Raw genomic sequence first — 57,671 nt, 5'->3', positions numbered from 1 at the left:
GTCGGTTCGCCGGCTCTCTGCCCGGGCGCCACCCCGCCGAGGTCGCCGGGCAGTGGCTCAGCGACATGGTCATCCGGCGGCGAGTCGTCGACCTGGTCGACCTGAGGAACCCGGGCGCGGCCACGTGGGTCTACGACTTCGCCTGGCGCTCGGCGGTCAGCGGCCTGGCCGAGCACTGCCTGGACGTCCCCTTCGTCTTCGGCCTGCTCGACGATCCGGAGGTCGTCCGGGTGGCCGGGCCCGCGGTCCCGCAGCAGTTGGCCGATCTCGTGCATCGCGCCTTCGTGCGGTTCATCCACGGTGATGATCCGGGGTGGCCGCCGTACGCCTCGTCACGGTCGGTCATGGTGTTCGACACCGCGTCCGCCGTCGTCGACGGGGGTTACGCGTCCGCTCGCACGCTGCCGGCGCGCTGAGCGGGTGGGGCGAAGACGGCACACCACGGCCCTTCCGGCGGAGCGCTCAGCCGCTATGGCACCGCTGCTCGCTCAGCCGTCGACGAGGACGGTACGAAACCCGCAGTTGCCGGTCGAGGAGTCGGGAGTGTTCCTGGAGCGGGCGGCCACCCGGTAGCGGAAGCAGTAGGAGACGTGGCAGAGGTAGGAGCCGCCTCGGGTGACCTTCTCACTTCCGTGCGGGGGACCGGCCGGATTCCGGCGCGGGGAGCGCGGGTAGGCCCGTGGGTCGAACCAGTCGAGGCACCACTCCCAGACGTTGCCGGTCATGTTGAACAGCCCGAAGCCGTTCGGTTCGAACGCGTCGACCGGTGCGGTGGTGGAGTAGCCGTCCGTCGCGGTGTTCTCCACCGGGAACCGGCCGCGGAAGATGTTCAGGCGCGGGGTTCCGTCCGGCTCCAGCTCGTCGCCCCACGGATACCGCTTGGCGTGCAGACCGCCGCGGGCCGCGTACTCCCACTCCGCCTCGGTCGGCAGCCGGCTGCCCTCCCAGTGGCAGAACGCCATGGCGTCGTCCCAGGAGACGTGCACCACCGGGTGGTCCGGCACGTCCTGCCAGGTCGAGCCCGGACCGGTCGGATGCGCCCAGTCCGCGCCCCGCACATCGAGCCACCACGGCGCCGACCGGACCCGTCCGGCGACGGCGTCGGCGGCGTCCGGACACAGCGCGGTGTGGAACACCGCGGAGGAGCCTTCGACCTCGGCCGTCGTGCGGTAGCCGGTGTCGACGACGAACCGGGCGAACCGCTCATTGGTCACCGTCGTCGGTGAGATCGCGAAGGCGTCGAGGTCGACCTCGTGCAGATGCAGCTCGCCATCGCCCGGGTAGCCCTCACCGAACGGATCCCCCATCTGAAAGCTCCCCGCGGGTACTCCCACGTGGCTATAGTCCAGGCCGACGGCGCGGACCTCAGGCATTTCCGGAGCTGCCCGGTCCGAGCTGGGAGGCATGCAGCAGCTGGGCGTTCCATCACCTTGACTTTGCACTGCCTCACTATATCCTCATGCACATAGATACCACGATCCCTCTCACCAGCACCGAGGCGATCGTCCTCGGTGTCCTGGCACGCCGACCCGCCTCCGGCTACGACCTGCGAGCCTGGCTCGACAAGCACGGCGTCTTCCTGGGCTACCGAGCGTCGTTGTCGCCCATCTACCGCACGCTGGCCAAACTGCAGCGGCAAGGCTGTCTGCAACACCACGTCGAGGACCGCCCCGCCGGTCCGGACGCGAAGGTGTACCGGCTCACCGAGACCGGACGGCAGGCCGTCCTCGCCTGGGCGCGTTCACCGTTCACACCGTCGCCCCGGCCGATGGACCCGGACTTCACGATCCGGTTCGTCCTCGGTGGCCAGTTCGGCAAGGACATCGCCATCGGTGTCCTGCGCACCGAGCTGGAGTACCGGCTCAAACAGAAGACCGACCCCGACATGAGACCCGACCCCGCCACCGACCCGATCCCGGAGCTCGACCCGGACTGGTGTGCGGACGTGCAGACCCTGGCCCACGAGCGCGGCTACGCCTCGACGGCCGCCTACATCGCCTGGCTCGAACTCGCCCTCGCCCGCCTGGAGAAATGATGCGGATCATCTACGTCGACGTCGACACGCTCCGTGCCGACCACACCGGCCCCTACGGCTACGCCAGGCCGACGACCCCCAACCTGGACCGACTGGCCGAGCGCAGCGTCGTCTTCGAGCACTACTACGCCTCCGACTCGCCCTGCCTCCCGTCGCGCACCGCGCTGACCAGCGGTCAGTTCGGCATCACCAACGGCGTGATCGGTCACTACGGCGAAGCCGCCCGGTTCCGGCTGGACACCGGGCACGGCGCCCCGGGCGAACGGCCCCTGCTGGGTCAGCATCTGCAGCAACACGGGCACTACATGGCCGCGGTGTCGATGTTCGCCGAGCGCCATCGTGCCTACTTCTTCCTCGGCAACTTCCGTGAGTCGGTGCGCGCGACCGACCGTCTCGGTGACGAGACCGCGGAAGAGATCAACGAGGTGGCCTTCGACTGGCTGCGCCGGCACGGCCAGGACGAGGACTGGTACCTCCACCTGACCTACTGGGATCCGCACACCAACTACACGCAGCCGGTCGAGTGGACCGAGAAGGCCGCCGAGTCCGGTCCGGCGCCCGCCTGGCCCGACCAGGAGGCGATCGATGCGCACGGCGAGATCTACGGACCGCGCACGGCGCTCGACCTGCACTACGCGTTCGGCCCCCGGTCGTCCCCGGTACCGCACAACATGCCGGAGGCCATCCATGACCGCGCCGACTTCGAGCACATGATCAACGGATTCGACGGCGCGATCATGTACTGGGACCACCACTTCGGCAAGCTGCTGAAGCTGCTTGAGGAACTGGGCATCGCCGAGGAGACCGCGATCATCGTCAGTGCCGACCACGGTGAGTCCTTCGGCGAGCACGGATCCTACGGTGAGCACGGCCTGGCCAGCGAGGAAGTCCACCGGCTGCCGCTGGTGTTCTACTGGCCCGGCGTGACCGAGGACCTCGACGACGACCAGCGCCGCAGCGACGCGCTGCTCTACAACATCGACCTGGCGCCGACGCTCTGCGACCTGCTCGACATACCCACCCCGGCCGGCTGGCAGGGCGAGTCGTTCGCCGACGCCGTCCGCGGCGGCGAGCACGCCTCCCGTGAGTACCTGGTGCTGGGGCACGGCGCGCACACCTACCAGCGCTCGGTCCGCACCCGCGACCACCTGTACACCCGCACGTACCACCCCGGCGCGTTCAAGGCGGAGTGGGAGCAGGTGTTCAACGTCACCGAGGACCCGCACCAGACCACCGACCTCCTGCCGAGCAACCCGGAACTCGTCGACCGCCTGCGCAGCATGCTGGCGGAATGGTGGAACTTCTACGCCGGCCGCCCCGGCGCCCAGCCCGATCCGATGCTCACCACGCTCCAGGACGGGCCGGCGATGTACAACAACCCGGTCAAATACGCGGAGCACCTGCGCGCGACCGGGCGGGAACATCTCGCCAAGGACCTCGAAGACCGCCTCGCCACCGCCGCGGGCACGGTTCCCGTGTCGTGGCACACGCCCATGCCTGGTGAGTACGGCGTCGGATTCATCACCCCGCCGGGACAGCGACGGCCGGTCCGTCCGGGAGCGGGTCACGGGCAGACGGGTCCTGGCCAAGCGCGCTGAGCGCTCCGCGGGCCGTGTGTCAGGCCCGGTTCACGGCAGCTCGTGGCGCATGGCGTGTGCCACGAGCTCGCCGATGAGGACGGCGGTCGCCGCCGGACCGCGCAGGGGCGCCGTGGGCAGGATCGAGGTGTCGGCCACCCGCAGTCCGGTCAGGCCGTGCAGCCTTCCGTAGCGGTCCACCGCGCTGCGGGGATCGCCGGCGGGTCCCATGGGCACCGTGCCGCAGGAGTGCTGGGAGGTACCGAGACGAGCGGCTGTCCAGGCGTCGAGCGCGTGGTCGTCGCCCAGCACTTCCGGGCCCGGCTCCAGCAGTCCGAGGGAGACCTCGCCGAAGGCGCGGGTGCCGATCAGAGCCACGGTGTGCCGTACGGCCTCCCGCAGCCGGCGCCTGTCGTCGGGCGTCCGGAGATAGCCGTAGTGGATGTCGGGTGGAACGGCCGGATCGGCGGACCGGGTGCGCAACCCGCCGCCGCTCCGCGGTGACTGGACGGACACGAGGAAGGCGAGGGGCGCCCCGGGAACGACCGGGGCCCCGCCGGCCAGGCCTGTCACCGGAACGAGCGACTGAAGGACCTCCAGGTCGCCGGGATGGGTGCCGTCCGACGACGGCAGGTGCAGGGCGGCGCCGAGCCACGAGCCCGCGGGCACGTCCAGAGGCAGGCGCGGCGTCCACTCGACCACCACCTGCGGGTGGTCGCTCAGGCGGGCGCCGACGGCCGGAAGGTCCGCGACGACGGGAATGCCGAGCCGTTCGAGATCGGCGCGCGGTCCGATGCCCGACAGGTGCAGCAGGTGGGGCGAGGCGAAGGCTCCGGCGCACAGGACGACCTCCCCGGCTTCGACGGTGATGTGCCGCCCGTCGCGCTCGACCACCACGCCGGTCGCACGACCGCGCTCGACGACGACCCCGCGGACCTGGCAGTTGCCCTCCACGGTGAGGTTGGGGCGTGCGAGAGCGCCCAGCAGATAGCCGATACCGGTGTTGACACGCACCCCGTCCACGGCGTTGGCCGGCACGGGGCCGAACCCGGGCGCGCGCTGGGCGTTCTTGTCGGGTTCCTCCGGAAAGCCCAGTTCGAGTGCGGCGGCCCGGAACGCCGCGGCGGCGGGGTGCCGCAGGTCCGTGCGCCGGACCGGCACCGGGCCTTGGTCTCCGTGCAGGTCGTCGGCGCCGTAGTCGAGATCGTTCTCCAGACGGCGCAAGAACGGGAGCACGCGGGGGTACGACCACGCGGCGCCGCCCGAGACCGCCCACCGGTCGAAGTCGTCGAGCCGGGCCCGGATGAAGTAGCCGCCGTTGACGGTCGTCGAACCTCCGAGGAAGCGTCCCCGGGGCACCGTGTACGGACGGCCCGGGGTGAGGCGTACCGCATAGGGCTGGACGGCGGCGTGGCCGGGCTGCGCGCCGGGCACCAGGCGGGCGTCCAGCAGATCGGGGCCGAACGCGGATCTGCGGCGGGGCACCCTCCCTGCCTCCAGCAGCAGCACGCGACGCCCGTCGTCCTCGCTGAGGCGTGCCGCGAGCGCGGCACCGCTCGCTCCGGCCCCTACGACGATGACGTCCGGTCGCTTCACCGGCCCCGGCCCGGGTCGGCTGCGTGCCGGGTCAGCCCGCCCTGCGGAAAAGCCACCGCGACCGACCCCTTCACTTTTGACACTTGGTGCCATTACTCTCCGGGAAATCCCGCCGTACGGCAACCGGTCCAAGACCGCCCTTGGCCGGACGATTCGAGGAGGACCCATGGACGAGATCCGCCCCACCCAAACCGTCGCGGCGCCCCCCGAGGAGCCGCAGACTCCCGAGGCCCTGATCGAAGCCGACGACCTCATAGAAGAGGTGTCGATCGACGGCATGTGCGGCGTCTACTGAGCAGCCCGCGATGACCACGATGGACCTCGACCGCGCCTGGGACCTGCACCCGCAGGTCTCGGTGCGACCGGAACCGTTCGGCGCGCTGCTCTACCACTTCGGCACGCGCAAGCTGTCGTTCCTGAAGGACCGCAGACTGCTGACGGCCGTCCAGTCGCTCGCGGACACGCCCACGGCCCGGGCCGCGTGTCTGGCCTCGGGCATCACGGAGGCCGAACTTCCGCGCTACGGACGGGCCCTGGCCGCTCTCGTCCAGTCGTCGATGCTGGTGGGAAGGACCTCATGACAACGGCGCCCGAAGCCCCCGTGGCCCGGCACGGCACCTCACGGCTGGTCGACCTGTTCGAGTACGGCCTCGCCGCCCCGATCTGCCTGACCTGGGAACTGACCTACGCCTGCAACCTCTCCTGCGACCACTGCCTGTCCAGCTCCGGCCGGCGCGATCCGCGCGAGCTGAGCACCGCCGAAGCGAAGGCCGTCATCGACGAACTGGAGGCCATGCAGGTCTTCTACGTCAACATCGGCGGCGGCGAGCCCACGGTCCGCCCCGACTTCTTCGAGCTGATCGACTACGCCACCGGCCATCACGTCGGGGTGAAGTTCTCCACCAACGGCATCCGGATCACCCCCGCCGTCGCCCGGCGGCTGGCCCGCAACGACTACGTGGACGTCCAGATCTCACTCGACGGCGCGACCGCCGAGGTCAACGACGCGGTGCGCGGCGCCGGTTCGTACGCCACGGCGATCAGGGCCATGGAGAACCTCGCCGACGCGGGAATGAGGAACTTCAAGCTGTCCGTGGTGTGCACCCGGCACAACATCCCGCAGATGGACGAGTTCAAGGCACTCGCCGACCGCTACGGCGCCCAGCTGCGCCTGACGCGGCTGCGCCCCGCCGGGCGCGGCGCCGACGTGTGGGACGAGCTGCACCCGCTGCCCGCGCAGCAACGTCAGCTGTACGACTGGCTGGTGGCGCACGGCGACACCGTGCTGACCGGCGACTCCTTCTTCCACCTCTCCGCGTACGGGCAGGCCCTGCCGGGCCTCAATCTGTGCGGCGCCGGACGCGTGGTGTGCCTCATCGACCCGGTCGGAGACGTGTACGCCTGCCCGTTCGCCATCCACGAGGACTTCCTGGCGGGGAACGTACGCACGCCCGGCGGTTTCGCCGAGGTGTGGCGCGACTCGGAGCTCTTCCAGCGTCTTCGCGCCCCGCAGAACGGCGGAGCCTGCGCTTCCTGTGCCTTCTACGACACCTGCAAAGGGGGGTGCATGGCCGCGAAGTTCTTCACCGGGCTGCCGCTGGACGGCCCCGACCCCGAGTGCGTGCGGGGCCACGGCGAGGAACTGCTGGCCCGGCGTCCCCAGGACGGGACACGCCTGCCCAAGCCCTCGGTGGACCACTCCCACCGCACCTCCCCGGCCCGGCGTTCCAGGCCCGTGGACCTGACGCTCGTACGCCGCCGGGAGGACCTCGACCGGCCGCCGGTGAGCGCGTGCGCGGAGGGTCCGCTGACCGGGTTCCGCCTCACAGGGACCGGCGACCAGAAATGACATGGCATATGCGGAGAAACCCCTGGTTCGAGACGGTCGCCGAAGCGCAGCGCCGAGCCCGCAAGCACCTTCCGAGCACGGTCTACGACGCGCTCGTCGCCGGCTCGGAGCGCGGCAGCACCATCGACGACAACCTCGCCGCGTTCGCCGAACTGGGCTTCGCTCCCCGCCTGGTCGGGCACCACGCCGAGCGTGACCTGTCGACGACCGTGATGGGCCTGCCGACGGCACTGCCCGTCCTCGTCTCCCCGACCGGCGTCCAGGCGGTACACCCGGACGGAGAACTGGCGGTGGCCCGTGCGGCGGCCAGTCGGGGCGTCATCATGGGCCTGAGCTCCTTCGCCAGCAAGCCGGTGGAAGAGGTCGCGGCAGCCAATCCCGACACGCTCTTCCAGCTGTACTGGAGCGGCACCCGAGAGACCATGGTCCAGCGCATGGACCGGGCCAGGGCCGCCGGCGTGAAGGGGCTGATCGTCACGCTCGACTGGTCCTTCTCCCACGGCCGTGACTGGGGCAGTCCCCCCATCCCGGACAAGATCGACCTGAAGACCATGGTGCGGTTCGCTCCCGACGTCGTGACCCGTCCCCGGTGGCTGTGGAAGTTCGCCAGGTCGGGCCGCGTCCCGGACCTCACGACCCCCAACATGGGGCCGGCCGCCGGCGGCCCGGCCCCCACGTTCTTCGGTGCCTACGGCGAATGGATGCAGACCCGGCCGCCGACCTGGGAGGACGTCAAGTGGCTGCGCGAGGAGTGGGGCGGTCCGTTCCTGCTCAAGGGCGTGAGCCGGGTGGACGACGCCAAGCGGGCCGTCGACGCGGGAGTGACCGCCCTGTCGGTGTCCAACCACGGCGGCAACAACCTGGACACCACACCCGCCAGCATCCGGATGCTCCCCTCGGTCGTCGCGGCGGTCGGTGACGAAGTCGACGTAGTGCTCGACGGCGGCATCCGCCGCGGCGGCGACGTGGCGAAGGCACTCGCCCTCGGCGCGCGAGCCGTCATGATCGGACGGGCCTACCTCTGGGGGCTGGCGGCGAACGGGCAGGCCGGAGTGGAGAACGTCCTGGACATCATGCGCGGCGGCCTCGACTCCGCCGTGCTGGGCCTGGGCCGGGCCTCCGTCCACGACCTCTCGCCCGACGACCTGGTCGTCCCGCCGGGCTTCGCCAGAACACTGGGCGCCGGCGCGGCCTGACGATGTCTCACGACCACGTGATGCGGCCGGCCACCCGTGACCTCGCCCGCACCGTCTGGACGGCCGTTCCGCCCGGCCCCCTGGTCCTGGTGCCGATCGGGTCGACGGAGCAGCACGGCCCGCATCTGCCCCTGGACACCGACAGCGTGATCGCGCGGGCGGTCGCGGAGCGGGCGGCGGACGCCCTGTCCGCGGTGCCGGAAGGCCCGCCGCTGGTGGCACCGACGATGGTGTACGGAGCCAGCGGTGAACACGCCGGTTTCCCGGGCACCGTCTCGATCGGGCACGAGGCGCTGTGCTCGGTGATCGTGGAGTCGGTGCGGTCGCTGTCGCTGTGGGCGGGGCGGGTCGTCTTCGTCAACGGTCACGGCGGCAACACGGTGACCCTCGACACCGCCGTCGCACGGTTGCGTGCCGAGGGCCACGACGTCGCCTGGACCGGCTGCGGCGTTCCGGGAGGCGACGCGCACGCCGGCCGTACGGAAACCTCCGTGATGCTGCACCTGGCCCCGCGGGACGTGCGCATGGACGCGGCCGTCGCCGGGGACACCCGGCCGGTATCCGCTCTCATGCCGGACCTCGTCGCCCACGGAGTCCGGGCGGTCTCCCCCACCGGAGTGCTCGGCGACCCGACGGGGGCCTCGGCGGAGGAAGGACGCAGAGCGATGGAGCTGATGGTGTCGCTCGCCGTCGGGCGCATCGCCGCGGGCGTCGCCGACAGCCGCGGCCGCCTCGTCGACCCCGTCGACGAGGGCGGGGATCAACCAGAGGGCAAGGGTGTGCGCTGATGCCACTCCCCCACGGCTTCGTCGTCACCCTGGACCGGCACACCCGGGTCCTCGACGACGGGCGGGCCCTCCTCGGCGGGTTCCCGACCCGCCTGCTCCGGCTGGCGCCCCGCGCCCGGCCGTTGCTGACCGGCAGGACCGTACGCGTCAAGGACACCGCGAGCGCGATCCTGGCGGAACGGCTGCTCGATTCCGGTATGGCGAACCCGGATGTCACGGCGCTCCCGCCCTGCCCGGACCGCCGGTACACGGTCGTCGTGCCGGTGCGCGACCGGCCGCGTCAGCTGGACCGGCTGCTCGCGGCCCTCGGGACGGACGCCCCGGTGATCGTCGTCGACGACGCGTCACGCCGCCCCGAGGCGGTGGCCGGCGTCGCGGCCGGGCACGGCGCCCGGCTGGTCTCCCTGCCCGCCAACCTGGGCCCCGCCGGGGCGCGCAACGCGGGACTCCGGCTCGTCACCACGCCCTACGTCGTGTTCGCCGACTCCGACGTCGTCCTGAGCCCGGACACGGCGCCCATGCTGCTCAGGCACTTCGCCGACCCGCGGGTCGCCATGGCCGTACCCCGCATCGCGGGCCTGTCGACCGCCGCGTCCCCGAACTGGATCGGGCGCTACGAAGAGGCCCGCTCGTCGCTCGACCTGGGCCGGGCACCGGCCGAGGTGCGGCCCGGCACACCCGTCTCCTGGGCGAGCACGGCCTGCGTCGTGGCGCGCGTGGACGCGCTGGGGGACGGCTTCGACGACAGGCTCCGCGTCGGTGAGGACGTCGACCTGTGCTGGCGGCTGTTCGAGAACGGCTGGCGGTTGCGCTACGAGCCGCGGGTCGAGGTCGCCCACGAACACCGCGTGCGGCTCGGCGACTGGTTCCTGCGCAAGGCGGAGTACGGAACCGGGGCCGAACCGCTCGCCCGGCGCCACCCTCAGTTCATCGCCCCCGCGGTGTTCGCGCCGTGGAGCACGGCACTGATCGTGGCGCTTCTCGCCCAGCGGCGTTGGTCGCTGCCTGCCGCCGGGGCGGTGTACGGGATCGCCACGGTACGGATCGCCCGTAAGCTCGAAGGAACCAGGCACCCGTACCGGCTGGCGCTGTCCCTCACGGCCAGTGGAGCCGTCGGCGCCCTGAGCCAGACCTCCGCCCTGGTGACCAGGCACTGGTGGCCCCTCACGGCGCTCGGCTGCACGGTGTCGGGCAGGGTCCGCAGGGCCGCGGCGGTCGCCGCGCTGACGGACATCGCTCTTGAATACCGCAAGGACAGTGCGGGCCTGGACCCGGTCCGCTACGGCGTCGCCCGCCGCCTCGACGACCTGGCGTACGGCGCCGGCGTCTGGTTCTCCGCGCTCAAGGGCCGCTCCAGCAAGGCCCTTCACCCCCGCGTCGTCCGCGGCGGCCGGGCGGCCGTCAGAACCGGCCGAAGCCGGCCGTGAGTTGCCTCATCGCCTTGTCCAGGAGGCGGCTCAGGTCCGCCCCCTCCTCGGTCAGCCAGTGCTCGTAGGCGACGACACAGGTCGCGAGGACGGCATGGCCGACATGGCGAGGCAGCATGTCGGTGGGCGGCAACCCCGTGCGCGCCGCCGCGAACTTCGTGACGACCGCCCGCCACGACGCATAGCGCAGCGTCGAATCCGCCTGCAGGGTGGGCACGCGCAGAATCAGCTCCATGCGCTGCCGGTGCCAGGGCACCTCGTCGGGGTCGAACCGGTTGAACTCGACGACGGCGCTGCGGAGGGCGTCCATCATCGAGGTCTTGGGATCAGCCGAGGCCAACAACTCCTCGAACCCGATCAGGTGTTCGCCGAAGTCGCCCCAGACAAGGTCGTTCTTGGACGCGAAGTAGCGGAAGAAGGTGCGGCGGCCGATGCCCGCGGCGGCGGCGATGTCGTCGACGGTGGTGCGGTCGAAACCCTGCCGGGCGAAGAGCTCGAAACCAAGCCGCTCCAGGGCGCTGCGTGAGCTGACGGGCGGACGGCCCGTCCTGGCCGGGGCAGCAGCGGTCGCCTTGTTCGGAAGCTGGCTCACGCGCTCTGTGTCCTTACGACTACCCGTCCTGCTCAGGGACGCCGGATTCCGGGCGATGCACGGTGCTCGTGCCGGACACCGAATTCTACAGCCGCACCATCAGGGGCGGCCGTCGAAAACGGCCGTCGAAAGCGATCGTGGAAGGCAGCCGTCGAAGGCGCCTGAACCGCACGTTTTCGGGCTTATTCACGGCCGCCTGCCAGTCTCCCGTCGACTCGCGATGATGGGAGCTCACCATGTCGACCGAACCCAACTGGATGTCGTCGGCCGTCGGCGCGACCGAACCGATTCGATCACAGCTGCCTGGCGCGGCGGACATCGCCGAGTCCTGGCGCCGGTCCGCCCTCTGCGGAATCCGCCGGTCCGACCTGGTTCCCCGGGTGACCAACGCGGGCCATGCGAACCCGAACCGTCTCGTCGAGTGTGCGCGGCCGGTGGTCGAGCAGTTGGCGACGCTGCACGACGGCGCCGCCGTCGCCGTCGTGCTGGCGAGCGCCGCCGGACAGGTGCTCCAGGTGACGACCTCGGACGTGTTGCTGCGCCACCGCCTCGGCCGGCTCGGGCTCCTCCCGGGTGCCTCGTGGGCGGAGGAACACATCGGCACGACCCCTCTCGGTCTGTCCCTGATGAGCGGTGCTCCCGCCGCGGTCGCGAAAGGGGAGTGCTTCCTCCAAGCCCACCAGGACCTGGTGGGCGGTGCCGCGCCGATCACCCATCCGCTCACCCGGCGTACTCAAGGCGTCTTCGGCATGGTGGCCCTGGCAGACCTCGATCCCCGGATGCTGGCCGGTACGGCGGGACTGGCCGCGTCGGCGGTGGAGCGGGCGCTGGAGCTGCGCGACTCCGGAGACGAGCACCGTCTGCTGGCCGGCTACCTCCGCGAGGCCCGATCCGACGGGGTCCCGGTGCTGGCCTTCGGCAGCCACGTCGAACTGGCCAATCCGTCGGCCCAGCTCATCGACACCGACGATCGCGCCGTCCTCCATCAGCAGGCCGAGAAGGTGGTGCGTGACGACGGATGGGGCACGGTGACCCTCTCGCTGGCCGACGGCCGTCGCCTGCAGGCCGTCGCGCGGCGGGCCGAGGGCGTCGGATCGGGCGATGGTGTCGTCGTCCGGGTCACCGCGGTCGGCGCCGAGCGTCGCCGTACCGACCGACGAGCGGAGCCGACCGGCGAGTCGCCGCTGGCGGAGGCCTTCGTCGGCCGGAGCCGAGCGTGTGCACACGTCCGTTCCCGTGCCGAGCGGATCACCGTCGACACCCCGATGGTCGTGGTGACCGGCGAGCCCGGGACCGGCAAGTTCCTCCTCGCCCGGCTCATCGCGGAGCGGGCGCGGCCGGGTGCCGCCGTGGTGTCGCTCGACGCGGCTGCCGCCGAGCAGGCCTCGAACGCCGGGGTGGTCGCGCAGGTGAGGGCCGAGTTGAGCGGCGGGGGCAGTGTCGTCATCGTCCGGCACGCGGAGATGTTGCAGGGCTGGGAGCACGAGGCGTTGGCTGCTCGGGCGGCCGACGCCGGCCGGTTGTGCCTGCTGCTGACGCGCACCGAGCGGCAGATGGCGGACGAAGATCTGCGGCCGGCCGAGAGCGGCGTCGAGTTGCGCGTCCCTCCGATCCGGGAGCGTCCGGAAGACGTCCTGGATCTGGTGCCGCACCTCGTCCGCGAGATCGCGCCGGACGTCACCGTCGCCCCTGCACTGCTGCGGGCGCTCGTGCGTCACGACTGGCCGGGCAACGCGTCCGAACTCGCGGGACTCGTCCGCGGCGTCGTGCACCAGTTCCACGGTGCGGAGCTGTCCCTCCTCGACCTGCCCAGCGCCTATCTGAATCCGGGGCGCGGCCTGGGGCGGATGGAGCAGGTCGAGCGGCTCACGATCATCCGCGCGCTGCAGGAGAGCGCGGGCAACAAGCTGCGGGCCGCCCAGTCGTTGGGCATCGGCCGCGCCACCCTGTATCGCAAACTGCGCGCCTACCGGATCAACCTCGACGACGAGATCCTGCTCGGCTCGCCCACCCACTGACACGACGCCGCCCGGTCAGGCCACGTGGCAGCGTCCGGGGCACGCCCTGCCTGTTCCGTGCGAGCCGGTTCCGTGCGAGCCGGCACCGGGCCTCGCACGGGACGGAGGGCGGTAGCTGAGCGCACCGCGGGAAGTGCCACATCGACCGTCGGTCATGTGCGGGCCGCTCGTGGCTGGTCGCGCCCGCGCGGCGGCAGCCGTACATCGACACAGCCCCGTGCCCCTTTGGGGCGCGCGCCGATACGCACCGGACGTCGGCGGACCCTCCGAGCCGGGGTCAGCGGCGGAGCTGATGCAAGAGCTTGCGGGTCGCCGGTGCCGGGGTGAGGCCGATGCGGGCCAGGGCCTGCTCGCATCGCCGGAAGCGCCCGAGGACGGCGTCGTCGTCGCCTCGTGCATTCGCGACGGACATGGCGAGCCGCCAGCCACCTTCGCGGTAGGGGTCGGACTCCAGGGCCAGGTCGACGTACACCTGCGCGTCCTGGAACCGGCCGAGATCGAGTGCCAGGGCAGCCGCATCCAGCCGCGCGGTCGTGGCGATCTCGCCGAGCCGGTCTCGCTGTGCGTCGATCCAGAGGGAGGTGAGGCCCTCCAGGTACGGCCCGCGGTCATAAACCCCGAGCGCGGTCACGAGGGCGTCCAGGCGATCCTCGTCCCGTAGCCGCGCGGCCTCGGCGATCCTGGCCTCGAACCGGCTGGAGTCGCTGGTGATCCTCGCGCTCTTGCGCAGGCGCACGGTGCCGTCCTCGAAGAGGATCGCGTCGGGTTCGGGCAGCACGTCACGCAGTTTGCGGATCGCCTGTCGGAGATACGCCTGGGCGGAGTCGTCACGACGACCTGCGAACAGGTCCTCCAGTGCCTGCGTCCGCCCGGCGACACCGCCTCGCGCGATGAGATAGGCGACGAGTTCGACGCTCTTGCTGATGCCGGGACGGAGTTCACGGCCGAAGGCGGTGAGAACGGGTCTGCCCCCGAACTCCACGAGGTGCACGGCCTGCGGGCCGGTGCGCAGTGTCACCGTGCCGTCCTGCGCGATCAGTGCCCGGCCGAGGGCGTGCCAGATCGAGTCCGCCTCCGGTTCGCCGTCGATACGGCGTGACAGCACTGCCGGGAAGTCGGCCAGCGCCCGGAGCATGCTGTGATTGGACCCTTGGCGTGCGGACGCCTCCAGCGCGATCTGTACCGCTCGGTCGGCGCCGTCCTCGTCGCCTGCCCGCCACTCGGCCTCGGCGAGACAGACCGCCGCGGCCGGCAGGATCAGGAACCGACCGCCCTTTCGCATGCTGTCCACCGACTTCCTCAGAAGGTGCAGGGCCGACGTGTCGGCGGTCGCGACACCGGCCTCGGTCCCGCCGTGCAGGCGCAGGAAGGCGTCGACGGCGTCGAGGATCTCCCGGTAGTAGACGGTGGACATGGCGAGTGGATTGTCACGCTGCTGTTCGAGGAGCACGCGCGCCCCGGTCAGGTCACCGCGCCGGATGGCGAGGCGGATCTCGACCAGTCGCAGGCCGACCTCATAGGCGGGAGCACCCGCGCTCCGCGCACGGGCGAGCCCGCCTCGCAACAGCTCCGCGGCCTCCTCCAGCCGGCCCGCGTCCAGCAGTATCTCCGAGCCGAGGAGGGCCTGGGTGAGGCCGTGGCGCTCGGGCATTCTCGTCCGGTTCGCCTCGTACATCCGGACCGCGTCCTCGATCCGCCCCGTGGCGCGCAGCGCGGCGGCCTCGTGCCACCCGGCGACCTCACGGATCCAGGGCGAGGTCCCCGACGGGGTGACCTCGCGGAGAAGGCCCGAGAAGTACATCGCGATCAGGACGATCGCGTCCATCGGGCCCCCGCTGAGCGGTGGTACGTCGGCCGCGTCCGCCCCCGCGTCGTCGGCCCACAGCCGCAGCGCGTACCGGACGGCCAGCACATCGGGGCCGGTGCCGGCGGAGAGGACCTCGTGCGCGTCGTCCATCCGTCCGGCCAGCAGGTAGGCCCATCCCATCAGGGCGGCGGCCCGTCCGGACCGGGCGGCCAGGAGTGCGCGTACCCCCGCCTCGGCGAGGTCGTCCGCGATCGCGACGCAGGTGTGGAAGTCGTCCCTGGCGACGGCCGCCATGAGACGCGCGGTGGTCATGTTCGACGCGGTCGGTTCCTCGCCCAGCGCCGCCGACCATCGGTCCACGATGTCGAGGTCCAGCCGTTCGATCACCGTCAGAACGGCCTTCTCGGCGTGCTGCCCGGCCTCCCGGAGCAGACCGCAGCGCAGGAGCACCTCCGTCGCCTCCTCATGGCGGCCCTCCATGGCGAGCACCCGGGCCTTGCCCCGGAACAGGCCGTGCACGACGTCGCCGTCCCGTTCCTGGAGCAGGGCGGTGAGGAACTCGCGGAAGCGGGAGTGGCACCGCAGCGACCCCTGTCCGCTCCACGTGGCGGGGATATGGGCACGGCGAAGGGCGGCGAGGCGGGCGCCGGCGTCGTCCAGCCCGAGCGCGCGCGCCCGTTGCACGCTGACCTCGTCGAGCACCGACGTGCGGACGAGGAACTCCCGGTCGCGGGGCTCCAGACGGTTGAGGATGTGGGTCGACAGGTAGCCGTGCAGGGGGTCGGCCTCCCCACCCGCGCCGGCCACATGGGCGTCGGCACGCCACGCTTCGAACAGCACACCCGTGACCCACCCGCCGGTGGCCTGTACGGCCGGGCCGGCCGCGATGTCGCCCTTGCCCAGCACGGCGAGCGCCTCGGCGGCCTCCGCCTCGGTGAAGGCGAGTTCGGTCTCCCCCAGCGCCTCCACCGCGGCACCCGGCGGCAGGGTGACGAGCGAGTCGGGCAGCGCGCACCGGCTGAGCAGGATCAGCTTCATGTGCTCGGGCCCGAAGCGGATGACCGCGTCGAGCACGGCCCAGGTTTCCGGCGAGGTACCCAGCTGCTCGACCTCGTCGACGACCAGGACCAGCGGCGCGGCACCGATCGCCTCGACCGCGACGGCGACGGCCTCGCGATGGCCGGCCCCGGCGGCGAGGGCCCGCCGGGCGACCTTCCTGACGCCGGGACGACGGGTCGCGAGTGCCCCGGTGAGGTAGACGAACAGTCTGCCCGGAGCCGAGTCGGTCCGGTCGAGGGTCAGCCAGCAGACCTCCGTGTCGAGCGTCCGGGCGGCCTCTGCGACGGCGGTCGTCTTGCCCGCACCCGCCGTAGCCGACACGGCGACCACGCGGTGGCCGCGCAGGACGTCGCGCAGGCGGTCGACGAGTCGCGCGCGCGGGACAAAGGCCGACGGGAGCGGGGGAATGGCGAGCTTGGCCCGGACGAGGACGGATCCGTCCTCCGTCCCGCTGTCGCCGTCGTCCAGCATGAGGTGAACCGTAGCCGCCCCGGGCGACCTTGAGGAGCCGTCGTAGCTCCACTGTCCCAGATCGAGACGCAGGCCATGAGGCCGGCGGTCCTATGTTGACCGGACAGCCACGCAATGGAGCGAGGAGCAGCCTTGACGCCAGACAACCCACCTGCGACGGCACCGCTCGACGACCGCGCCTCGGACCTGCTCGGCCGGGCACGGAAGCTGGGGCTGCTCGCGGAGGAACACACGCAGGAGAGCATGCGCGAGCGACGGCTCGTCGACGTCGTGGAGAAGGAGCTGCTCGACGGCGGGCTCATCGATCTGTGGGTCCCGCGCAGCCTCGGCGGCGCCGAATGCCCGCCGCTCGACATGTACGACGTCATCGAGGAGACCTCCTACCACGACGGGGCCGCGGGCTGGGTGCTGCTCGCGATCGTGCTGGCCACCGCGACCTCCGGCGCGTACCTCGGGGACAGCGCCGTGGCCGAGCTGTTCGGTGGCGGTGGCTCGCCGGTCATGGCCGGACAGGGCTCACCGGTGGGGCGTGCCGAGGTGGTCGAGGGCGGCTATCTGCTGAGCGGCCGGTGGAGCTACGGATCCGGGATCAAGCACACCACCCACGCGTATTCGGGTGCCACCGTCTTCGAGAACGGCAGCCCGAAGCTCGACGCGACCGGACGGCCGGCTCTGCTGCTGACGGTCGTCCCGCGAGAGTTCGTGACGTTCGGCGACAACTGGGACGTCCTCGGCCTGTCGGCCACCGGGAGCATCGACTACTCCATCAGCGAGCGGTTCGTGCCCGCGGAATGGACACATCCGGCCCGGATCCGGCACTCGGACCGGGGCGGTTCGCTCTACAGCCTCGGCGTCATGGGGATGGGGTGCCTGCTCCATGCCGCGTGGGCGGCCGGCCTCGGACGCCGCGTCCTCGACGAGCTGGCCGTCTATGCGCGGCACCGCGGTGACCGCTCCGCCGGTGACGACTTCGTCCAGCGGGCGGCCAGGGCCGAGGGCTCGTTCCGCGCCGCGTCCGCCTACCTCAGGAACACGTGGGTCGACGTGCAGCGCACCTTCGAGCGCGGCGAGGAACTGTCGAACCGTCAGCAGACCACCATGCGGCTGGCCGTCAACCACATCACCCACACCGTCGCGGACGTCTGCGAGCAGGTCTACCGCATCTCCGGAGGAGTCGGCCTTCGCGCCGGGGCGATCCAGCGGTGCTTCCGCGACGCCAACGCCTCCGTCCAGCACATCATCGTCTCCGACGTGATCCTGCGGGGTATCGGGCGTGAGCTGCTGGGGCTCGCCCCCGACCACGGCTGGGTCCACCACGAACTGGTGCCGAACCATGTCTGAGCCACGGTCGTCAGCGGACGACACGATCAGAGGGGCCCGCTCCCACGCCATCGGCGACCTCCTGCGGCGGACCGCCTTGCGGGTTCCCGACAGGACGGCCCTGGTGTCGGGCGATCGGCGATTCACGTTCGCCGAGTTCGACCGGGCCGCCAATCGCACCGCGAACGCCCTCGCCGAGCGGGGGATCGGGACGGGCGACCGTGTCGCGGTGCTCTCGCACAACGGCTGGGAGTACTGCGTCCTGACCTACGCGCTGGCACGCCTCGGCGCGATCATGGTGCCGGTCAACTTCATGCTCAACGCCGACGAGGTCGCGTTCATCCTCGGCCACTGTGGGGCCCGGGGCCTCGTCGTCGAGGACGTGCTGCATCCCGTCGCCGAGGCGGCGATCGTCTCCAGCGGGGTGGATCTCGCGGTCCGCGGCCTGATCCCGCTCGGCGGGGGCCGCGCGCCCGAGGGCTGGGAAACGGTTGCCTCCTGGGCCGATTCGGGCGATCCGGCCCCGCCCGCCGTCGTCGTGGACGACGACGCCCCGGTGCGTCTGATGTACACCAGCGGCACGGAGTCCCGGCCCAAGGGAGCCCTCCTCAGCAGCCGGAGCCTGATATCGCAGTACGTGAGCTGCATCGTGGACGGCGAGATGTCGCCCGACGACGTCGAGATCCATGCGATGCCGCTCTACCACTGTGCCCAGCTCGACTGCTTCCTCGGCCCGGACGTCTATGTCGGAGCGACCAGCATCGTGCTGTCCCGGCCCGATCCGGAGGCGGTGCTGGCGACGATCGAGCGCGAGCGGGTGACCAAGCTGTTCTGCCCGCCCACGGTGTGGATCTCGCTGCTGCGCAGCCCGGCCTTCGACACCACCGATCTGTCCAGTCTGCGCAAGGGCTACTACGGCGCCTCCCCCATGCCCGTGGAGGTCCTCCGCGAGATGCAGCGCCGGCTTCCCGACGTGCGGTTGTGGAACTTCTACGGCCAGACGGAGATGGCGCCACTGGCGACGATCCTGAAGCCGGAGGACCAGATCAGCCGGGCCGGCTCGGCCGGGCGGCCCGCGCTGAACGTGGAGACCCGGCTGGTCGACGACGACGGGAACGACGTAGCGACCGGCGAGGTCGGCGAGATCGTCCACCGCAGTCCGCAGGCCACCCTCGGGTACTTCCGCGACGAGGCGAAGACCGGCGAGGCGTTCCGCGGCGGCTGGTTCCACTCGGGCGACCTGGGCGTCTTCGACGAGGACGGCTATCTGACGGTGGTGGACCGCAAGAAGGACATGATCAAGACCGGTGGTGAGAACGTGGCCAGCCGGGAGGTCGAGGAAGCCGTCTACCAGCTCGACGGCGTGGCCGAGGTCGCGGTCTTCGGGACGCCCGACCCCAAGTGGATCGAGGCCGTCACCGCGGTCGTCGTCCCGCGGGCCGGCGCCGAGCTGAGCGAGGCCGGCGTCATCGCACACTGCCGCGGCCTGCTGGCCGGCTACAAGGTGCCGAAGCGGGTGTTCTTCCAGGACACCCTCCCCAAGAACCCGAGCGGGAAGATCCTCAAGCGCGAGCTGCGGGTGTCCTTCTCGGAGGCGGTCGTCCCGCAGTAGACCGTCCCGACGACAGATCGTCGCGACGCCGTCCCGACGACAGACCGTTCCGACGACCTCGTGTCCCCACCCGCGGCGCAGGCTGCGTGGTCCCGTCATCACTCGACGAGGAGTAGTCATGACCTTGATCCCTGACCACGGTCCGATGCAGTTCGGGTTGTTCGTCGCCCCTCAGCACTACCCGAAGCAGAACCCGACGCGTGCCCTGCGCCGCGACCTGGAGACGCTGGCCTACGCGGAGTCCCTCGGCTTCGTCGAGGGCTGGGTGGGCGAGCACCACTCGACCGGCCACGAGATCATCGCCTCGCCGGAGGTCTTCCTCGCCGCGGCGATCGAGCGCACCCAGCGCATGCGGCTGGGAACGGGCGTGGCGTCTCTGCCCTATCACCACCCCTTCCACGTCGCTCAGCGCGCCGTGCTGCTCGACCACCTGTCGATGGGCCGGTCGATCCTCGGCGTGGGCCCGGGGTCGCTGCCGAGCGACGCGGCCATGATCGGTGTGCCGTGGTCGGAGACCCGGGACCGCATGGCGGAGTCGATCGATGTCATCCTCAAGCTGCTGACCAGCGAGGAGGGCGTCACGCACCACTCGCCGTGGTTCACCCTCGATGACGCCTACCTCCAGGTCAAGCCGTTCCAGCAGCCGACCCCGGAGCTCGTCTTCACCTCGATGGAGTCGCCCTTCGGCCCGACGCTCGCGGGGAAGTACGGCGCGGGGCTGCTGTCCCTCGGAGCCAGCAGCCGTCGCGGTTACGCCGCACTGAGCAACATGTGGAGGATCGCCGAGGAGCAGGCGGCGGTCCACGGGAACACGGTGAGCCGCTCGCAGTACCGGGTCGTCGCCTTCATGCACGTCGCCGAGACACGGGAACGTGCCTACGCGGAGGTGGAGAAGGGCTTCCCCCGCCACATGGACTACGTGGCCAACGTCAGCGAGCGGACGTTCGCGTGGATGGAGGAGCAGGCGGAGTCCAACGGGGCCCCGGAGGGGCCGCCCGTGCAGCCGACGGTCCAGCAGATGATCGAAGGCGTCCGCGACACGCACCTGATCTGCGTCGGTGACCCCGACGACGCGATCGCCTTCATCGAGCACATGTACCACGCCGCCGACGGCTTCGGCACGCTGCTGGTGATCAGTGGCACCGACTGGGCCGCCCAGGACGCCGAGTTCCGGTCGCTCGAACTGATCTCGCGTGAGGTCATGCCGCACTTCCAGGGCTCCTCGCGCCCCATGGAGATCGCCGTCCAGCGCGCGCTCGCCACGCGGGGGCTCCGGCTCGGCGAACAGCGCGAGAGCATCAAGGTCGCGAGCCAGAAGTACGTCGACGCCGGCGGCAAGGTCAGCTGAGGGACGGGGCCGGCCGTGGCGGGGAAGGAACGCGAGGAAGCCGAGCGTGGCCAAGGCGCCCGTGCCGAGCTGGCACTGGCGCTCGACTGGGTCGCCGCGTTGCGTGGCTGGAGCGCGCAGTGCTCCGCACTCCCCCAGGTGCGTGAGGTGCTGGCTCGGATGGCGCCCCTGCGGGGTGCCGCCGAGCCGGGCGTGGACATCCGCCAGATCGACCTGGACGGTGTTCCCGTCGAGGTCAGCCGGGCCATGGCGGCCGGTCCGGACGGTGTTCCCGTCGAGGTCAGCCGGGCCACGGCGGCCGACCCGGACGGCCCGGTGCTGCTGCACTTCCACGGTGGCGGATTCACCATCGGCGGGCCGTGGGACGATCGGCTCTACCTGTCGCGGATGGCGCTCGCCCTCGGCGGGAGCGCGGTCTCGGTCGGCTACCGGCTCGCGCCGGAGCATCCGTATCCGGCGGCCGTGCACGACGGGACGACCGCCTATCGCGCGCTGCTGGAGTCCGGTGTCGATGCCCGGCGGGTGATCGTCAGCGGCGGGTCCGCGGGCGGTGGCCTCGCCCTTCTCGTTCTGCGGGAGGCCCGGCGACTGGGCCTCCCGGGCCCCGCCGGACTGGTGCTCCAGTCCCCGCTGGTCGACTTCACGGTGTCCGGCCGCAGCCATACGACGAACGCCGCGACCGACCCGTTGACCTCCCGCGAGTCGATCGCTCGCGCGGTGACGGCGTTCCTCGCCGGCGCCGACGCCGCAGCCTGCTCACCTCTGTTCGGGGACCTGGCGGCACTGCCGCCGACCCTCGTCCAGGTGGGCCAGGACGAGGTCCTCTTGGACGACACTCTCGCGCTGGTCAAGGAGATGAGCGCGGCAGGGGTGGCCGTGAGCCATGAGGTGTGGCCCGACGTCCTGCACACCTGGCACGGCTTCGGCTGCCTCACCGCGGCCCGCGTCGCGACCGAGCGACTCGCCTCGTTCGCGCGCGCGCAGACAGCAATTCCGGCTCCGCGGGGAGCCGGCCTCGCAGAGGAGAAGTAGCCGATGCCCGGACGAATCGACGGCAAGGTCGCTCTGATCACCGGAGCAGCCCGTGGACAGGGACGTGCTCTGGCGGTCCGGATGGCAGAAGAAGGCGCCGACATCATCGCCGTGGACAACTGCGCCGACTGCACCATGGCGTACCCGGGCGGGACGAAGGAGGACCTCAAGGAGACCGCGTCCATGGTCACCGGCCTGGGACGCCGTGTCGTGACCGGGGTCGTGGACGTGCGGGACCTCCCGGCCCTCGAAGCAGCCGTCGCGGAAGGCGTGGCAGAACTCGGCAGGCTCGACGTCGTCGCGGCCAACGCCGGCATCTCCGGGCCTGCCTCTTTTCAGGAGATGACGGAGACACAGTGGGAGGAGATGATCGCGACCAACCGCGGCGGCGTCTGGCGCACGTGCAAGGCGGGCGTTCCGCACATCATCGAGGGAGGCCGCGGAGGAAGCGTGATCCTCACCAGCTCGGGGGCCGCGCTGAAGGGCTTCGCGAACATCGGCCACTATGCCGCGGCCAAGGCAGGCATCCTCGGCCTCATGCGGACGCTCGCGCACGAACTGGGCGCCCACAGGATCCGCGTCAACTCCATCCTGCCGACCACGGTCGACACCCCGATGGTGCAGAACGACGCGCTGTACCGCTTGTTCGTACCGACCGTCGACTCGCCCACCCGGGACGACCTGGCACAAGTGACGACGACCATGCACGCCCTCCCGGTCCCCTGGGTCGATCCGATCGACATCGCCAACGCGGCACTGTTCTTCGCAGGCGACGAATCCCGCTACATCACGGGCGCGGCCCTGCCGGTCGACGCCGGAATCCTCGTCCGTTGACGGAAACACAGGCAACGAAACACAGCCAGGAAAACAGGAGGACGCGCCATGGGTAAGCTGGACGGCAAAACGGTCATGATCACAGGTGCGGCCCGCGGCCAGGGCCGCAGCCATGCGGTGACCCTCGCGGAAGAGGGCGCGAACATCCTGGCGCTCGACATCTGCGCCGACATCGAGACCCTCAGCTACGGTCTGGCAACGGCGGACGACCTCGCCGAGACCGTGAAACTCGTCGAAGCCACCGGCGCCCGAGCCGTCGGGCTGCAGGCGGACGTCCGCGACGCGGACGCGTTGCGGCAGGCGGTCGACCAGGGCACCGCCGAACTAGGCGACATCGACATCGTGATCGCCAACGCCGGAGTCGCCGGACACGGCAGCGACCACCCCGACCAGGAACAGGTGTTCCGCGACGTCATCGACGTGAACCTGCGCGGGGTCTGGAACACGGTGCACTCGGTCGTACCGAGGATGATCGAGCGTGGTGCGGGCGGGTGCTTCGCGCTGGTCAGCTCGTCCCACGGGTTGTCGGGCCGGGGTGACAACGGGACGGCGGGAGTGGACTCCTACATCGCCGCCAAGCACGGCGTGGTCGGCCTGATGCGCGGATTCGCGCACTGGCTCGCCCCGCACATGATCCGGGTCAACACGGTGCATCCCACGGGAGTGCCGACACCCATGGTGATGAACGACGGGGTACAGCGCTACCTCACCAGCGATCCCCGGGTCGTCACCGAGATGGCGAACCTGTTGCCGGTGCCGATGATCGAGGCCGCCGACGTCAGCCGCGCGCTTCTCTGGCTCGTGAGCGATGACGCCCGCTACGTCACCGGTGTCGCGCTGCCGGTCGACGCGGGCTTCCTGACCCCGTGACCGGCGTACCACATCGAGACGCCTTCCGGCCGACCAAGGAATCTACGGTTCTTTCATGCTGAAGACGAGTGACGACACGAACCCCCGTACGCGGTCCGACGACGTCGACGGCTTCTCGACCGAGACCGCCGACGGCCGCGTCGCCGCAAGCGATCGCAACCGGCGGACGGAGGAGCTGCTCGACCGGGTGAGGGCCCTGCTGCCCGGCATCCGAAGCCGCGCGGAACAGGCGGAGGACCTGCGCCGCCTGCCCGACGCGACGATCCAGGACCTCACCGAGGCAGGGGTCTTCGCCATGCACGCCCCCGCCGAGTTCGGCGGCCTTGAACTGGAGATCGACGCCCTCTTCGAACTGGCGCTGCTCCTCGGGACCGCCTGTACGTCGACCGCGTGGACCGCGACCTTCCTCGCCTACCACAACGCCGCGCTCGGCCGGTTCCCCGCCGAGACCCAGCAAGAGGTGTTCGCCGACCGGGGCTTCGCACTCTCCGCGGGCAGCTTCCACCCCCTGCCCGGCTCTCGCGGCGAGTTGGTCGACGGGGGCATCCGGGTCACGGGCCGCTGGGACTTCTGCAGCGGCGTCATGCACTCCGACTGGTGCTTCGTCGATGTCCCGGTCGAGGCGACCGGCGACCAGCCCGCGACCCGGTTCGTGTGCCTCATCCCGGTCAGCGAGCTGGAGGTCGTCGACGTCTGGCACACGACCGGAATGCGCGGCACCGGCAGCAACGACGTCAAGGCCGAGGGGGTGTTCGTGCCGGCCCACCACGCGCTGCACACCCCGGACTTCCACGGCACCGAGACGCCGGGTGCCCTGCACCGGCCCGGACACAGCCTGCTGCGCATGCCGATCTACCGGGCGGCGGGCATCTTCCACCCGGCGTTCGCCATCGGCTCCGCGGAGCGCGCCCTGGAGGTGTTCCGCACGGAGATCGCCGGGCGCAGGCAACGGCCGGTGAACGGGGGCCCGCTCGTCCAGGCCCCGCTCACCCACAGCCGGTACGCCAAGGCGGTGACCCTGCTGCACAGCGCCACGCTCATGGCCCGGGCGCAGTCGGACGAGGCCGGCGCGCACTACGCCGGCCACGCCGGGAATCCGGACCTCCCGGCCCGGGCGATCATGCGCCTCAGCTCGGTCAGCGCCATCACACAGGCCGCCGAGGCGGTGGAACTGGTGACGAGGGTGAGCGGCGGCAGCATGTTCCGCCGGGGCTCCGAACTGGACCGGATCAAACGGGACATGGCCGTGCTGCTCAACCACAACAGCGGCGATGCCGACTTCCACACCGAGACGGCGGGCAAGGTGCTCCTCGGCCTGGAGCCGACCGGAGCCGAGGCGGGTGCCTACCGTGCCCTCTGACAGCGGCGTCGGCGCCGCCTTCGCCACCTTCGATGCCGGCGACACCCGGCGGGAGAACCGGGCGGCCGATCCGGCCTGGTTCCGCCGGGTCCTGGGCCAGTACCCGACAGGGGTCTGCGTCGTCACCGCGGCCCGTCCGGACGGGAACCGCGCCGGCATGGTCGTCGGTTCGTTCTCGTCGGTGTCCCTGTCACCGCCGATGGTGGCCTTCTTCCCGGACCGTTCCTCCACCAGCTGGCCGAAGATCGAGAGCGCCGGGAGGTTCTGCGTGAACATCCTGGCCGCCGACCAGGAGGACGTGTGCCGGCGCTTCGCGGCCCGCGGGAAGGACAAGTTCGCCGGACTGGAGGTCGGCACATCGCCCTCCGGCATGCCCTTGCTGGACGGTGTCGTCGCGTGGATCGACTGCGAGCTGGACGCGGTGCACGAGGCGGGCGACCACTACGCCGTGTTCGGCCGCGTCAGCGACCTCGACGTGGCGTCGGGGTCGGCCCCGCTGCTGTTCTTCCAGGGCGGATACGGACGTTTCGCCCGGCACTCGGTCACCGAACTCGACACCCGCGGCGACCTGACCGCCGGTCTGCGCGCCGTCGAGTTGATCAGGACGGAGATGGAGGAACTCGCCGGAAAGGTGGCCGGACGGTGCATCGCGACCGCGCTCGACGGCGGTGAGGTGGTCGTGATCGCGTCCGCGGGGGCGACCGCCCGGCGGGACGCCTCCGGCACCCTGGTGGGACAGCGGCTGCCTTTCTCCGCTCCGACGGCGTCGGTACTGGCGGCCTGGGCGGACGAGGACCGCGTCGGGCAGTGGCTGTCCCGGATGCCGTCGGCCGGAGCGCGGACCGTCCAGCGCGAGCACCTCACCGCGGTCCGGCAGCGCGGATACTCCCTGGCGCTGCGGGCGGACAACACCTCCGCGCTCTCCGCGCTGGATCTCATGGAGGCCGACCCCTCCTCGCTGGCGGGGGAGGATCTGCACGGCATGTTCGCGCAGTTGACCTACGACCCCTCCGAGGACGAGGTCACCCCCGGCACGGTCGGACTCATCACCGTGCCGGTCTTCGACGAGGCGGGGTCGGTGGTCATCGCCCTGCACGTCTACGGCTTCGCCGAACCCCGTTCCGCCGCGCAGGCCGACGAGCACGTAGGGCTGGTCAGGGCGGTCGCGGACCGAGGCACGGCCCTGCTCGGCGGCCACGCCGATTCTTCCTAAGCCGGCTCGGCGAAGTCAGCTGCGGTTCGGCAGCGCCCCAAAGGGGCGCGGGGCTGTACTGAATATGCGGCTCCGCCGCGCGAGCGCGACCAGCCACGACGGCGCCGCAGTCAAACGACAACCCATCCCGCGGAGCGCCTCTCAAACCGCGAAGGAGAGCATGCGTGTCCACCGCAATCTCAGCCCCGGCCAGGGCCCGGGCCGAGGACCTCGTCCAAGAAGCCTTCCTGCTACAGGGATCAGAGCTGCCCTGCTCACCGAACGGCGGAGCCGACCGTTTCCTGTTCGATCCCTTCGAGGTGAACGACGCCGTCATCGCCGACTGGCGCGCGGCGCACCTCGACATCGTCGTCTGCCCCACCTTCTGCATGGATCTGAACCCGTTCGACGGTGTCGTTCGTCAACTGGCCGCGTGGAACTCGGTCCTGCACGACCACCGCGACCAGCTCATGCGGATCTCCACCGGCGCCGACTTCGACGCCGCCCGCGCCTCGGGTCGTATCGGCGTCCTCATCAGCCTCCACTTCGGTGACAACTTCCGCACCCTCGACGATGTCGACTTCTTCCACCGGCTGGGCCAGCGCAGCTCCACGATCGTCGTCCGCGGGCACAACGCCATCGGCAGCGCCCATCACGAGCGTTACGAGTCGGGGCTGACGCATTTCGGCTGCGCCGTGGTGCAGCGGATGAACGCGGTCGGCATCGCGGTCGACATCGCTCACGCCAACGAGCGGACCTCCCTGGACGTCCTCGACGTCTCGACCAAGCCGACCTACGTGAGCCACGCGTGCGCCTACGGGCTCTCCCCGCACGAGAAGAACAAGTCGGACGAGGTGCTGCGCAAGCTCGGTGCGGCCGGGGGCCTGATCGCGCTGCAACCGGCCAGCCAGCTGGTCCGTCCCGTGGAGCCGGTGGAACTGACCCACTTCGTCGACCAGATCGAGTACGTGGCGCGGGTCGCCGGCCCGCGGAGCGTAGGGCTCGGCTTCGAGGAGCCGTACCAGGGCTGGGGGCACTTCCAGGGCGAGAACCGCCCCGTCCAGTCCGTCACCTTCAAGAAGGGCGAGATCTCGGACGAGAAGCTCGCCGCCACTCCGCGCCCGGTCAACCAGCACCACATCCCCGAGTTGATGACCCGGGACCGCTACACCGTACTGACGGCCGCTCTCCTCGACCGGGGGTTCACCGAGGAGGACATTCGCGGGTTCCTCGGGGAGAACGCCAAGCGGGTGTTCTCCGTGATCATGGCGGGGAACGGCGGGCCACGTCACTACGAATCCCCCCTGCGTGCGATTCACACCAACATCGGGCACATCGCCCACTGACCCACTTCGGTTCGGAGGAACACGCCATGCCGCACATCGAGGAACTCGCGCACGTCGGCATCCACGTGCACGACATCGACACCATGCTCCCGTTCTACCGGGACACGCTGGGCCTTCAGGTCTCGGACATCGACGAGAAGGCGGGGCTGTACTTCCTCAGTTCCCGGCCCGACATCGAACACCACGAGGTCCTGCTCTGCGCCGGCCGCACCGCGGAGCCGGGCGCGATGCTGCTGCAGCAGATCTCCTTCCGCTGCCCCACGCTCCAGGACGTCATCGACTTCTACCGCAAACTGGTGGCCGAGGGCGTGCGCTTCGAGTACACCGTCACGCACGGCAACGCGATCGGCGTCTACTTCTACGACCCCGAGGGCAACCGCCTGGAGCTCTACTGGCCGACGGGGCTGAAGGCCCGGCAGGGGTTCCTCCTCGAAGTCGACCTCGACGAACCGCCCGAGACCATCATGGAGAGGGTGCGCGGTTACGTCGCCGAGCACGGCGAGGACGGCATCGTCGACATGGCCCTGCTGGCACGACAGACCGATTCGTGACCGGGACCGATTCGTGACCGGGACCGCCCGCACCACCGACAGGAGCACTTCATGCGTCTGATCGCCTACGCCGAGAACGGCCGCCGGTTCGTCGGTGCCGTCTCCGGCGACAAGGTCGCCCCCATCGCCCCGCTCGATGAGTTCTACGCAGACGTCCCCGCGGCGTTGGCGTCCGAGGCGGGCACACCGACCCTGCTGCTCACCGACCTGGAGCAGGTGCCCCCGGTTCCCCTCACCTCTCGGGTCTTCTGCGTGGGCATCAACTACCACTCCCACGCGGGGGAATCGAAAGACCTCGCAGGGCTCGACGTGCCGAAACTGCCCATGATCTTCGGGCGTTGGGCCAGCACCCTCGTCACCGACGGCACGCCCGTGCCGGTCCCCCCGAACGAGCCGGGCCTCGACTGGGAGGTCGAACTGGCCGCCGTCGTCGGGACCCCGGCGTGGAACGTCACGCCGGAGACGGCCCTCGACCACATCTTCGGCTACACGGCCTTCAACGACCTCAGCGCCCGGCGCAAGCAGCTGGCGACCCCTCAGTTCACCGTCGGCAAGAACGCGGACCGCAGCGGGCCGATCGGTCCGGTCGTGGTCACCGCGGACGAACTGTCGCCGGCCGCACTGCGCGTCACCACTCGCGTCAACGGCGAGATCATGCAGGACGGGAACACCCGCGACCTCATCCACGACGTCGCCGCGATCGTGTCGTACCTGTCCGACACCATCACTCTCCTGCCCGGGGACGTGATCGCCACCGGGACCCCGGGAGGCATCGGCGCGGGCCGGAAACCGGAGGTCTTCCTCCAGCCCGGCGACGTCGTCGAGGTCGAGGTCGAGGGCATCGGGGCCGTGCGCAACCCGATCGTCGACCGCTCCGAGATCGAGGCGCCGTGACGGAGCCGGAGATCCTGCCCCACTTCATCGGCGGCAAGCAGGTGCCGGGAGAGTCCGGCCGCCTCGCGGATGTGTACGACCCGAACACAGGGCGGGTCCAGGCACGCGTCGCGCTTGCCGACCGTGCGGAGACGACCGCGGCGATCGACGCCGCCGAGCAGGCGCAACGGGAGTGGGCGGCGTGGAACCCCCAGCGCCGGGCGCGGGTGCTGATGCGGTTCGTGCAGCTCGTAGAGCGTGACCTGGCGGTGCTGGCGGCGAAGCTGTCGAGCGAGCACGGCAAGACGCTCGCCGACGCCGAGGGCGACATCCGCCGCGGTCTGGACGTCGTCGAGTTCGCGATCGGCATTCCGCATCTGCTCAAAGGCGAGCACACGGTCGGCGCGGGCACGGGGATCGACGTCTACTCGATGCGGCAGCCCCTCGGGGTGGTCGCCGGCATCACCCCGTTCAACTTCCCTGCCATGATCCCGTTGTGGAAGGCGGCTCCGGCGATAGCCTGCGGCAACGCCTTCGTCCTCAAGCCGTCCGAGCGTGATCCCTCGGTCCCTCTGATGCTCGCCTCCCTGCTGGCGGAGGCAGGGCTCCCGCCCGGCGTGTTCACCGTGGTCAACGGCGACCGCGAGTCGGTCGACGTGCTGCTCTCGGACGAGCGCGTCCGCGCGGTGGGATTCGTCGGGTCGACGCCGATCGCCCAGCACGTGTACGAGACCGCGGCCCGCCACGGCAAACGCGCCCAGTGCTTCGGCGGAGCCAAGAACCACGCCCTGGTGCTGCCCGACGCCGATCTCGACGAGGCGGCGGACGCGATCGTCGGCGCCGCCTACGGATCGGCGGGCGAGCGCTGCATGGCGCTGTCGGTGGTCGTCCCCGTCGGGGAGGAGACGGCCGAGCGGCTGCTCCCCAAGCTGGTGTCACGGGTGGAGGCGCTGCGGATCGGAAGGTCGGACGACCCGCGGGCCGACTTCGGACCGCTCGTCGGAGCGGACGCCGTAGCGCGCGTGAACCAGTACGTCGAGCTGGGAGTCGCCGAGGGCGCCGAACTCCTCGTCGACGGCCGCGGTTTCCGCCTGCCCGGTCACGAGGAGGGCTTCTTCACCGGGGCCTCCTTGTTCGACCACGTCACCAGCGGCATGCGGATCTACCGGGAGGAGATCTTCGGCCCGGTGCTCCAGGTCGTGCGCGCCGACACCCTGGCGGAGGCGCTGCGGCTGCCCTCGGAGCACGAGTACGGCAACGGGGTCGCGATCTTCACGCGCGACGGCGAGGCCGCCCGCGAGTTCGCCACTCGTGTCCAGGTGGGCATGGTCGGAATCAATGTGCCGATTCCGGTGCCGATCGCCTACCACACCTTCGGTGGCTGGAAGCGCTCCGGATTCGGCGACCTCAACCAGCACGGGCCGGACTCGATCCGGTTCTACACCCGGACCAAGACGGTGACCCAGCGGTGGCCCAGCGCCACCACCGATTCCGGTGCGGGTGCGCACTTCGTGATTCCCACGATGACGTGACCGCCCGCTGATCACGCGGGGGGCCTCAGGGGGTACCCCCGAGAGCCAGCGCCACAGTCAGCGTCGGCGCCGTGTCGGCCGCCTGCCCGAACACGTCCCGTGCGGTCTCCCACTCGCCCGGGCGGGCGGCGGCGTACGGCTGCCAGTTCCGTACGACGATCAGCAGCCCCTTCTCCGCGGAGTCCCCCGGCCAGAGGCCGTGGTCGGAGAGGCTGTCGGCCAGCGCGTCCCAGTTGCGCCCGAACCAGTCGGGCAGTTCCAGGGTCCGGGCGCAACGGTCCATCAGCCCCGCTTTGTCCGTGATCCCGTCGAGGTCCAGCGTGACCACGACTTCCGTCATCTCAGTACCGCCCTGAACGAGTCGCAGTGGTCACCGGTGTGCTGGTCATGCTGAGCGGAAGCGCATGAAGCCGCCCCCGCACGACTGACCGTCAGGGCCCGTCCGGGTCGGCCCGGTTGAGCGCCGGACGCGGTGTCGGGCCGGTCGTCATCAGGTAGTCGGCCGCGGACGTGTCCGTCACCAGGCTGGTGACCAGCCCCGACCGCAGCACCGCGTCGATCGCGGCCGCCTTCCGCGCTCCGCCCGCGATCGCGACGACCTCGGGGATACGGCGGAGCTGGTCGGCCTTGACCGTGATGCACCGCTCGCCCAGGTCCCGTCCGACCCGGCGGCCCTCGGCGTCGAAGAGGTGCGCGGACGTCTCGGCGGCGACACCGAGGGACGAGTAGTGCGCGCGCTCCTCGTCCCTGAGCATGTCGTACACCGTCGAGATGCCCGGCTCCCAGGAGCCGATGGAGACACAGGCGACCGTGACCTTGTCGAAGTACTCGAAGGCCCGCGCGATCCCGGTCTGGTTGCGCAGCGCGGCAGCGGTGGCCGCGTCCGGCAGCAGCATGGGCGCGTAGATGGGGTGGGCGTCGCCGCCGGACACCTGGGCGGCCCGCCGCACGGCCTCCACCGAACCGCGCTCGGCGGTCCCGGCGTCGTACACGCCCGTCAGCTGCACCACCGTGCAGGGCGGCAGCCGGTTGAGGGCCGCGGCCATGTGGATGGTGGAGCGGCCCCAGGCCAGGCCGAGCACATCGCCCTCGTTGACGAGTTCGCCGAGCAGGTCGGCGGCCACCTCACCGAGGTTCTCGGGGTCGGGCGAGTCCTCGGGCTCGGCCGGGGACTCGACCACGACGGCATGCCTGAGGCCGTAGCGGGCACGCAGCGCGTCGGAGCGCTCGGCGTCCAGTTCGGCCGGGACGCGGATCTCGATACGCACGAGATCCCGTTCGAGAGCGGTTTCCAGGACCCGGGCCACCTTGAAGCGGCTGACGCCGAACTCCTCGGCGATCTGGATCTTGGACTTGCCCTCAAGGTAGAAGCGGCGGGCCATGGCCGCCGCCTGCACCAGCTCAGCGGGTCCCATCCGCATGGCTGACCGGCCCGCCGACATACCCGACACGGCGCTCTCCTCACTGCTGTTCACACTCTGGATTCGCCGTTCATCCTTGCAGATTCGGCGCTCTTGATCCGCCCAGATGGGCGCCGTTCACGTTGTCTTGGCTCAGTGGCCGCATGCCCAGGCGGCGGTCCTCGTGACCGCCTCCGCCTGGGCGCGCAGCGCACGGACCGCTTCGGCCGGGTCCTCGGCCCCGTACACCGCCGAACCGGCGACGAAGACATCGGCCCCCGCCTCGGCGCACTGCTCGATCGTCGAGGCGGCGACCCCGCCGTCCACCTGGAGCCACAGTTCAAGGCCGTGCTTGCTGATCAACTCGCGGGTGCGGCGAATCTTCGGGAGCATGATGTCGAGGAACGCCTGGCCACCGAAGCCCGGCTCGACCGTCATGATCAGCAACATGTCGAGTTCGGGGAGCAGATCCTCATACGGCTCGATGGGCGTCGCCGGCTTGAGCGCCAGGGAGGCACGGGCACCCTTCGCCCGGATCTCCCGGGCCAGCCGCACGGGAGCGGAGGCCGCCTCGACATGGAACGTGACGGAACCGGCACCCGCTTCGACGTACTGAGGCGCCCACCGATCAGGGTCCTCGATCATCAGATGGCAGTCCAGCGGGGTGTCCGTCGCACGGGCCAGGGACTCTACGACCGGCACACCGAGCGTGAGGTTCGGGACGAAATGGCTGTCCATGACGTCGACGTGGAGCCAGTCGGCCCCTTCGACCGCCTTCGCCTCGTCGGCGAGCCGGGCGAAGTCGGCGGACAGGATGCTGGGGTTGATCTGCACGGCCATGCCCCAAGCGTATGCGCTCCGCCGGGCTTGAGGGCCGGGGGTCCAGAGGGTGGTGGTTTCACGCCGATTGCGGGTTGTATGTGGCTGGTCGCGCCCGCACGGCAGAACCGCGTACATCACAGCCCCGCGCCCCCTGGGCGCTGGTGCGGAGGTCCCCATGGCGAGTAACCGCGGTATCGCACATCTCGTCTGTGGACGGCGTGCCAAGTGGGTCGTACTGGTGCTGTGGCTGGCGGTGCTCTTCCTGATGGCGCCCTTCGCCCAGAGGCTCACCGACGCCCAGGACAACGACGCGGCCTCCTGGCTGCCCGGGTCCGCCGAATCGACCCAAGTCCTGGAGATCTCCGAGGACTTCAGGCCCGAGACGATCCCGGCGATCGTGATCTACGCGCGCGAGAGCGGTCTGACCGCGCAGGACCGCGCGCGGATCACCGAGGACGTGCGGCAGCTCAAGCGGCTCACCGACCACGGCATCCGGGGCGCGGAGACCCGCGGCCCGGCCTTCGACCGGGAAACCGATCCGCGGGCCGCCCAGATCTACGTCCCGATCACCATGGACGAGAAGGGCTGGGAGCGCATCGCGCCCGCGGTCGACTCGATCCGGGACATCACCGGAGAGGGCGGCGACGGGCTCGCGGTGCACATCACCGGGCCGGGCGGCACCTCCGCGGACTTCGCCGAGGCCTTCGAGGGCATCGACTCGACGCTGCTGCTGTCCGCGATGGGCGTCGTCATCGTCATGCTGCTGCTGACGTACCGCAGCCCCTCGCTCCTGCTGATCCCGCTGCTCTCCGTGATCGCCGCCCTGTTCACCGCACAGGCCCTGATCTACTTCCTCGCCGAGCACGCGGGCCTGACGGTGAACGGCCAGAGCGCCGGCATCCTCACCGTGCTCGTCTTCGGCGCGGGGACGGACTACGCCCTGCTCCTGGTCGCCCGCTACCGGGAAGAGCTGCGCCGCCACGAGGACCGGCACGAGGCGATGGCCCTGGCCCTGCACCGCGCCGGGCCCGCGGTGATCGCGTCCGGCGCCACGGTCGTACTGAGCATGCTGGTGCTGCTGGCCGCCGAGATGAACTCGACCCGCGGCCTCGGCCCGGTCGCGGCGATCGGCGTCGCCGTCGCGCTGCTGGCGATGATGTCGCTGTTCCCGGCCCTGCTGGTGCTCTTCGGCCGCTGGATCTTCTGGCCGGTGATCCCGCACTACGGCTCCCCCGAACCGACCGAGCGGGGCGTGTGGGCCCGTATGGGCCGCCGTATGTCCCACCGCCCACGCATGGTGTGGGGCGTGACCGCGCTGATCCTCGCGGTCTGCTCGCTGGGCCTGATCCAGCTGCGTGCCGAGGGCATCAGCAACGCCGACGCGTTCACCGGCACCCGGGACTCGATCACCGGCCAGGAGGTCTCGGAGCGCTACTTCCCCGCGGGCAGCGGCGATCCCCTGGTCATCGTCAGCAACCAGGCGCAGGCCCGGCAGGTCAGCGAGGCGGTGGCCGCGAGCGAGGGCGTCGTCCCCGAGTCGCTGGGCCTGCCACCGGGCACGAAACCGTCCTTCGAGGGCAAGGTCCTCTTCGAGGCCACGATGACCGACCCCGCCGACAGCGAGGCCGCCAAAGAGACCGTGGAACGGGTCCGCGACGCCGTGCACGCGGTGCCGGACGCGGACGCCCAGGTGGGCGGCGGTACGGCGGCCCTGCTGGACATGGACGAGGCGACCACGCACGACAACGTGCTGATCATCCCGCTGGTACTGGTGGTCGTCCTGCTGATCCTGTGTGCCCTGCTCCGCGCCCTGGTCGCCCCGTTGCTGCTGATCGGGACGGTGATCCTGTCGTTCGCGGCGGCCCTCGGCATCAGCGCCCTGGCCTTCCGGTACGTCTTCGACTACGCGGGCGAGTCGACGGACTTCCCGCTGTTCGTCTTCGTCTTCCTGGTGGCCCTGGGCATCGACTACAACATCTTCCTGAGCACCCGCATCCGCGAGGAGGCGGTTCGCCAGGGCACCCGGCCGGGCGTGATCACAGGTCTGGCGGCGACCGGAGCGGTCATCACCTCCGCCGGGCTGGTCCTGGCCGGCACGTTCGCCGCCCTCGGCACCCTCCCCCTGGTCGCCTTCGCGGAGATCGGCTTCACGGTCGCCCTCGGTGTCCTGCTGGACACCCTCATCGTCCGCTCGATCCTGGTCACGTCCCTGTTCCTCGACGTCGGCCCGAAGGTCTGGTGGCCGCACCGGCTGGCGAAGGGGGACGGTCCGGCCAGGGGCCGCGAACCCGCTCAGAGCGTCACGCGGTCCGGCGGATGAGCGCCAGATACATCGCGTCGGTCCCGTGCCGATGCGGCCACAGCTGTACGTCGGGACCCTCGCCCAGGTCCGGTACGCCGGGCAGCAGCGGGCGGGCGTCGAGGAGCTCGGCGTGCGGATCCTGCTTGAGCACGTCGTCGACGACGGCCCGGGTCTCGGCGAGGTGCGGCGAGCAGGTGGCGTAGCCGACGACCCCGCCGACCCGCACGGAGTCGAGTGCGTTCCGCAACAGGGTGCGCTGCAGTGGAGCGAATCCGTCGAGATCCTCGGGCCGCCGCCGCCAGCGCGCCTCGGGCCGCCGCCGCAGCGCCCCGAGCCCGGTGCAGGGCACGTCCATCAGCACCCGGTCGAACGAACCGGGCAGCCAGGGCGGCCGGGTCCCGTCCGCGGCGATGACCTGGCAGGGCCCGGGGTTCCCGTGGAGTGCCTTCGCGACCAGCCCCGCCCGATGGGGCTGCTTCTCGGAGGCGAGGAGGACCGCGCCCCGCTCGGCGGCGAGCGCGGCGAGCAGCGCGGCCTTGCCGCCGGGCCCGGCGCACCCGTCCAGCCACCTCTTGTCGGCACCGTCGACGGGCGCGTTGGCCAGCGCGAGCGCGACGAGCTGACTGCCCTCGTCCTGCACACCGGCCCGCCCCTCCCGGACCGCCTCGATCGCACCGGGCTCACCGCCCTCGGTGAGCCGCACGGCATACGGCGACCAGCGCCCCGGCACCGCGGCCTCCTCGCCGAGCAGTTCCTCGGTCGTGGACCGCCCCGGCCGGGCGACGAGGGTGACCTCGGGCCGCTCGTTGTCGGCCTCCAGCAGCTCCTCGATCCCGGCACGCCCGCCGCCGAGTGAGTCCCACAGCGCGGAGACGACCCAGCGGGGATGCGAGTGCACGACGGCGAGGTGATCCTCGGGGTCGTCGTCGTAAGGCGGCGCGACACGCGCCAGCCACCCGTCGAGATCGTCCTGCGCGACCTTCCTGAGCACGGCGTTGACGAACTTGGCCCGCCCGTCCCCGAGCACGACCCGGGCCAGCTCCACGGAGGCGGACACGGCGGCGTGCGTCGGGATCCGCGTGCCGAGCAGCTGATGCACCCCGAGGCTCAGCACATCCAGCACGGGCGGGTCGACCTCACGCAGGGGCCGGTCCACACAAGCGGCGATGACGGCGTCGTACGTCCCCTGCCGGCGCAGCGTCCCGTACACCAGCTCGGTCGCGAGCGCGGCGTCCCGCCCGTCGAAGTCGCCCTTCTCCCGCGCCTTCCTGAGCAGCGGCGGCAGCACGAGGTTGGCGTACGCGTCCCGCTCGTCCACCGCCCTGAGGGCCTCGAAGGCGAGGATGCGGACGGGGTCCTTCTTGGGCCGACGGTAGGGCTTGCGGGGTCGGCGGGACTGCTCACTCACGTAAAAGGTGCTCCGGACGAAAGGGGGAGATGTGCGGGATGCCCCCCGTGCAGGGGCGCCCGTCAAGGGGGGTGCTGCTCCAGCGTACGTCGGCGCCGGGGGCCGCGTTACGCGCCGAGCGACTCGCCGTCCGCGTCCCGCACGCCACGCGCCCAGTCGGCCGCCCGCATGGGCTTCTTGCCCTGCGCCTGGACCCAGAGCAGCTCGACGGCGTACGAGCCCGTACCGACGTACACATTGTTCTTGCCGACGGAGAGGATCCCCGGGGCGAGATCGTCGCGGTCGGGCACGGCGGCGACCTGGATGAGCTTGAGCCGCTCACCGCGGAAGGTGGTCCAGGCGCCGGGCGCCGGCGTGCACCCGCGCACGACGCGGTCGACCCGCAGTGCGGGCGCCGACCAGTCGACGTGGGCGTCCTCGACGGTGATCTTCGGGGCCATGGAGACGCCCTCGGCGGGTTGCGGCACGGCCTTCAGGGTGCCGTCCTCGATGCCGTCCATCGTCGCCGCGAGCAGCCCGGCGCCGGCGAAGGCGAGCCGGGTCAGCAGGTCGCCGCTGGTGTCGGTGGGCCGGATCGTCTCGGTCAGGGTGCCGTAGACGGGCCCGGAGTCGAGCCCCTCCTCGATCAGGAACGTCGAGGCGCCCGTGATCTCGTCACCGGCCATCACGGAGTGCTGCACGGGCGCTGCTCCCCGCCAGGCGGGCAGCAGCGAGAAGTGCAGATTGACCCAGCCGTGGGCCGGCACGTCGAGGGCCACGCGGGGCAGCAGGGCGCCGTACGCCACGACCGGGCAGCAGTCCGGCGCGATCTCCTTGAGCCGCTCCAGGAACGCGGGGTCCCGCGGCTTGACGGGCTTCAGCACCTCGATCCCGGCCTCCGCCGCCCGCTCGCCGACCGGACTCGCGACCAGCCTGCGCCCCCGCCCGGCCGGCGCATCCGGCCGCGTGACGACGGCGGCCACCTCGTGCCGCCCGGAGGCGATCAGAGCGTCCAGTGCGGGAACGGCGACCTCGGGGGTACCGGCGAAGACGAGCTTCATGGGTGGGTACGGGCCTCTCGGGCGGGTGTTGGATGCGGGCGACGCACCAGTCTATGGGGGAGGGCGGGGGACGGCTCCCGCACCCGCAGCGGTGTGCTGCCGCTGGGCAGTGCGCGGGGCGGAGAGCAGAAGAGCAAGGGCGCCAGCGCACGCCCGAGTGACAAGGGCGCACGCATACGCCCATACGCCCCCAGTGCGTGACCCGCGGAGCTGATCCGCGTTGGTCAAGAAAGAGTTGACCACAACGGGCCGCACATCGCGCGGCCCGATCCTTTTCAACGCCGGTTCGAGAGGCTTGTTCATGGCCGACCACGCAACCCACGACGCCCAGGCTCGGGCCAGCCTGCACTTGCTGGTGCGGGACATCGAGCGGGTCCGCCGGCAGGTGGACGCACTGCGCACGCTCACCGCCCAGCTGGGCAACGTCTACCGCCCGCGCCGCTCCAGCCCGTCCACGGGCTTCGTCGTCTACGGACGCGCCCCCGCCCCGACGGTCCGCCTCGCGCAGGAACTGCGCGACAGCGTCGAGACCCTGGTCACGGCCGCCGTGGACTTCGACCGCTCACTCGGCTTCTCGTGGGACGCGGTGGGCTCCGCACTCGGCGTCACCAAGCAGGCCGTGCACCGCCGTTACGGATCACGCCGTGCCGCGGCGCAGACCGCCACCGAGGCCGAGCGCCCCGCGGAGCCGAAGAGCGCCCGCACGGTCAATGTCAACACCGGCTTCCCCACGGTGCCGACGGTCCCCGCCGCCCGCTCCATGCCGACCCAGCCGACGGCAGGCAGCCCGTCCCTCCGCGACGAGGCCAGGCCAACGGCCTTCCCAGGCCCGCGCAACGGCTGACACCCCCCGCACTGCCCTCCCGGCACGAACCCGGGAGGGCAGCAGCATGTCCCGCCCCGCACACCCCCGGAACGACAAGCACCGCACCCGATCACCCCACCACGGCAACGGCAACGGCAACGGCAACGGCAACGGCCGACCACACCCCAGCAGCCACCCACCGCCCAACGGCCACCCACGACCGTGCACCACCACAGCCGATCACCCCACCACCGTCACCGACCGGCCGCACCCCACCAAAGTTGCCGACCCCCGTCCCTGACCAAAGTCGCCAACCTCCCTGCCTGACCAAGGCCGCCGATCGCCACCCCTCACCCGATATCAGGCGGATCGATCCGAACCCGGACCGCCTCCCCGCCCCCCTTGGCCATCCGCGCAGCCTGCGCGGTCTTCAGCGCGGCCGCCAGCGCGGCCCCCCGCCCCGGCGGCACCCGGATCAAGGCCCGGTCCCAGTGCTCCCCGGGCGGCGCCCCCACTCGCCGCGGACCCCCCGCCGCGGCGACGGGCAACGGCACGGGCCCCAGCACCTGAGCCTCCCGGGGCAGTTCCACCGCCTCCAGGAACTCCGCGACCGCCTCCCTGGGCCCGGTCACGGCAGCCATCCGGGACACCGGCGGAAACCCCAGTTCGGCGCGCTCACCGAGTTCCCGTACCGCATGGCCGACGGGATCCCAGCGCACCAGCGCCTGCACGGGCCGCAACGTGGGTTCGGCGACGACCACCACGGTGCCGCCGTCCCCCTGCGGCCGTACCAGCGCCGACGCGGCGATCCACCGCCGCAACGCGTCCTCCCCGGCGCGCAGATCGGGCCGCCCGAGCATGGCCCAACCGTCCAGCAGGAGAGCCGCCGCATACCCGCCCTCGGCAACCGGCTCGGCCCCCGGCGTGCTCACGACCAGCGCGGGAGCCCCCGGCACGGTGTCCAGCACATGCTCACGCCCCGACGTCCGCACCGGAACGGCCGGGAAGGCACGCCCCAGCTCCTCGGCGGTCCGCCGTGCCCCCACGACCTGCGCCCGCAGCCGGAACGACCCGCACTCCGGGCAGTGCCAGGCACCCTCCTCACGCCCGCACCAGCCGCACCGCAACGCCCCGGCGACCTGTGCCTCCACCGGCCCGGCGCAGTGACGGCAGCGCGCGGGAGCCCGGCACTGCGCGCAGGCCATCCGCGGCACGTACCCCCTCCGCGGCACCTGCACGAGCACCGGCCCGGTGCGCAAGGCGTCCCTGACGACCTGCCAGGCAAGGCTCGGCAGCCGTGCCGCCCGCGCCGCCTCGTCCCGCGCGAGATCCCCGTCCCCCACGGTCCGGACGAGCGGAGCGGCGCCCCGCACCTGCTCGCGCGCCGCCACCAGTGGCCCCGCCCACCCGCTCTGCACGAGCTGCGCGGCCTCCACCGTGCAGCTCCAGCCGCCCAGCAGAAAGGCGCACTTGTCCTGTGCGGCCCGCAGCAACAGCACCTCACGCGCATGCGGCTGCGGCGCATGCTGCTCACTGTGGCTGTCGTCGCCGTCGTCCCAGATGGCGACGAGCCCGAGATCCCGCACCGGGGCGAACATCGCGGCCCGCGTCCCCACGACGGCTCGTACGGCCCCCCGCCGAACGGCCAGCCACTCCCGATACCGCTTCTCGGGCCCGGCCTCGGCGGTGAGCACCGCATGCCGCCCCTCCCCCAGCAGCGAGGTCAACGCGGCGTCGACCCGCGCCACGGCCCGCCCGTCCGGCAACACGACCAGCGCACCGCGTCCGGAGGCGAGCGTCGCCACGACGGCCCGGGCCAGCTCATCGCTCCACGCGTCGGCACCGGGCAGCGCGGTCCACACGGCGCGCGGCGCACCCCCGGAGGCCAGCGCCTCAAGAAACGCGACCCCTCGCTCGTACCGTGCCCATGACCCCGCGTCCGGCACCCCGGGCGCGGACAACGGCTCGGGCGACGGCCGCTTCTCGGCCCGCGCACTGCGGGGCGGCACCGCGAGCTGCAGCACATCGGCGAGACTCCCCGCGTACCGGTCGGCGACAGCGCGGGTCAACCCGAGCAGTTCCTCGCTCAACACGGGCTCGGGCGACACGACTTGGGCCAGCGCGGCCAACGGCCCGGAGTAGTCGGACTCCGCCCGCCGCTCGACGAGGAACCCGTCGATCAGCCCGCCACCTTCACGCCGCCCGTCCCGCACCCGATGCCGCCCGGCCCCGAACCGCACCCGCACCCGCACCCCCGGCTGGGCCTCGGCATCGAGTTCCTCGGGCACCGCATAGTCGAAATACCGGTCGAGATGCAGCACCCCTTTGTCCACGAGCACCCGCGCAACGGGCAGCTCCTCGGCCAGCGCGGCCCCCCGCCACGTCCGCGGCTTGGCCCGCGGAGCCTTCGCCTTGCGCACACTCTCCCGAATGAACGCGAGCTGCTCGGGCGGCGCACCCTCCGCGCCGCCTTCCCCCCGCCCGTTCTCGCTGCTCACGCTTGCATTCTTCCAAACGCCACTGACAACAGCGGCGCCCGAGTCCCGCGCACCCCGGGCCGGAAACGCACCGAGGCCCGGCGCCCCGAAGGGCACCGGGCCTCGCACCGAACCGTGGGACTACAGCCCCGCCGCCTGCCGCAGCGCCTCCACGCGGTCCGTGCGCTCCCACGTGAACTCGGGGAGCTCACGGCCGAAGTGGCCGTATGCGGCGGTCTGGGCGTAGATCGGGCGGAGCAGGTCGAGGTCGCGGATGATGGCGGCCGGGCGCAGGTCGAAGACCTCGTCGATCGCCTTCTCGATCTTCTCGTGGTCGATCTTGGCGGTGCCGAAGGTCTCGACGAAGAGACCGACCGGCTCGGCCTTGCCGATCGCGTAGGCGACCTGGACCTCGCAGCGGGCGGCGAGGCCGGCGGCTACGACGTTCTTGGCGACCCAGCGCATCGCGTAGGCGGCCGAGCGGTCCACCTTGGACGGGTCCTTGCCGGAGAAGGCGCCGCCGCCGTGGCGGGCCATGCCGCCGTACGTGTCGATGATGATCTTGCGGCCGGTGAGGCCGGCGTCGCCCATCGGGCCGCCGATCTCGAAGCGGCCGGTCGGGTTCACCAGCAGGCGGTAGTTCTCGGTGTCGAGCTTGATGCCCTCGTCCAGGAGCGCCTTCAGCTCCGCCTCCACGACGAACTCGCGGACGTCGGGGGCCAGCAGGGAGTCCAGGTCGATGTCGCTGGCGTGCTGCGAGGAGACCACGACCGTGTCGAGGCGGACGGCCTTGTCACCGTCGTACTCGATGGTGACCTGGGTCTTGCCGTCGGGGCGCAGGTAGGGGATGGTGCCGTTCTTGCGGACCTCGGACAGGCGCTTCGCCAGGCGGTGCGCCAGGAAGATCGGCAGCGGCATCAGCGTCGGCGTCTCGTCCGTCGCGTAGCCGAACATCAGGCCCTGGTCGCCCGCGCCCTGCTTGTCCAGCTCGTCACCCTTTTCCCGCTGGGAGGCACCCTCAACGCGGTTCTCGTACGCCGTGTCGACGCCCTGCGCGATGTCCGGGGACTGCGCGCCGATGGACACCGACACGCCGCAGGAGGCGCCGTCGAAGCCCTTCTTCGAGGAGTCGTAGCCGATCTCAAGGACTTTGTTGCGGACGAGCGTCGCGATGTCCGCGTAGGTCTTGGTGGTGACCTCGCCGGCCACGTGCACCAGGCCGGTCGTGATCAGCGTCTCGACGGCGACCCGGGACGTCGGGTCCTCGCGCAGAAGCGCGTCGAGAATGGTGTCGCTGATCTGGTCAGCGATCTTGTCGGGGTGGCCCTCGGTCACGGACTCCGAGGTGAACAAGCGACGGGACACAACGCTCCCTGGGGTTGCAGCGGCTGCTGGCTGATCATGGTCGGACGGGCTCGGGGGCTGCGCCCGGCACCGTCCGAGGACAGTTTATCGGTCGGTCTCGCCCACCGGCCCCCCAGTCTCGCCTCTTGGGAGCACGGTGACCTGCGGCACGGGCATTCTGCCCGCTCCCGTACGGCCTTGACCAGGGGCGCCACGCCTCGATCTGCGAGGTGGGGGTGGGCCGTGAAGCGAATGAAACAGTCAGGGCAGCCGCTGGGCCACCAGGTCCCACACCGTTTCGGCCAGGGCTTCCTTCGGGCCGTGCGGGACGGGGGTCTCGGTGCCGTCGGCGCCCAGCACGACGGCCTCGTTCTCCTCGGCGCCGAACGTCTTGCGCTCCCCCACCTCGTTCACCACCAGCAGGTCGCAGCCCTTGCGTGCCAGCTTCTTGCGTCCGTTGGCGAGGACGTCGTCCGTCTCGGCGGCGAAGCCGACGACCACCTGTCCGGGGCGGGCGCGGTCGGCCGAGATCTCCGCGAGGATGTCCGGATTCCGTACCAGCGCGATGGGGTCCGGGTCCTGCTCGTCCTTCTTCTTGATCTTTCCGGCCGCGTAGACCGCGGGGCGGAAGTCGGCGACCGCGGCGGCCATGACGACCGCGTCGGCGTCCGCGGCCGCCTTCAGCACCGCCTCACGCAGCTGTACGGCGGTCCCGACCGGGACGACGTCGGCACCCGCCGGGTCGGGCAGGGTCGTGTTCGCGGCGATCAGCGTCACACGGGCGCCGCGCGCCGCGGCGGTGCGGGCGAGGGCGTAGCCCTGCTTGCCGGAGGAGCGGTTGCCGAGGAAGCGGACCGGGTCGAGGGGCTCACGGGTGCCACCGGCGCTGACGACGACGTGCCGGCCGGCCAGGTCGGGTTCCGTCGCTCCGCGGGCGAGCACACGGCGGCAGACCTCGAAGATCTCGGCGGGCTCGGGCAGCCTGCCCTTGCCGGTGTCGACGCCGGTGAGGCGGCCCACGGCCGGTTCGATGACGACCGCACCGCGGCGGCGCAGCGTCGCCACGTTCTCCTGGGTGGCCGGGTGCTCCCACATCTCCGTGTGCATGGCGGGGGCGAGGACGACCGGGCAGCGGGCGGTGAGCAGGGTGTTGGTGAGGAGGTCGTCGGCGAGCCCATGGGCCGCCTTGGCCAGCATGTCGGCGGTCGCCGGGGCGACGACCACCAGATCGGCGCTCTGGCCGATCCGGACGTGCGGGACCTCGTGGACGTCGTCCCAGACCTCGGTCGAGACCGGGTGGCCGGAGAGCGCGGACCACGTGGCGGCACCGACGAAACGCAGGGCGGAGGCGGTCGGCACCACACGCACGTCGTGCCCGGACTCGGTCAGTCTGCGCAGCAGCTCGCACGCCTTGTAGGCAGCGATCCCGCCGCTGACCCCGAGAACGACCTTCGGCTTGTCCACCGTCTCTCCCCACCTCGGCAACACCTCGGCAACGTACGACTCCATGACACACCACAGGCCCGGCAGTCGCGCTGCCGGGCCTGTGGAAAAGTCAGCTGCAAGCTGCCAATACTACTGAGCCGGACCCTCAACGGCCTCGGACGTCAGCAGACCCGCGTTGATCTCACGCAGGGCGATCGAGAGCGGCTTCTCGTGGACGTGGGTGTCGACGAGCGGACCGACGTACTCAAGGAGACCCTCGCCGAGCTGCGAGTAGTACGCGTTGATCTGACGGGCACGCTTGGCCGCGTAGATCACCAGGCTGTACTTCGAGTCGGTGGCCTCAAGCAACTCGTCGATCGGCGGGTTGATGATGCCCTCGGGCGCGGTGATGGAAGAGGACACGCTCTACCTTCCGAAAGATGGGATGAGATCGAAAACGATCACACAACGTCCATCAAGGCTAGCAGCTCGCGCGCCACGTCCTCGACGGAGGTGTTGACCAAGGTCACGTCGAACTCCGGCTCGGCCGCCAGCTCGACCTTCGCGGCGTCCAGGCGCCGCTCGATCACCTCGGGCGGCTCGGTGCCACGTCCGGTGAGTCTGCGCACCAGCTCCTCCCAGGAGGGAGGGGCCAGGAACACCAGCTGGGCCTCCGGCATGGACTCGCGGACCTGCCGGGCACCCTGGAGATCGATCTCCAGGAGGACGGGCTCACCCACCTCCAGGCGATCCAGCACCGCCGTACGGGGCGTGCCGTAGCGATTGCCGGCGAACTCCGCCCACTCCAGCAGCTCGCCGTTGGCGATCAGCTTGTCCATCTCCTCGTCGGTGACGAAGAAGTAGTGGACCCCATGCCGCTCGCCGGGGCGGGGCTTGCGGGTCGTCGCCGACACCGAGAGCCAGACCTCGGGGTGTTCCTTGCGCATATGGGCGACGACCGTGCTCTTGCCGACCCCGGAGGGGCCGGAGAGCACGGTCAGCCGCGGACGTTCACTCATGCAGCGATTATTCCAGCTGTCCCGGCGTGCCCGGGACTCCTGCCCGCATGGCCGGGCTCAGGAGCCGGTGCTGCCGAACTCACGCTCCAGGGATGCGATCTGGTTCGAGCCGAGGCCGCGCACACGGCGGCTCTCGGAGATGCCGAGTCGCTCCATGATCTGCTTGGCGCGGACCTTGCCCACGCCCGGCAGGGACTCAAGGAGGGCGGAGACCTTCATCTTGCCGATGACGTCGTTCTCCTGGCCCTGCTTGATGACCTCGTGAAGGGAGGCGCCGGAGTGCTTGAGTCGATTCTTGACCTCGGCCCGCTCCCGGCGAGCCGCGGCGGCCTTTTCGAGCGCGGCTGCGCGCTGTTCAGGGGTAAGGGGCGGAAGAGCCACGCCTACGTCACCTCGGATGTTGAACTGTCGGATACGGACCGGTGAGGAACCTAGTCGCCCCACACCTGGGGAGCCACGAGCAACACGCTTGCCCGTTCTCTGCTCGGAGACTAGCGGCCAAGTCCGCCAGAGTCAGCGAGAACAGCGGAAAAGTCCTGGTCAGCCTCCCCGGAGACGGACATTTACCACATACTGCCCCGGATTTGAGGATGTATTCAGGCTCAAGGCGGTCCCGAGCCACTCATCGGAGGACTGGTGCGAGCCCGTTCGAACGCCTCAGGCGGTGGCCACGGCCGTCCGGATCTCCTCCGCGAACCGCTCGGCGGCTCCCCGCAGCGCACCGACGTCGGGCCCGTGCCGCAGCACACCCCGGCTGATATTCGGAACGACGTTGCGCACCGCGGCGCCGAACACTCCGGGCAGGTCGGCCGGAGTGGCCCCCTGCGCGCCGATCCCGGGCGCGAGGAGCGGACCGTTGATGTCGAGGTCGTACGACGACAGGTCGCCGAGCGTGGCGCCGACGACCGCCCCGAAGGAGCCCATCGGCTCCTCCCCCGTGTTCTCGGCGGCCAGGTGCGCCAGCATCGTCGCCCCGACGTTCCGCCCGTCCGCGCGGACGGCGTGCTGGACCTCGCCGCCCTCGGGGTTGGAGGTGAGCGCCAGCACGAACAGGCCCGTGCCGCTCTCGCGGGCCAGCGCGACGGCCGGGCTGAGCGAGCCGTAGCCCAGATACGGCGACACGGTCAGCGCGTCCGAGAAGAGCGGGGCGTCCTTCCCGAGGAAGGACTCGGCGTACGCGGCCATGGTCGAGCCGATGTCGCCGCGCTTGGCGTCCATCACGACCAGCGCACCGGCCGCCCTGGCCTCCGCGACCGTCCTCTCCAGTACGGCGACGCCCCGCGAGCCGAAGCGCTCGAAGAACGCGCTCTGCGGCTTGAGGACGGCGACCCGGTCGGCCAGCGCCTCCACGACCGTGCGGCTGAACCGCTCCAGGCCCGCGATGTCGTCGTTCAGGCCCCACTCGGCGAGCAGGGACGCGTGCGGGTCGATGCCGACGCACAGCGGGCCGCGCTCGTCCATGGCGCGGCGCAGGCGTGCACCGAAGGGTTCCGGGCTCATGCGGCCTTCCTTACGTCGGCGCCGACCGCTTCGGCGAGGGTGGCGTACGGGCTGGTGCGCAGGCGCGCGGCGAGGCCCTTGTGGACGGCACGGGCGTACCAGGGACCCTCGTAGACGAGGGCGCTGTAGCCCTGCACGAGGGTGGCACCGGCGAGGATGCGCTGCCAGGCGTCCTCGGCGTCCTCGATGCCGCCGACGCCCACAAGGGTGATCCGGTCACCCACGCGCGCGTAGAGACGGCGCAGCACCTCCAGCGAGCGTGCTTTGAGCGGAGCGCCCGAGAGCCCGCCGGTCTCCTGGATCAGCGAGGGTTCGGACGCCAAACCGAGGCCCTCGCGCGCGATGGTGGTGTTCGTGGCGATGATCCCGTCCAGACCGAGTTCGACGGCCAGGTCGGCGACCGCGTCGACGTCCTCGTCGGCGAGATCCGGCGCGATCTTCACCAGCAGCGGGACGCGGCGGCCGGTGACCGCACGGTCGGCGGCCTCACGGACGGCGCTCAGCAGGGGACGCAAGTGGTCCACGGCCTGCAGATCGCGCAGGCCGGGCGTGTTCGGCGAGGAGACGTTCACGACCAGGTAGTCGGCGTACGGCGCGAGACGCTCCGTCGACTTCACGTAGTCCCCGGCTGCCTCGGCCTCCGGGACGACCTTGGTCTTGCCGATGTTGACGCCCACGACGGTCTTGAAGACCGGCGTACGGGAGGCCAGCCGAGCCGCGACGGCCAGTGAGCCCTCGTTGTTGAAGCCCATGCGGTTGATCAGCGCCCGGTCCGGCACCAGCCGGAACAGCCGCTTCTTGGGGTTGCCCGGCTGCGCCTCCCCGGTGACCGTCCCGATCTCTACGTGGTCGAAGCCCAGCATCGACATGCCGTCGACGGCGATCGCGTTCTTGTCGAACCCGGCGGCGAGCCCGAAGGGGCCGTGCATCCGCAGCCCGAAGGCCTCGGTGCGCAGTTCCTTGCGGCGGGGCGCGAGCACGGCCGCGATGAACGTGCGCAGCACGGGGATGCGGACGGCGAGGCGGATCCAGCGGAACGCCAGATGGTGGGCCTGCTCCGGATCCATCCGCTGGAACACCAGACGGAAGAAAAGCTTGTACATCACTGTGTCCTCACGAAGAGGGGGACACCGTTTCCGATGTCCCCCTCAGGGCTGCTAGTCGCGGGCCGCGGTCAGACGCTCGGCGTGTTCCTGGAGCGAACGGACGCCCACATCACCGTGGTTGAGGGCGTCGATGCCCTGGACGGCGGCGGCGAGCGCCTGAACCGTCGTCAGACAGGGCACGGACCGCGCCACGGCCGCCGTACGGATGTCGTAGCCGTCGAGGCGGCCACCGGTGCCGTACGGGGTGTTGACGATGAGGTCGACCTCGCCGTCGTGGATGAGCTGGACGATGGTCCGCTCGCCGTTCGGGCCGGTGCCCTCGGACTGCTTGCGTACGACGGTGGCGTGGATGCCGTTGCGCTTGAGGACCTCGGCCGTGCCGGACGTGGCGAGCAACTCGAAGCCGTGGGCGACCAGTTCACGCGCCGGGAAGATCATCGAGCGCTTGTCGCGGTTGGCGACCGAGATGAACGCGCGGCCCTTCGTGGGCAGCGGACCGTAGGCCCCCGCCTGCGACTTGGCGTACGCCGTGCCGAAGACGGAGTCGATGCCCATGACCTCGCCGGTGGAGCGCATCTCCGGGCCGAGGACGGTGTCGACACCCCGTCCTTGGATGTCGCGGAAGCGCGACCACGGCATGACCGCCTCCTTGACGGAGATCGGCGCGTCCAGCGGGAGTTCGCCGCCGTCGCCGGTCGCCGGAAGGAGGCCCTCCGCGCGGAGTTCGGCGACGGTCGCGCCCAGCGAGATCCGGGCGGCGGCCTTCGCCAGGGGCACCGCGGTGGCCTTCGAGGTGAAGGGGACGGTGCGCGAGGCACGCGGGTTGGCTTCGAGGACGTACAGGATGTCGCCCGCCATCGCGAACTGGATGTTGATCAGCCCGCGGACGCCGACGCCCTTCGCGATGGCCTCGGTCGACGCTCGCAGCCGCTTGATGTCGAAGCCGCCGAGCGTGATCGGGGGCAGGGCGCACGCCGAGTCGCCGGAGTGGATGCCGGCTTCCTCGATGTGCTCCATGACGCCGCCGAGGTACAGCTCCTGGCCGTCGTACAGCGCGTCGACGTCGATCTCGATGGCGTCGTCGAGGAAGCGGTCGACCAGGACCGGCCGGGTGGGGCTGATCTCGGTCGACTCGGCGATGTAGGCGGACAGCCGGGTCTCGTCGTACACGATCTCCATGCCGCGCCCGCCGAGCACGTACGACGGCCTGACCAGGACCGGGTAGCCGATCTCGTCGGCGATGGCCTTGGCCTCGGCGAAGGTGGTGGCGGTGCCGTGCTTGGGGGCCGGGAGGCCGGCCTCCTTGAGGACGCGGCCGAAGGCGCCGCGGTCCTCGGCGGCGTGGATGGCCTCCGGGGAGGTGCCGACGACCGGCACGCCGTTGTCCTTCAGGGCCTGCGCCAGGCCCAGCGGCGTCTGGCCGCCCAGCTGGACGACGACCCCGGCGATCGGCCCCGCGAGGGACTCCGCGTGGACGATCTCCAGCACGTCTTCCAGCGTCAGCGGCTCGAAGTACAGGCGGTCGGAGGTGTCGTAGTCCGTGGAGACCGTCTCGGGGTTGCAGTTGACCATCACGGTCTCGTACCCCGCGTCGCTCAGCGCGAAGGAGGCGTGGACGCAGGAGTAGTCGAACTCGATGCCCTGGCCGATGCGGTTGGGCCCGGAGCCCAGGATGATGACGGCCGGCTTCTCGCGGGAGGCGACCTCCGTCTCCTCGTCGTACGAGGAGTAGAAGTACGGCGTCCTGGCGGCGAACTCCGCGGCGCAGGTGTCGACCGTCTTGTAGACCGGGCGAATGCCCAGCGCATGCCGGACCTCGCGCACGACGTCCTCGCGCAGGCCGCGGATCTCGCCGATCTGCTGGTCGGAGAAGCCGTGCCGCTTGCCCTCGGCCAGCAGGCCGGGGGTCAGCTCCGGCGCCTCGGCGATCTCGTCGGCGATCTCCTTGATGAGGAAGAGCTGGTCGACGAACCACGGGTCGATCTTCGTCGCCTCGAAGACCTCCTCGGGCGTGGCACCCGCGCGGATGGCCTGCATGACGGCGTTGATACGGCCGTCGGTGGGCCGTACGGCCTCGCGCAGCAGCTGCTCCTTGTCCCCGGGCTCGCCCACGAACGTGAACTGGCTGCCCTTCTTCTCCAGCGAGCGCAGCGCCTTCTGGAACGCCTCGGTGAAGTTGCGGCCGATCGCCATGGCCTCGCCGACCGACTTCATGGTGGTGGTCAGCGTCGAGTCGGCCTGCGGGAACTTCTCGAAGGCGAACCGGGGCGCCTTGACCACCACGTAGTCGAGGGTCGGCTCGAAGGAGGCCGGGGTCTCCTGCGTGATGTCGTTCGGGATCTCGTCGAGGGTGTAGCCCACGGCGAGCTTCGCGGCGATCTTGGCGATCGGGAAACCGGTCGCCTTGGAGGCCAGGGCCGAGGAGCGCGACACGCGCGGGTTCATCTCGATGACGATGACGCGGCCGTCTTCGGGGTTCACCGCGAACTGGATGTTGCAGCCGCCGGTGTCGACGCCGACCTCGCGGATGACGGCGATACCGATGTCCCGGAGGATCTGGTACTCGCGGTCGGTCAGCGTCATCGCGGGCGCGACGGTGATCGAGTCGCCGGTGTGCACGCCCATGGGGTCGAAGTTCTCGATGGAGCAGACGACCACCACGTTGTCGTGCTTGTCGCGCATCAGCTCCAGCTCGTACTCCTTCCAGCCGAGGATGGACTCCTCCAGGAGCACCTCGGTGGTGGGAGACAGGGTCAGGCCCTGTCCGGCGATGCGGCGCAGCTCCTCCTCGTCGTGCGCGAAGCCGGAACCGGCGCCGCCCATGGTGAAGGACGGGCGGACGACGACGGGGTAGCCGCCGAGGGTCTCGACGCCCCCCAGGACGTCGTCCATGGAGTGGCAGATGACCGAGCGGGCGGACTCGCCGTGGCCGATCTTGGCGTTGACCGCGTCCACGACCAGCTTGAACTGGTCACGGTCCTCGCCCTTGTGGATCGCCTCGACGTTGGCGCCGATCAGTTCGACGCCGTACTTGTCCAGGACGCCGTTCTCGTGCAGCGAGATCGCGGTGTTGAGGGCCGTCTGGCCGCCCAGGGTGGGCAGGAGCGCGTCCGGGCGCTCCTTGGCGATGATCTTCTCGACGAACTCCGGGGTGATCGGCTCCACGTAGGTCGCGTCCGCGATCTCCGGGTCGGTCATGATCGTCGCCGGGTTGGAGTTGACCAGGATGACGCGCAGGCCCTCGGCCTTGAGCACGCGGCACGCCTGCGTGCCGGAGTAGTCGAACTCGGCGGCCTGGCCGATGACGATCGGGCCGGAGCCGATGACCAGGACGGACTGGATATCGGTGCGCTTAGGCACGCTGGCCCTCCATGAGCTTCACGAAGCGGTCGAACAGGTAGGCGGCGTCGTGCGGGCCCGCTGCCGCTTCGGGGTGGTACTGGACGCTGAAGGCCGGCCGGTCGAGGAGTCGCAGCCCCTCCACCACGTTGTCGTTGAGGCACACGTGGGAGACCTCGGCACGGCCGTAGGGGGTGTCGGAGACCTTGTCGGCCGGGGCGTCGACGGCGAAGCCGTGGTTGTGCGCGGTGACCTCGACCTTGCCGGTCGTACGGTCCTGCACCGGCTGGTTGATGCCGCGGTGGCCGTACTTCAGCTTGTACGTGCCGAAGCCGAGCGCGCGCCCCAGGATCTGGTTGCCGAAGCAGATGCCGAAGAGCGGGATGCCGCGCTCCAGCACGGCCCGCATCACGGAGACCGGGTGGTCGGCGGTGGCCGGGTCACCCGGGCCGTTCGAGAAGAACACGCCGTCCGGGTTCACGGCGAACACGTCCTCGGCCGTCGCCGTCGCGGGCAGCACATGCACCTCGATGCCGCGCTCGGCCATCCGGTGCGGGGTCATGCCCTTGATGCCGAGGTCCACGGCGGCGACGGTGAACTTCTTCTCGCCGATGGCCGGGACGACGTACGCCTCCTCGGTGGCGACCTCGGCGGACAGGTCGGCGCCCTTCATCTCGGGGGCCTGGCGCACCTCGGCGAGCATGGTGCCCTCGTCGGGCAGCGCGTTGCCGGAGAAGATGCCGACGCGCATGGCGCCGCGCTCACGCAGATGGCGGGTCAGCGCGCGCGTGTCGATGCCGGAGATCCCGACGACGCCCTGGTAGCGCAGTTCCTCGTCCAGCGACCGCTTGGCCCGCCAGTTGGAGGGCACGCGCGCGGGGTCGCGTACGACGTACCCCGCGACCCAGATCTGCTTGGACTCGGGGTCCTCGTCGTTGACGCCGGTGTTGCCGACGTGCGGGGCGGTCATCACGACGACCTGGCGGTGGTACGACGGGTCGGTGAGGGTTTCCTGGTATCCGGTCATGCCGGTGGAGAACACGGCCTCGCCGAAGGTGGCCCCCACGGCCCCGTAGGCACGGCCGCGGAAGGTCCGGCCGTCCTCCAGGACGAGTACGGCGGGAGCCGCCTTGTGCCTCTGGGAGGCGGTCCCCTGGATGGAGGTCGTCATCGTTCGGCGCCTTCCGTGCTGTTGGTGTTGATCATGGAGTTGATGACATCGACCCATTCGTTGTGCTCGGCGGCCGTGTCGGAGCGGAACCCTGAGTCGATCAGCCGCTCGCCGTGCGCCCAGGTCACCACGAGCAACCCGCCCTCGGTGAGCACCTTGCCGGCGATCCCCTTGTCGAGCCGCGCCTCACGCAGGGCCGCCACGGGGACGAAGAAGTCGGTCGCGCCGGGGCGTACGACGTCCAGTCCCGTATCGGTCAGCGTGAGCCGGACCCGGCTGCGGGTGCCGAGGCCGTGCGCCACGATGCGGTCGAGCCACTGACCGGCGGTGGTGGAGCCGTGGTAGCGGCCGCTGAGTGTAAGCAGCGGCGGCTTGCCGCCTCCGTTGAGGGTGGTGGCGGGCGACGGGTGGGCCAGTTTCTCCGCACCGGGCTCGTCCGGCGCGCTGGGCAGCTCGGGCAGGTCGCCCTGGAGCGTGCCGCGCCACTTCCAGCCCTCTCGCATCAGCCAGTAGATGAGCGCGACGAAGAGGGCGAGGCCGACGAGCCAGCCGACGCGGGCGGCCCAGTCGGTGACCTCAGCCGATTCCTTCTCGGCGGCCAGCAGGATTACAGGTGTCACGTGAGCTTCCCGTCGACGAGCGTGGCCTTGCCCCGGAGCCACGTGTGCGTCACGCGGCCCGGCAGCTCACGCCCCTGGTACGGAGTGTTGCGGCTGCGCGAGGCGAAGCCCCTGGGGTCCACGGACCCACGGTATTCCGTGTCGACGAGCGTGAGGTTGGCGGGCTCACCAACCGAGACGGGGCGGCCGTGCCCGCCCGCCTGCCCGATCCGGGCGGGCTTGACGGACATGCGCTCGGCGACCCCGGCCCAGGTGAGGAGCCCGGTGTCCACCATCGTCTCCTGGACCACTGACAACGCGGTCTCCAGGCCGACCATGCCCATGGCGGCCGCGGCCCACTCGCAGTCCTTGTCCTCGTGCGGGTGCGGGGCGTGGTCGGTGGCGACGATGTCGATCGTGCCGTCCGCCAGGGCCTCGCGCAGGGCGAGCACATCGCGCTCGGTGCGCAGCGGCGGGTTGACCTTGTAGACCGGGTTGTACGTCCGGACCAGCTCGTCGGTGAGGAGGAGGTGGTGCGGGGTGACCTCGGCGGTGACGTCGATACCGCGGGACTTGGCCCAGCGGATGATCTCGACGGACCCGGCGGTCGACAGATGGCAGATGTGCACGCGGGAGCCGACGTGCTCGGCGAGCAGGACATCCCGGGCGATGATCGATTCTTCGGCCACCGCCGGCCAGCCGCCAAGACCCAGCTCGGCGGAGACCACGCCCTCGTTCATCTGGGTGCCCTCGGTCAGCCGCGGCTCCTGCGCGTGCTGGGCGACGACGCCGCCGAAGGCCTTCACGTACTCCAGCGCCCGCCGCATGATCACGGCGTCGTCGACGCACTTGCCGTCGTCGGAGAAGACGGTGACGCCGGCCGCCGACTCGTGCATGGCGCCCAGTTCGGCGAGCTTCCTGCCCTCCAGGCCGACGGTGACGGCACCGATGGGCTGCACGTCGCAGTAGCCGTGCTCCTGGCCGAGCCGGTACACCTGCTCGACGACACCGGCGGTGTCGGCGACCGGGAAGGTGTTGGCCATGGCGAAGACGGCCGTGTAGCCACCGCTCGCCGCCGCGCGCGTACCGGTCAGCACGGTCTCGGAGTCCTCGCGCCCCGGCTCGCGCAGATGGGTGTGCAGGTCGACCAGGCCCGGCAGCAGCACCCTGCCGCCCGCCTCGACGACCTCGGCGCCCTCGTCCGGCAGGCCGGTGCCCACGGCCGCGATCTGCGAGCCCTCGATCAGGACGTCCTGCGGCTCACCGCCGAGCACCTTCGCACCACGGATCAGGATCTTGCTCATCGGTCTTGCTTCTCCTCGGTACGGGGGTGGCTGACGGCCGGTTCGCTGCCGCCCAGCAACAGGTACAGGACGGCCATCCGGATGGAGACTCCGTTTGCGACCTGCTCGATGGCGGTGCAGCGCTCGGAGTCGGCGACCTCGGCGGTGATCTCCATGCCGCGGACCATCGGCCCGGGGTGCATCACGATGGCGTGCTCGGGCATCTTCGCCATGCGCTCGCCGTCGAGGCCGTAGCGCCGCGAGTACTCGCGCTCGGTCGGGAAGAAGGCGGCGTTCATCCGCTCGCGCTGGACGCGCAGCATCATCACCGCGTCGGACTTGGGCAGCGTGCTGTCCAGGTCGTACGCCACCTCGCACGGCCAGGTCTCGATGCCGACCGGCAGCAGGGTGGGCGGGGCGACGAGCGTGACATCGGCGCCGAGGGTGTGCAGCAGGTCGACGTTGGAACGGGCGACGCGGCTGTGCAGGATGTCGCCGACGATCGTGATGCGCTTGCCTTCGAGGTCCTGCCCTATCCCGGCGTCCCGCCCGACCAGGCGGCGCCGCATGGTGAAGGCGTCCAACAGGGCCTGCGTGGGGTGCTGGTGGGTGCCGTCGCCTGCGTTGATGACGGCGGCGTCGATCCAGCCGGAGTTGGCCAGGCGGTACGGAGCCCCCGAGGCGCCGTGCCGGATGACCACGGCGTCGACCCCCATGGCTTCGAGGGTCTGGGCGGTGTCCTTCAAGGACTCGCCCTTCGACACCGAGGAGCCCTTGGCCGAGAAGTTGATGACATCGGCGGACAGTCGCTTCTCCGCCGCTTCGAAGGAGATCCGGGTCCGCGTCGAGTCCTCGAAGAAGAGATTGACGACGGTACGGCCGCGCAGGGTCGGCAGTTTCTTGATCGGCCGGTCGGCGACCCGGGCCATCTCCTCGGCGGTGTCGAGGATCTGGACGGCGTCGTCGCGGGTGAGGTCGGCGGCCGAGATGAGATGGCGTTGCATCTTTCAGGCTCCGTAAGGCAGTTCAGGCGGGGAGATCGGGGCAAGTGAGGGCACGCCAAGGGCAGGCGTGTCCCGTCTGCTTGCTACCGGGTCGGCTTCACACCGAGCAGTACGGTGTCGCGACCGTCCTCCTCGGCGAGCTGGACCCTGACCGTCTCCCGCAACGACGTGGGGAGGTTCTTGCCGACGTAGTCGGCACGGATGGGCAGTTCACGGTGGCCGCGGTCGACGAGGACCGCGAGCTGCACGGCGCGCGGACGCCCGATGTCGTTCAGCGCGTCGAGCGCGGCGCGGATGGTGCGGCCGGAGAAGAGCACGTCGTCGACGAGGACGACGAGGCGGCCGTCGACGCCGTCACCGGGGATGTCCGTGCGGGCCAGCGCACGCGGCGGATGCATGCGCAGGTCGTCGCGGTACATGGTGATGTCGAGCGAACCGACGGGGATCTTGCGGTCGGTGATCTCCTCAAGCTTGCGGCCGAGCCGCTGGGCGAGGAAGACACCGCGGGTCGGGATACCGAGGAGCACCACGTCGTCGGCGCCCTTGGCACGCTCGACGATCTCGTGGGCGATGCGGGTCAACACCCGTGCGATGTCAGGGCCTTCGAGAACGGGCCGGGCATCGGACTGCGTCGGGTCCTGCGTCGTGTCCTGTTGCTTGTCCATATGAAACGGACCTCCTTCTCCGCCTCACGGGACGGACCTTAAAGGACGTCGGAATTGCGCCGTCCACGGTATCAGGCCGGGATGACTCCCCTGATCACCCCCTTGGCGTAATCAGGTGCTGGTACCACGGAAGAGTCGGTGTGGACCATTCGGCTTGACGCAGAAGAATCACGCTGCGTAACCTCACAGTGAGTTACCAGCCGCGCGGCATGGAACCACACCAGCCGCGTCGACACAGTGCCGGGGAGCTATATGTCCAGCGAATACGCCAAACAGCTCGGGGCCAAGCTCCGGGCCATCCGCACCCAGCAGGGCCTTTCCCTCCACGGTGTCGAGGAGAAGTCCCAGGGACGCTGGAAGGCGGTCGTGGTCGGATCGTACGAGCGCGGCGACCGTGCCGTGACCGTGCAGCGCCTTGCCGAGCTGGCGGATTTCTACGGCGTTCCGGTGCAGGAGCTGCTGCCGGGCACCACTCCGGGCGGGGCCGCCGAGCCGCCGCCGAAGCTGGTCCTGGACCTGGAGCGGCTGGCCCATGTGCCGGCCGAGAAGGCGGGCCCCCTGCAGCGGTATGCGGCCACGATCCAGTCGCAGCGCGGTGACTACAACGGCAAGGTGCTCTCGATCCGCCAGGACGACCTGCGCACACTCGCCGTCATCTACGACCAGTCGCCCTCGGTGCTGACCGAGCAGCTGATCAGCTGGGGCGTCCTGGACGCGGACGCGCGCCGCGCGGTCTCCCACGCCGAGGAGAGCTGAACGCGAAGCCGCTTCAGCAGAAACGTGCCGCCGGGGTGGCCGGAACTTCACGGTTCCGGCCACCCCGGCGGCGTTCTGCGTCCCTGCCGGCGCTCCAGTGGGCGGGGGGACGCCGGAGGGCCCGCAGCGGTCTCGGACGCTGTTGGTTAATTCGGGCCCTGTTGCTTCGCCCCGTCGACTTGGTCGGCGGGGCGAAGTGCTGCGAAGTGGCTGGTGCGGGTGCGGGCTCGTGGTGTGCCGGTGAGGTGGGCGTCGATGCGGGTGAGGTTGATGGCGGCGCCTGTGAGCTGGTGCTGGAGACTGGTCTTTGCCAGGCCCCGGTAGCGGGATCTGCGCAGGCCGCAGCGCTGGAGGCCTTGAGAAATGGTGCCCTCGACCCCGGCACGGATCTTGTAGCGTTCCTTCCACACGTCGGTCTGCTGCTCGGTCCGGGCGGCCTGGACGGCTTCATGTTCGGCGCGGTGGCGCAGGGTGATCTCCCGGCGTTCGGCCTTCGGTGAGCTGACGCAGTCACGCAGGTGGGTGCAGGTGCGGCAGTCGGCCGGGTTGAAACGAACCCGGATGACGGGTTGGCCGTGCTGCGAGTGCCGGTGGTGCCACTGCGTGCTGGTAATACCGTCCGGGCAGGTCACCTGCTGTTTGTCCCAGTCGATGGTGAAGGCGTCCTGTCCGTAGGGGCCGTCCTTCTGGGCCGTGGTGTTGGCCGCCATCGGGCCGTGCAGAGCGATGCCGTGTTCGCTGCGGGCGGCCACGACCTGGGCGGCGTTGGGGTAGCCGGCATCGACCCAGTGTTCGCCGGGCAGGCAGTCCCGTTCGGCGAGGGAGGCGTGGATCGGGCCGGCCATCACGCTGTCCGGGACGGTGGCGTCGGTGGTGGCCACGTTTGTGATCAGGTTCGGGGTGTCCGGCTCGCAGGTCTCGGTGAGATGGGCCTTGTATCCGTCCCACAGGATGTCGCGTTTCTTGCTGCCCCTCGCCTCGGGGTCATAGGGCGTGACCAGGCGCGTCGCGCCCGGCGGGCGGTCTTTTGGGTCCCGCCGCCGCACCTCGCCCCCGGTCAGGTGGAAGTGCTGAACCCACATCTGCCGCAGAATCTGGACCGGCTCCAGCTCCCGCAGCCCGGCCGGCGCCCGGGGCGAGAAGACGGCCTCAAGCAGTCGCATCCCGTCAGCCCCGATCCGCCTGCCGACCTCCTCCCGTCCGACCTGGCCCTTGGGGAACCGGGAGTCCTCGGCCCGGGTGGCGTAATGCCTGAACCACTCTGGTTCGGCAACCTCCACCAGCCAGTCGGGGGCAGCCTGCGCGAGCGTGTTCAACGCCGAACGGAGCGTCTCCGCCACCATCTCCAGCCAGCACAGCTCCCGTGCCGCGGACTGAACATGCGTGGAGTCGGTCCTGGCCCGGCCTGCCGTCTTCAGCAGTCCTTTCTCCCGGGCCGCGGCCAGGATGCCGTCCAGCACCCGCCTGCCCGCCTCCGCCTCGATGAGGCGGTCGCGGAACTCCGACAACACCGAGAAGTCGAAGCCCGGATCAGTCAGTTCCAGCGCGAGGGCGTACTTGAAGTCGATCCTCGCCCGCACCGCCTCGGCGGCCTGCCGGTCGGTGAGACCCTCGACGAACTGCAACACCAGCACCAACGCCAGCCGCCCCGGTGACCAGGCAGGCTTCCCCCGCGCAGGGAAGAGATCCGCGAACTCCTCGTCGGTGAACAACGGTCCCAGCTCGTCCCGGACGCGGATCGCCAGGCTCCCCTTCGGGAACGCGGCCCGCGCCACCCGCACCGTCTCCACCGGAATCTCGCCCGGCCCGCTCGGCTGCATAGACATCGACACCCACCCCATACGACAACGTCGGCTCCCAAGACCACAACCGGGTCTTGGGAGCCGACGTCACGCACGGGCCCGAATTAACCAACAGCGTC

At 70.9% G+C, this 57,671-nt stretch carries 49 protein-coding genes (1 of these 49 running past the window's edge); 25 read left to right on the top strand and 24 right to left on the bottom strand.

Annotated features, from left to right (window positions below):
* Positions 1-416, top strand: the final stretch of a protein-coding gene (locus GFH49_RS04555; protein ID WP_155054443.1) for a carboxylesterase/lipase family protein. It extends 1,069 nt beyond the left edge of the window; the window shows 416 of its 1,485 coding nt (coding positions 1,070-1,485); the start codon falls outside the window, past its left edge; the stop codon is at positions 414-416.
* A 72-nt stretch (positions 417-488) separates the two neighbouring features.
* Here the strand turns inward: GFH49_RS04555 and GFH49_RS04550 are convergent, their stop codons facing one another.
* Entirely contained in the window at positions 489-1,373 is an 885-nt protein-coding gene (locus GFH49_RS04550; protein ID WP_230396161.1) for a formylglycine-generating enzyme family protein, read from the bottom strand.
* A gap of 86 nt (positions 1,374-1,459) precedes the next feature.
* On the opposite strand from GFH49_RS04550, the gene GFH49_RS04545 reads away from it, so the two are divergent.
* Complete coding sequence (locus tag GFH49_RS04545) at positions 1,460-2,035, top strand: PadR family transcriptional regulator (protein ID WP_155054441.1); 576 nt, start codon at positions 1,460-1,462, stop codon at positions 2,033-2,035.
* Positions 2,032-3,633: a sulfatase family protein gene (locus GFH49_RS04540; RefSeq protein WP_230396160.1), complete on the top strand. Its 1,602-nt coding sequence runs from the start codon at positions 2,032-2,034 to the stop codon at positions 3,631-3,633. The genes GFH49_RS04545 and GFH49_RS04540 overlap by 4 nt, the downstream gene beginning before the upstream one ends.
* A gap of 30 nt (positions 3,634-3,663) precedes the next feature.
* On the opposite strand, the gene mftG is transcribed toward GFH49_RS04540, so the two are convergent.
* Entirely contained in the window at positions 3,664-5,208 is a 1,545-nt protein-coding gene (gene mftG / locus GFH49_RS04535; RefSeq protein ID WP_230396159.1) for a mycofactocin dehydrogenase MftG, read from the bottom strand.
* A 166-nt stretch (positions 5,209-5,374) separates the two neighbouring features.
* Between mftG and mftA the strand changes: the two genes are divergently transcribed.
* The 6 genes from mftA to mftF are packed head-to-tail and all read left to right on the top strand — an operon-like array spanning position 5,375 to position 10,468.
* Complete coding sequence (mftA, locus tag GFH49_RS04530; protein ID WP_155054439.1) at positions 5,375-5,503, top strand: mycofactocin precursor MftA; 129 nt, start codon at positions 5,375-5,377, stop codon at positions 5,501-5,503.
* A 10-nt stretch (positions 5,504-5,513) separates the two neighbouring features.
* Positions 5,514-5,789 carry a mycofactocin biosynthesis chaperone MftB gene (gene mftB, locus GFH49_RS04525; RefSeq protein ID WP_230396158.1) on the top strand — a complete coding sequence of 92 codons (276 nt, stop codon included), beginning with the start codon at positions 5,514-5,516 and terminating at the stop codon, positions 5,787-5,789.
* Positions 5,786-7,057 (top strand): mycofactocin radical SAM maturase, encoded by a 1,272-nt coding sequence (gene mftC / locus GFH49_RS04520; RefSeq protein WP_155054438.1) that lies wholly within the window; start codon positions 5,786-5,788, stop codon positions 7,055-7,057. The genes mftB and mftC overlap by 4 nt, the downstream gene beginning before the upstream one ends.
* 8 nt (positions 7,058-7,065) lie before the next feature.
* Positions 7,066-8,253: a pre-mycofactocin synthase MftD gene (gene mftD / locus GFH49_RS04515; protein ID WP_155054437.1), complete on the top strand. Its 1,188-nt coding sequence runs from the start codon at positions 7,066-7,068 to the stop codon at positions 8,251-8,253.
* Between the two features lie 20 nt (positions 8,254-8,273).
* On the top strand, positions 8,274-9,041 hold the full coding sequence (gene mftE / locus GFH49_RS04510) for a mycofactocin biosynthesis peptidyl-dipeptidase MftE (protein WP_155054598.1): 768 nt from the start codon (positions 8,274-8,276) through the stop codon (positions 9,039-9,041).
* Positions 9,041-10,468 carry a mycofactocin biosynthesis glycosyltransferase MftF gene (mftF, locus tag GFH49_RS04505; RefSeq protein ID WP_155054436.1) on the top strand — a complete coding sequence of 476 codons (1,428 nt, stop codon included), beginning with the start codon at positions 9,041-9,043 and terminating at the stop codon, positions 10,466-10,468. The genes mftE and mftF overlap by 1 nt, the downstream gene beginning before the upstream one ends.
* On the opposite strand, the gene mftR is transcribed toward mftF, so the two are convergent.
* The gene (gene mftR / locus GFH49_RS04500) at positions 10,443-11,060 is read right to left on the bottom strand and encodes a mycofactocin system transcriptional regulator MftR (protein WP_155054435.1); all 618 of its coding nucleotides are present in this window, start codon (positions 11,058-11,060) and stop codon (positions 10,443-10,445) included. The genes mftF and mftR overlap by 26 nt on opposite strands.
* 236 nt (positions 11,061-11,296) lie before the next feature.
* Between mftR and GFH49_RS04495 the strand changes: the two genes are divergently transcribed.
* Positions 11,297-13,078, top strand: coding sequence for a helix-turn-helix domain-containing protein (locus GFH49_RS04495; RefSeq protein ID WP_155054434.1), 1,782 nt, complete (start codon positions 11,297-11,299; stop codon positions 13,076-13,078).
* A gap of 277 nt (positions 13,079-13,355) precedes the next feature.
* Here GFH49_RS04495 and GFH49_RS04490 read toward each other — a convergent pair whose 3' ends face one another.
* Positions 13,356-16,415, bottom strand: a complete 3,060-nt coding sequence (locus tag GFH49_RS04490; protein WP_155054433.1) for an AfsR/SARP family transcriptional regulator — start codon at positions 16,413-16,415, stop codon at positions 13,356-13,358.
* 132 nt (positions 16,416-16,547) lie between these two features.
* Between GFH49_RS04490 and GFH49_RS04485 the strand changes: the two genes are divergently transcribed.
* The 12 genes from GFH49_RS04485 to GFH49_RS04430 all read left to right on the top strand — a co-directional run bounded on the left by GFH49_RS04485 (position 16,548) and on the right by GFH49_RS04430 (position 30,285).
* Positions 16,548-17,756, top strand: coding sequence for an acyl-CoA dehydrogenase family protein (locus GFH49_RS04485; RefSeq protein ID WP_196217851.1), 1,209 nt, complete (start codon positions 16,548-16,550; stop codon positions 17,754-17,756).
* Positions 17,749-19,347, top strand: a complete 1,599-nt coding sequence (locus GFH49_RS04480) for an acyl-CoA synthetase (protein ID WP_155054431.1) — start codon at positions 17,749-17,751, stop codon at positions 19,345-19,347. Before GFH49_RS04485 ends, GFH49_RS04480 begins: the two co-directional genes overlap by 8 nt.
* Before the next feature lie 118 nt (positions 19,348-19,465).
* Positions 19,466-20,695 carry an LLM class flavin-dependent oxidoreductase gene (locus GFH49_RS04475; protein WP_155054430.1) on the top strand — a complete coding sequence of 410 codons (1,230 nt, stop codon included), beginning with the start codon at positions 19,466-19,468 and terminating at the stop codon, positions 20,693-20,695.
* A gap of 15 nt (positions 20,696-20,710) precedes the next feature.
* The gene (locus GFH49_RS04470; RefSeq protein ID WP_155054429.1) at positions 20,711-21,727 is read left to right on the top strand and encodes an alpha/beta hydrolase fold domain-containing protein; all 1,017 of its coding nucleotides are present in this window, start codon (positions 20,711-20,713) and stop codon (positions 21,725-21,727) included.
* Positions 21,728-21,730: 3 nt separating this feature from the next.
* Complete coding sequence (locus GFH49_RS04465) at positions 21,731-22,561, top strand: mycofactocin-coupled SDR family oxidoreductase (protein ID WP_155054428.1); 831 nt, start codon at positions 21,731-21,733, stop codon at positions 22,559-22,561.
* 48 nt (positions 22,562-22,609) lie between these two features.
* Positions 22,610-23,431, top strand: a complete 822-nt coding sequence (locus GFH49_RS04460; RefSeq protein ID WP_155054427.1) for a mycofactocin-coupled SDR family oxidoreductase — start codon at positions 22,610-22,612, stop codon at positions 23,429-23,431.
* Between the two features lie 55 nt (positions 23,432-23,486).
* Positions 23,487-24,791: an acyl-CoA dehydrogenase family protein gene (locus GFH49_RS04455; protein WP_155054426.1), complete on the top strand. Its 1,305-nt coding sequence runs from the start codon at positions 23,487-23,489 to the stop codon at positions 24,789-24,791.
* Positions 24,781-26,004, top strand: coding sequence for a flavin reductase (locus GFH49_RS04450; RefSeq protein ID WP_230396157.1), 1,224 nt, complete (start codon positions 24,781-24,783; stop codon positions 26,002-26,004). The genes GFH49_RS04455 and GFH49_RS04450 overlap by 11 nt, the downstream gene beginning before the upstream one ends.
* A gap of 164 nt (positions 26,005-26,168) precedes the next feature.
* Positions 26,169-27,329, top strand: a complete 1,161-nt coding sequence (locus GFH49_RS04445; RefSeq protein ID WP_196217850.1) for a dipeptidase — start codon at positions 26,169-26,171, stop codon at positions 27,327-27,329.
* 26 nt (positions 27,330-27,355) lie between these two features.
* Complete coding sequence (locus GFH49_RS04440; protein ID WP_155054423.1) at positions 27,356-27,880, top strand: VOC family protein; 525 nt, start codon at positions 27,356-27,358, stop codon at positions 27,878-27,880.
* Between the two features lie 51 nt (positions 27,881-27,931).
* Positions 27,932-28,774 carry a fumarylacetoacetate hydrolase family protein gene (locus GFH49_RS04435; protein ID WP_155054422.1) on the top strand — a complete coding sequence of 281 codons (843 nt, stop codon included), beginning with the start codon at positions 27,932-27,934 and terminating at the stop codon, positions 28,772-28,774.
* On the top strand, positions 28,771-30,285 hold the full coding sequence (locus GFH49_RS04430) for a CoA-acylating methylmalonate-semialdehyde dehydrogenase (protein ID WP_155054421.1): 1,515 nt from the start codon (positions 28,771-28,773) through the stop codon (positions 30,283-30,285). Before GFH49_RS04435 ends, GFH49_RS04430 begins: the two co-directional genes overlap by 4 nt.
* Positions 30,286-30,310: 25 nt before the next feature.
* On the opposite strand, the gene GFH49_RS04425 is transcribed toward GFH49_RS04430, so the two are convergent.
* The 3 genes from GFH49_RS04425 to rpe all read right to left on the bottom strand — a co-directional run bounded on the left by GFH49_RS04425 (position 30,311) and on the right by rpe (position 32,525).
* A complete protein-coding gene (locus GFH49_RS04425) occupies positions 30,311-30,625 on the bottom strand; it encodes a barstar family protein (RefSeq protein ID WP_155054420.1) in 315 nt (104 codons plus the stop codon).
* A gap of 91 nt (positions 30,626-30,716) precedes the next feature.
* A complete protein-coding gene (locus GFH49_RS04420) occupies positions 30,717-31,760 on the bottom strand; it encodes a sugar-binding transcriptional regulator (RefSeq protein ID WP_155054419.1) in 1,044 nt (347 codons plus the stop codon).
* Positions 31,761-31,838: 78 nt separating this feature from the next.
* The gene (gene rpe, locus GFH49_RS04415) at positions 31,839-32,525 is read right to left on the bottom strand and encodes a ribulose-phosphate 3-epimerase (RefSeq protein WP_155054418.1); all 687 of its coding nucleotides are present in this window, start codon (positions 32,523-32,525) and stop codon (positions 31,839-31,841) included.
* Between the two features lie 157 nt (positions 32,526-32,682).
* On the opposite strand from rpe, the gene GFH49_RS04410 reads away from it, so the two are divergent.
* Complete coding sequence (locus tag GFH49_RS04410) at positions 32,683-34,827, top strand: MMPL family transporter (RefSeq protein ID WP_155054417.1); 2,145 nt, start codon at positions 32,683-32,685, stop codon at positions 34,825-34,827.
* On the opposite strand, the gene GFH49_RS04405 is transcribed toward GFH49_RS04410, so the two are convergent.
* Both GFH49_RS04405 and fmt read right to left on the bottom strand, forming a co-directional pair.
* Positions 34,808-36,217, bottom strand: a complete 1,410-nt coding sequence (locus tag GFH49_RS04405; RefSeq protein WP_155054416.1) for an RsmB/NOP family class I SAM-dependent RNA methyltransferase — start codon at positions 36,215-36,217, stop codon at positions 34,808-34,810. The genes GFH49_RS04410 and GFH49_RS04405 overlap by 20 nt on opposite strands.
* A gap of 107 nt (positions 36,218-36,324) precedes the next feature.
* Positions 36,325-37,257 (bottom strand): methionyl-tRNA formyltransferase, encoded by a 933-nt coding sequence (gene fmt, locus GFH49_RS04400; RefSeq protein ID WP_155054415.1) that lies wholly within the window; start codon positions 37,255-37,257, stop codon positions 36,325-36,327.
* Between the two features lie 301 nt (positions 37,258-37,558).
* On the opposite strand from fmt, the gene GFH49_RS04395 reads away from it, so the two are divergent.
* Positions 37,559-38,101: a hypothetical protein gene (locus GFH49_RS04395; RefSeq protein WP_155054414.1), complete on the top strand. Its 543-nt coding sequence runs from the start codon at positions 37,559-37,561 to the stop codon at positions 38,099-38,101.
* 311 nt (positions 38,102-38,412) lie between these two features.
* Here the strand turns inward: GFH49_RS04395 and GFH49_RS04390 are convergent, their stop codons facing one another.
* The 14 genes from GFH49_RS04390 to pyrR form a co-directional block, all read right to left on the bottom strand.
* Complete coding sequence (locus tag GFH49_RS04390) at positions 38,413-40,560, bottom strand: primosomal protein N' (protein WP_155054413.1); 2,148 nt, start codon at positions 40,558-40,560, stop codon at positions 38,413-38,415.
* Positions 40,561-40,680: 120 nt separating this feature from the next.
* Positions 40,681-41,904: a methionine adenosyltransferase gene (gene metK, locus GFH49_RS04385; RefSeq protein ID WP_155054412.1), complete on the bottom strand. Its 1,224-nt coding sequence runs from the start codon at positions 41,902-41,904 to the stop codon at positions 40,681-40,683.
* Between the two features lie 240 nt (positions 41,905-42,144).
* Positions 42,145-43,347, bottom strand: coding sequence for a bifunctional phosphopantothenoylcysteine decarboxylase/phosphopantothenate--cysteine ligase CoaBC (gene coaBC / locus GFH49_RS04380; protein ID WP_155054597.1), 1,203 nt, complete (start codon positions 43,345-43,347; stop codon positions 42,145-42,147).
* A gap of 111 nt (positions 43,348-43,458) precedes the next feature.
* Complete coding sequence (rpoZ, locus tag GFH49_RS04375; RefSeq protein ID WP_003982715.1) at positions 43,459-43,731, bottom strand: DNA-directed RNA polymerase subunit omega; 273 nt, start codon at positions 43,729-43,731, stop codon at positions 43,459-43,461.
* Between the two features lie 38 nt (positions 43,732-43,769).
* Positions 43,770-44,327 (bottom strand): guanylate kinase, encoded by a 558-nt coding sequence (gmk, locus tag GFH49_RS04370; RefSeq protein ID WP_155054411.1) that lies wholly within the window; start codon positions 44,325-44,327, stop codon positions 43,770-43,772.
* Between the two features lie 57 nt (positions 44,328-44,384).
* The gene (locus GFH49_RS04365; RefSeq protein WP_003977346.1) at positions 44,385-44,708 is read right to left on the bottom strand and encodes an integration host factor; all 324 of its coding nucleotides are present in this window, start codon (positions 44,706-44,708) and stop codon (positions 44,385-44,387) included.
* Between the two features lie 276 nt (positions 44,709-44,984).
* A complete protein-coding gene (pyrF, locus tag GFH49_RS04360) occupies positions 44,985-45,827 on the bottom strand; it encodes an orotidine-5'-phosphate decarboxylase (RefSeq protein WP_155054410.1) in 843 nt (280 codons plus the stop codon).
* A complete protein-coding gene (locus tag GFH49_RS04355) occupies positions 45,824-46,930 on the bottom strand; it encodes a quinone-dependent dihydroorotate dehydrogenase (RefSeq protein ID WP_155054409.1) in 1,107 nt (368 codons plus the stop codon). Before GFH49_RS04355 ends, pyrF begins: the two co-directional genes overlap by 4 nt.
* 54 nt (positions 46,931-46,984) lie before the next feature.
* A complete protein-coding gene (carB, locus tag GFH49_RS04350) occupies positions 46,985-50,293 on the bottom strand; it encodes a carbamoyl-phosphate synthase large subunit (protein WP_155054408.1) in 3,309 nt (1,102 codons plus the stop codon).
* Positions 50,286-51,443, bottom strand: a complete 1,158-nt coding sequence (gene carA, locus GFH49_RS04345; RefSeq protein ID WP_155054407.1) for a glutamine-hydrolyzing carbamoyl-phosphate synthase small subunit — start codon at positions 51,441-51,443, stop codon at positions 50,286-50,288. The genes carB and carA overlap by 8 nt, the downstream gene beginning before the upstream one ends.
* A complete protein-coding gene (locus tag GFH49_RS04340; RefSeq protein ID WP_155054406.1) occupies positions 51,440-52,063 on the bottom strand; it encodes a PH-like domain-containing protein in 624 nt (207 codons plus the stop codon). Before GFH49_RS04340 ends, carA begins: the two co-directional genes overlap by 4 nt.
* The gene (locus tag GFH49_RS04335; RefSeq protein ID WP_155054405.1) at positions 52,060-53,346 is read right to left on the bottom strand and encodes a dihydroorotase; all 1,287 of its coding nucleotides are present in this window, start codon (positions 53,344-53,346) and stop codon (positions 52,060-52,062) included. The genes GFH49_RS04340 and GFH49_RS04335 overlap by 4 nt, the downstream gene beginning before the upstream one ends.
* Positions 53,343-54,329, bottom strand: coding sequence for an aspartate carbamoyltransferase catalytic subunit (locus GFH49_RS04330; RefSeq protein WP_155054404.1), 987 nt, complete (start codon positions 54,327-54,329; stop codon positions 53,343-53,345). The genes GFH49_RS04335 and GFH49_RS04330 overlap by 4 nt, the downstream gene beginning before the upstream one ends.
* 83 nt (positions 54,330-54,412) lie before the next feature.
* Positions 54,413-54,994: a bifunctional pyr operon transcriptional regulator/uracil phosphoribosyltransferase PyrR gene (gene pyrR, locus GFH49_RS04325; RefSeq protein WP_155054403.1), complete on the bottom strand. Its 582-nt coding sequence runs from the start codon at positions 54,992-54,994 to the stop codon at positions 54,413-54,415.
* 252 nt (positions 54,995-55,246) lie between these two features.
* Here pyrR and bldD point away from each other — a divergent pair, with 252 nt between their 5' ends.
* The gene (gene bldD / locus GFH49_RS04320) at positions 55,247-55,750 is read left to right on the top strand and encodes a transcriptional regulator BldD (RefSeq protein ID WP_004002691.1); all 504 of its coding nucleotides are present in this window, start codon (positions 55,247-55,249) and stop codon (positions 55,748-55,750) included.
* Between the two features lie 146 nt (positions 55,751-55,896).
* On the opposite strand, the gene GFH49_RS04315 is transcribed toward bldD, so the two are convergent.
* The gene (locus GFH49_RS04315) at positions 55,897-57,576 is read right to left on the bottom strand and encodes an IS1182 family transposase (RefSeq protein ID WP_155054089.1); all 1,680 of its coding nucleotides are present in this window, start codon (positions 57,574-57,576) and stop codon (positions 55,897-55,899) included.
* Positions 57,577-57,671 lie beyond the last annotated feature (95 nt).

Origin of the sequence: Streptomyces blattellae, from assembly GCF_009709555.1 — a bacterium.
In the GTDB taxonomy this organism is placed as follows: Bacteria; Actinomycetota; Actinomycetes; order Streptomycetales; family Streptomycetaceae; genus Streptomyces; species Streptomyces blattellae.
This window is presented reverse-complemented; position numbering and strand designations above follow the sequence as displayed.

Coding starts and splice junctions, on each gene's coding strand:
- pyrF (WP_155054410.1), bottom strand. CDS start 45,827: ATGAGCCCGGAACCCTTCGGTGCACGCCTGCGCCGCGCCATGGACGAG.
- GFH49_RS04460 (WP_155054427.1), top strand. CDS start 22,610: ATGGGTAAGCTGGACGGCAAAACGGTCATGATCACAGGTGCGGCCCGC.
- GFH49_RS04435 (WP_155054422.1), top strand. CDS start 27,932: ATGCGTCTGATCGCCTACGCCGAGAACGGCCGCCGGTTCGTCGGTGCC.
- GFH49_RS04455 (WP_155054426.1), top strand. CDS start 23,487: ATGCTGAAGACGAGTGACGACACGAACCCCCGTACGCGGTCCGACGAC.
- mftA (WP_155054439.1), top strand. CDS start 5,375: ATGGACGAGATCCGCCCCACCCAAACCGTCGCGGCGCCCCCCGAGGAG.
- mftC (WP_155054438.1), top strand. CDS start 5,786: ATGACAACGGCGCCCGAAGCCCCCGTGGCCCGGCACGGCACCTCACGG.
- GFH49_RS04355 (WP_155054409.1), bottom strand. CDS start 46,930: ATGTACAAGCTTTTCTTCCGTCTGGTGTTCCAGCGGATGGATCCGGAG.
- GFH49_RS04480 (WP_155054431.1), top strand. CDS start 17,749: ATGTCTGAGCCACGGTCGTCAGCGGACGACACGATCAGAGGGGCCCGC.
- mftB (WP_230396158.1), top strand. CDS start 5,514: ATGACCACGATGGACCTCGACCGCGCCTGGGACCTGCACCCGCAGGTC.
- GFH49_RS04410 (WP_155054417.1), top strand. CDS start 32,683: ATGGCGAGTAACCGCGGTATCGCACATCTCGTCTGTGGACGGCGTGCC.
- GFH49_RS04395 (WP_155054414.1), top strand. CDS start 37,559: ATGGCCGACCACGCAACCCACGACGCCCAGGCTCGGGCCAGCCTGCAC.
- GFH49_RS04315 (WP_155054089.1), bottom strand. CDS start 57,576: ATGTCTATGCAGCCGAGCGGGCCGGGCGAGATTCCGGTGGAGACGGTG.
- mftF (WP_155054436.1), top strand. CDS start 9,041: ATGCCACTCCCCCACGGCTTCGTCGTCACCCTGGACCGGCACACCCGG.
- GFH49_RS04550 (WP_230396161.1), bottom strand. CDS start 1,373: ATGCCTGAGGTCCGCGCCGTCGGCCTGGACTATAGCCACGTGGGAGTA.
- GFH49_RS04425 (WP_155054420.1), bottom strand. CDS start 30,625: ATGACGGAAGTCGTGGTCACGCTGGACCTCGACGGGATCACGGACAAA.
- bldD (WP_004002691.1), top strand. CDS start 55,247: ATGTCCAGCGAATACGCCAAACAGCTCGGGGCCAAGCTCCGGGCCATC.
- GFH49_RS04490 (WP_155054433.1), bottom strand. CDS start 16,415: ATGCTGGACGACGGCGACAGCGGGACGGAGGACGGATCCGTCCTCGTC.
- GFH49_RS04465 (WP_155054428.1), top strand. CDS start 21,731: ATGCCCGGACGAATCGACGGCAAGGTCGCTCTGATCACCGGAGCAGCC.
- GFH49_RS04440 (WP_155054423.1), top strand. CDS start 27,356: ATGCCGCACATCGAGGAACTCGCGCACGTCGGCATCCACGTGCACGAC.
- GFH49_RS04495 (WP_155054434.1), top strand. CDS start 11,297: ATGTCGACCGAACCCAACTGGATGTCGTCGGCCGTCGGCGCGACCGAA.
- GFH49_RS04335 (WP_155054405.1), bottom strand. CDS start 53,346: ATGAGCAAGATCCTGATCCGTGGTGCGAAGGTGCTCGGCGGTGAGCCG.
- mftD (WP_155054437.1), top strand. CDS start 7,066: ATGCGGAGAAACCCCTGGTTCGAGACGGTCGCCGAAGCGCAGCGCCGA.
- GFH49_RS04545 (WP_155054441.1), top strand. CDS start 1,460: ATGCACATAGATACCACGATCCCTCTCACCAGCACCGAGGCGATCGTC.
- fmt (WP_155054415.1), bottom strand. CDS start 37,257: ATGAAGCTCGTCTTCGCCGGTACCCCCGAGGTCGCCGTTCCCGCACTG.
- carA (WP_155054407.1), bottom strand. CDS start 51,443: ATGACGACCTCCATCCAGGGGACCGCCTCCCAGAGGCACAAGGCGGCT.
- GFH49_RS04330 (WP_155054404.1), bottom strand. CDS start 54,329: ATGCAACGCCATCTCATCTCGGCCGCCGACCTCACCCGCGACGACGCC.
- rpe (WP_155054418.1), bottom strand. CDS start 32,525: ATGGCCGTGCAGATCAACCCCAGCATCCTGTCCGCCGACTTCGCCCGG.
- GFH49_RS04540 (WP_230396160.1), top strand. CDS start 2,032: ATGATGCGGATCATCTACGTCGACGTCGACACGCTCCGTGCCGACCAC.
- gmk (WP_155054411.1), bottom strand. CDS start 44,327: ATGAGTGAACGTCCGCGGCTGACCGTGCTCTCCGGCCCCTCCGGGGTC.
- GFH49_RS04475 (WP_155054430.1), top strand. CDS start 19,466: ATGACCTTGATCCCTGACCACGGTCCGATGCAGTTCGGGTTGTTCGTC.
- mftE (WP_155054598.1), top strand. CDS start 8,274: ATGCGGCCGGCCACCCGTGACCTCGCCCGCACCGTCTGGACGGCCGTT.
- pyrR (WP_155054403.1), bottom strand. CDS start 54,994: ATGGACAAGCAACAGGACACGACGCAGGACCCGACGCAGTCCGATGCC.